Raw genomic sequence first — 57671 nt, 5'->3', positions numbered from 1 at the left:
CAGGGTCTGTACGAGGTCGTCCCGGGGATCTACCAGGTGCGCGGGCTCGACCTGTCCAACGTGACGTTCGTGGAGGGTGAGCGCGGCGTCGTCGTCATCGACCCGCTGATCAGCGCGGAGGTCGCGGCGGCGGCGCTGGCCCTGTACCGGGAGCACCGGGGCGGGCGTCCGGTGACCGGGGTGATCTACACGCACTCGCACGTCGACCACTTCGGCGGGGTGCGCGGCGTGGTCGACCCGGCGGAGGTGGCGGCGGGCCGGGTGCCGGTGCTGGCGCCCGCCGGGTTCCTGGCGCACGCGGCCGGCGAGAACGTGTTCACGGGTCCGGCGATGGCCCGCCGCGCCGGGTACATGTACGGCGCCGCGCTGCCCAAGGGGCCCGCCGGGCAGATCGGCTGCGGGCTCGGCCAGTCCACGTCACTGGGCGCCGTAGGGCTGATCGCGCCGACGCTCGACGTCACCGCGACCGGGCAGGAGGAGGTGATCGACGGGGTCCGTATGGTCTTCCAGCTCACCCCGGGCACCGAGGCGCCGGCGGAGATGAACTTCCACTTCCCCGACCTGCGGGTGCTGTGCGTCGCCGAGAACGCCTGCCACACCCTGCACAACGTCCTCACCCTGCGCGGCGCGCTGGTGCGTGACCCGAGCGCCTGGGCGCGGTATCTGACGGAGACGATCCGGCTGTACGCCGACACCACGGACGTCGTGTTCGCCTCCCACCACTGGCCGACGTGGGGTCAGGAGCGGGCGGTGCGGTTCCTGGAGGAGCAGCGCGACGCGTACGCCTACCTGCACGACCAGTCCGTGCGGCTGATCAACTCGGGGTACACGGGCGCGGAGATCGCCGAGGAGCTGCGCTTCCCGCCCGCGCTGGACGCGGCCTGGCACGCGCGCGGCTACTACGGGACGCTCAGCCACAACGCGAAGGCCGTCTACCAGCGGTACATGGGCTGGTTCGACGGCAACCCGGCGCACCTGTGGCAGCATCCGCCGGCCGAGTCCGCGCGCCGGTACGTGGAGTTCATGGGCGGCGCGGACGCGGTCGTCGCGAAGGCGGGGGTGTCGTTCGAGGAGGGTGACCTGCGGTGGGTGGCGGAGGTCCTCGCGCACGTCCTGTTCGCCGAGCCGGGCCACGCGGGGGCCCGTGAACTCCAGGCGCGGGCGTTCGAGGGGCTCGGGCACGCCGCCGAGTCCGGGCCGTGGCGCAACTTCTACCTGGTCGGCGCGGCCGAGCTGCGCGGCGGTGTCCTCGGTACGCCGACCCGCAGCGCCCCGGACATCCTGGCGGCGCTCACCGCCGAGCAGGTCTTCACGTCGATGGCGGTACGGGTCGACGGGCCCCGGGCCGCCGAGGCGGGGCGGCTGCTGCTGCGCTGGGAGTTCACCGACACCCGGGAGCGGTGGACGCTGCTGCTGTCCAACGGCGCGCTCACCCCGATGCCGGGCGACGCGCCGCGCGGCGAGGAGCCGCACGTGACACTGCGGCTGGCGCGGACCGCCTTGGACGCGGTGCTGGGCGGCGGAACGACGTTCGCCGACGAGATCGCCGGGGGCCGGGTGGCGGTGGACGGCGACATCGGGGTGCTGGTGACCTTCGGGAGCCTGCTGGTGGCACCCGACCCGGACTTCGCGATCGTCACGCCCTGACACAGGCGCGGGCCAAAGGCCGCTCAACCTGTTCAACAGGGTGACGCGAGCAGCCCCCTTGGCCCGCGCGCCGCTCCTGGCGCCTCATGGAATCCCGTGGCCCCACATATGCGAGCACCTCACGGAGTCTTCCCATGGCCCAGCGCACCGCTGTTCTCTTCCCCGGACAAGGCGCCTACCTGCCCGGCGCACTCGCCGACGTGGCCCACCACGCCGAGGTCGCCGACGTCCTCGACGCGGTCGACGCCGCCGTCACCGACTCCCCGCGCACCCTGCTGACCAGCCGTTCGGCGCCGGCCGTCGACGACCTCGTCCGCGACGACCCCGAACGCCTGCACCTGGCGATCTACACCGCCGCCGTCGCCGTGTGGCGGCTGGTGCGCGGGCCGCTCGGGGAGCGCGGGGACGTGCTGCTCGGGCACAGTGTCGGGGAGCTCGCGGCGCTCGCCGCCGCCGGGGCGATCGACGTGGGGGACGGGGCCCGGCTGCTGGCCGCCCGGGATGCGGCGCTGCGGGAGGCGCCGCCCGAACCGGGCGGCATGTACGCGGTCCGGCTCGGGGCCGGGCGGCTGGAGCACCTGGTGCGCGGCTGCGGGCTGGCCCGGGTGCACCTCGCGGCCGACAACGCGCCGCGCCAGTCGGTCGTGAGCGGCCCCGACGACGAACTGACCGTCCTGGAGAGCGTGCTGGAGGCGCTCGGGGTGCGGTGTTTCCGGCTGCGGTCGGCCTATCCCTTCCACCATCCGGCGCTGTCCGCCGCCACCGCCCGCTTCCGGCCCGCCGTGGCCGACGTCGAGGTCGGGGCGCCGATGCTGCCCGTGTACTCGCCGACCGCCGGGACCTACTACACCGACGCGGAGGAGGTGCGGGCCGCTCTCGTCCACCACCTGGTGCGGCCGGTGCGCTTCGGGCGGGCCGTCGTGGCGCTGTACGGCGAGGGCGTCGACCGGTTCGTGGAGTGCGGGCCGAAGTCGACGCTCGCCGACCTGGTCGCGGAGAACCTCCCGGCGGCCGAGACGGCGGCACCTCTGCGCCGGCGCTGCGGGCTGGAGGACATGCGGGCGGCCCTCGGCGGCGAGCCGTTCACGCCCGCGCCGAAACCCTCGTCGAAGCCCCGGCCCGTGCCGGAGCCGGCGTCGCGGCTGCCCGAGGCGCCCGCGCTCCTCAAGGAACTCCGGCAGTTGTACGCCGACGGCCTCGAATACCCGCTGGAGGTGCTGACGGCCGACGCGGACCTGGAGGCGGATCTCGCCGTCGACTCCATCAAGCAGGTCGAGCTGTTCGCCCGCGCCCTGGACCGCTACGGACTGCCGCAGCCCGAGGCTCGGCTGCGCATCACCACGTACACCACCCTGGAACGCGTCGCCGCGCTGCTCGCCGAGGTCGACGCGGGGGCAGCACGGTGACGGGGTCCTTCGCGGGCAAGGTGGTGCTGGTCACGGGTGGGGCGCGGGGTGTCGGCCGGACCGTCGTCGAGGAGTTCGCCGTACGGGGTGCCCATGTCGTCGTCAACCACTTCCACAGCGGGGCCGCCGCGCACGCCCTGGTCGAGGAGTTGACCGGGCGGGGGCTGTCCGTGCAGGCGGTGCGGGCGTCGGTGGTCAAGGCCGATCATGTCGAGCGGATGATGGCGGGCATCCGGGAGGAGCACGGCGGGCTCGACGTCCTCGTCAACAACGCCGCCCGGGGTGCCTTCCTGCCGCTCGCCGATCTCACCGAGGAGGACTGGCGGCGCACCTTCGACCTCAACCTCCATGCGGTGCGGCGGTGTTGTCTGGCCGCGCTGCCGCTGCTCACCGGCCGCCCAGGCGCCAGTGTCGTCAACCTGTCCAGTCACGGTTCGACGCACGTGGTGCCCGCGTACGGGGTGGTCGGCGCGTCCAAGGCCGCGATGGAGAGCCTCAGCCGGTATCTGGCCGTGGAGTTCGCGCCGCACGGGGTGCGGGTGAACGTCGCGGGCAGCCCCGTCATGGACAACCGGGCCGGTGCGCTGTTCCCGGACGCCGGGCGGCGGATGGCCGTCACGCGCGACGCGACGCCGTGGGGGCGGCTGCCCACCGAGCGGGATCTCGCGCGGCTGGTGGCGCTGCTGGCCTCGGACGACGCCGGGTTCGTGACCGGGCAGACGGTGTGGGCCGACGGCGGGCTGTCCTGCGGGGCGGCCCTGCACGCGCCGCCGCCCCGGCGTGAGCCCGAGCGGGGTACCTCACCGGTCGCCGTCGTCGGCACCGGGCTGCTGGTGCCCGGCGCCGGGAGCCCGGAGGAGTTCTGGGAAGTGCTGTGCGCCGGGGAGCCGGTTCTCGGCAGCCAGGACCGCCGCTATCCGATGGAGCACTTCCACGCGCCGGACCCGGCCGCCCCCGACCGGACGTACACGCGCCGTGCAGGGCTCGTCGGCCGGCCGGACGAGGAGGGGGCCGACGCCTGGATCCGGCACGCGGCGCTGGACGCGCTCGGCGGGCGCGCGCTGCCCGAGGGGGTGCGGACGTCCGTGGTCGTCGCGGCGTGGGCCGACGGCACGCGTGAGCTGGAGGAAGGGGCCCTGCGCACGCTGCTCCTGCGGGAGGCGGACGGGGACCCGGAGCCCCCGCTGTCCAAGGTGCTGCCCCGCGCCGCCGACGTGCCGGAGAGCTGGCTGCCGGTGCCGCTGGTGCGCCGGGCGCTCGCCGGGCTCGTCCCGGACGCGGCCGAGGTGCTGGCTGTCGACGCGGCGTGTTCGTCGGGGCTGTACGCGCTCGACCTCGCCGCCCGTGACCTGCGCGACGGGCGGGCGGACACGGCGCTCGCGGTCGGGCTGTCGCTGTGCACCGTGCGGTACATGATCCTGTTCGCCAAGGTCGGAGGGCTCAGCCGGGCCGGTGACGTACGTGCCTTCGACACCGGCGCCGACGGCACCCTGTTCTCGGACGCCGTCGCCGCCGTCGCCCTCAAACGGCTCGCGGACGCGGAGCGGGACGGCGACCGGGTGCTGGCCGTCCTCGACGGGTTCGGCGGCTCCTCCGACGGCCGGGGCAGGGCGATCTCCGCGCCCAACCCGGCCGGCCAGCGGTTCGCGCTGCGCCGGGCGCGGGAGGCGGCGGGCACCGACGAGGTCCACTGGATCGTCGCGCACGCCACCGGCACCGAGGCCGGTGACCGGGCCGAACTCCAGTCCCTCGCCGAGGAGCCGGCCGGCCCGGGCCCCGTGCTGTGCACCAGCAACAAGTCCCTGGTGGGGCACGGTGGTTGGGCGAGCGGCCTGGTCTCCGTGATCCACGCCGTGCTCGGCCTCGCGCACGGGGCGGTGCCCGCGCAGGCCCGCTGCACGAGCCCGTCCCCCGAGGTGCCGGACCAGGTCACCGTCCCCCTCTCCCCCGTCCCGCTGCCGCCCGGACCGCGCCGCGTCGGGGTGTCCGCGTTCGGGTTCGGCGGCATCAACGCGCATCTGCTGCTCGCCGACCGTACGGCCGTCTCCCGCGCGCCCGCCCGCGCGCGCGACACCTCGGCGCTCGTCCTCGTCGGGTGGAGCGCGCTGCTCCCCGGTGCCGGGGACTCGGCGGAGGCGCTCGCCGCGCTGTGTTCCGGTGCGCATCCGCGCGGGTTCGGGGAGCGGTACCCGGCGCCGCCGTTCGAGGAGGCGCGGATGCCGCCGCGTACGGTCCGGGCCGTGGACCGCGTCCAGTTGATGGGCCTTCAGCTCGCCGCGCGGCTGGTCGCCGAGCACGGCACCCTGTGGGCCGGCGTCGCCGACACGACCTGCGTCATCGCCGCCCACAGCGGGCCGACCCGGCTCTCCCAGGAGATCTCCGTACGGTGTTTCGCCCCCGCCCTCGACACGGTCCTCGACGCGGGCTGGTGGCACCGGCACCGTGACGCTCTGCGCGCCCGCGTCCCCCAGGTCACCGAGGACACCCTTCCCGGGCTGCTGCCCAGCATCGTCGCGGGGCGGATCGCCGCGCGGTACGACCTGCACGGCCCGTCCCTCGCGACCGACAGCGGCCGAGCCGCCCTCACCGTCGCCGAGCGCTATCTCCGCGACGGGGACTGCGCGCTGGCGCTCGTGACAGGCGTGCACGGCAACACGCTCCCCGGCTGCGGCGGCCCCTTCGGCGTCCCCGACTCCGACGTGTCCGAGGGCGGCTTCCTGCTGGCCGTGACGACGGCCGGGCGAGCGGCGCGGGAGGGGTGGCGGGTACTGGCCGAGGTGCCGGGGGGCGAGCGGGACCGTGGCGGGGCGGACGGGGCGGTGGAGGGGGCTTCCGGGGAGCCGGGGTACGAGCGGGGCCGAGGCGGGGCGGACGGGGCGGTGGAGGGGGCTTCCGAGGAGCCGGGGTACGAGCGGGGCCGAGGCGGGGCGGACGGGGCCTGCGGCCGGCCCGAGTCCGGGTGGTGCTACGGCGGGGCCGACGATGTGGCGGAGCTGCTGCGGGGGTGGGTGACGGACGGCGCGCTCACCATCCGCCCGGCGTCCGGCGCTCCCGACTCTGCGAGCGCCTCCGCCTCGGCGTCCCGTCCGTCGCTCAGCTCCCGGACCGACAGCGCATCCAAAGGCGCCCCCGGCTCGGACGCTTCCGGTTCAGCCCACCCGGCCTCGCTCCCCCGAGCCGAGGCCGAGCCTCGCCGGGCCGCGCCCGGTCCGGCCCACCCCTCCACGGCCCCGCTCCCCCGACCCAAGGTCGGCCCCCGTCGCAATGGGTCCGGCCCGGCCCGTCCAACCCCGCTCCCCCGAGCCGAGACCACCCCCGGCAGCAACACGTCCAGCCCAGCCCCCCGAACCGAGACCGACCCCGGCCTCCCCCAGCTCCTCCGCTACGGAATCGTCCCCACCCCGTCCCCCCGCACCGGCCCCACCCACTCCCCCATCGACGCCCTCCCCGCCGGCGGCTGCCTGGTCGTCGTCGACGATGCCGGCCTCGCCGAAGTCCTCCGCCCCCGGGTCCGGGCCGTCGGTGGGACGCTCGTCGTCACCGACCCCGACGCGCCCCGTGCGGAGCGGATCTCGGCAGGTGAGGGGGCAGTCGCCGCGCTCGTGCGGCGGCTGTCGCCGACGCCGAAACATCTGCGCGTGTTCGTCGGGCCGGCCCGGACGGCATGGCCCGGGCGGCCGGCGCCCGCGTTTCTCGCCGCGCAGGAGGTCGCGTTCCTCGCTCTGCGGGAGTTGCGGGCGGGGCTGTGCGACGGCGGGTCGGCGGTGGTGTGTCTGCTCGATCCGCAGGCCGGCGGGGTCGCTCATCCGCACGGCGCGCTGTTCACCGGCATGGTCAAGAGCGCCATGTGGGATCTGCCGGGCGCGTGGCTGCACGCCCTGACGACGGACGCGGAGCTGCCGGAAGCGTTGGAGCAGCTCGTGGACGCCTCGCGCAGCCGTACGGAGATCCCGGTGAGCTGGGTGCGGCACGGGCTGCGGCACACCGAGGCGTTCGGCCCGGCCGAGGAGCCGCCGGGGGCCGACGGGGAGGAGTTGTTGGGCCGGGAGAGTGTCGTCGTCGCGGTCGGGGGCGCCCGGGGCATCACCTCGGCCCTGTTGACCCGGCTCGCCGAACGGCACCGCTGCCGACTGTGGGTGGTGGGCTCCAGCGACCTCGACGCCGTGGATCCGGCGATGCGTGCCGAGAGCGACAGTGCGTTCGCGGCCCGGCGCAGGGAGTTCATCGCCCGCCGGGTCACCGGGGAGGGCCGGGTCACGCCCGCCGAGGCCGTACGCCGGTTCGAGCGGCTCGCCTCCGCGCGGGAGGCCGCGCGTACCGTCGACGCGCTCGCCGCCTCCAGCGGGCCGGAGCGGGTCCGGTATCTGCGGGCCGACATCACCGATCCGGTCCAGGTCCGGGCCGTGGCCGAGCGGGTCGCGGAGACGGACGGCGCCGTGGATCTGCTGGTCAACGCCGCCGGGCTGCATCACGCCGGTGAGCTCGCGACCAAGTCCCTCGCGGTGTTCCGGCGGGTGCGTGACGTGAAGCTGCTGGGCTATCACGCGCTGCGGGAGGCGTTCGCGGCGGTCGACGTGCGGCACTGGTGCAACTTCGGTTCGCTCAGCGGCGTCGTGGGGCTGCCCGGCGAGATCGAGTACGCCGCCGCCAACGACCTGCTGAGCGCGGCGGCCCGCGCCGGGCAGCCCGCGGAGTTCACCGTCGCCTGGACGCTGTGGGCCGAGAGCGGCATGGCGACCCGGCCGCTGGTCGGTGACGCGGTCCGGCGGCGCGGCCACCTGTCCGCGCTCACCGACGACGAGGGCGCCCGGCACTTCGCGCACCTGCTGACCCGGCCCGCCCGGCTGCGGCCGCCCGGGGTCGTGCAGATCGGCGCCCCCGAACGGCGTTTCCTGGCGCCGGTGATGCCGGACCTGGCCCGTACGGACGTCCCGTCCCCGCCGCCCGGCGCTTTCCTCGGGGCGTCCGTGCGGCGCGGTGTCGGCACCGCCGAGTGGGCGCTGACGTTCACCGAGCGGCAGCTCGCGCTGGTGTCGGAGCATCCGGTCGGCGGTCTGCCCACGCTGCCGGGGACCCTGGTGCTGGCGCTGCTCGCGGAGGCCGCCGAGGGGCTCGTACCCGGTGCCCGGGCCGGTGTCGTACGCGACGTCCGCTTCCACCGTTTCCTGCGGGTCCGGTCCGACGGCCGGGTCCGGCACACCGTGCGCGCCGGTCTGCTCGCGCCGGGCACCGTGCGGGTGACCGTTACCTCGGACACGTACGCCGCCGACGGCCGGCTGCTGCGTGCGGACGGCCTGCACTGTGAGGGTGTGGTGGAGGTGGGCGCCCATCCGCCGGGGGCCGTCGTGCCGTCACCCCGTCCCGGCGGCCCGGCGCTCGACCCGTTCTACGAGCCCGGCAGCCCCATCCCGCTGCGTGGTGCCTTCGTCAACACGGTCGACCACCGCACCGCGCCGACGGGCGGCAGCAGTGTGTGGAAGCCGGGGGCCGAGCCAGATCCCGTGTTCTACGGCCGGATGGCGCTGCCCTCTCTGCTCGTGGACGCCCTGGCCCGGACCCACACCCTGCGCCCGCCCGGCACTGCGGCCGTCCCCGTCAACGTGCCCCTCGGTCTCGACCGGCTCGAACTGCACCGCCCCGCCGACGACACCGCCCTCTTCCACGCCCACCCGGACGGCATCCGCCTCCTGGAGGACCGGAGCTCGGGACGTTTCCACGCGATGACCCGCGCGGGTGAGCCGGTTCTGTCGTTCGAGGGACTGCGTGTCCACGCGATCGGCGCCGTCGACGTGACGTGATTCAGCCGGTCCGGGGTGTGTCGTCGTGGGCCAGGGACCAGACGACGAACAGGCCCAGCGCGATGCCGATGACGGCCCACCAGGGCTGGTAGGGCAGGTAGAGGAAGTTCACGACGATGCTCAGGCCCGCGAGGACGATCGCCGTCGCGCGGGCCCAGAGCTTGCCGCCGAGGACGCCCCAGCCGACGGCGAGGAGCACGAGGCCGAGGACGAGGTGGATCCAGCCCCAGGCGGTGAGGCTGAACTTGAAGGCGTAGTCGCCGACGCGGGCGTAGACGTCGTCCTCGGCGATGGCGGCGATGCCCTCGAAGACGCCCAGGAAGCCCTGGACGAAGAGCAGGACCCCGGCGAAGAGGGTGCCGCCGACGGCCCAGCCGTTGGGCCGGGGAGAGGTGGGGGCGGTGGTCACGGGAGTCTCCTTTCGTGGGATGCCGACTCTCCGCCCGGCGGCCGGCCGCGGCCATCGGGTGGGGGCCGTTCGGGTGATGACCGAGAGCAGCGCTTTCCCCTGTTTGTGCGTTTTCGTCCGCTTCAGTTAGATGCGGGGTATGGCGCATCCCGGGACGCTCATCCTGATCATGGCCATCGCGGTCCTGGCCCCCCTGCTGGCGTACGGCACCGCCCGCTGGGTCCGGGTGCCGCTGGTCATCTTCGAGATCGTGCTCGGTGTCGTCATCGGTCCCGACGTCCTGGGCTGGGCCCACCACGACCAGGTCATCGACACCCTGTCGAACCTCGGCCTGTGCATGCTGATCTTCCTCGCCGGCTACGAGATCGACTTCGGCGCCGTCGCGGGCTCCCTGCTGCGCCGCTCGCTCACCGCGTGGCTGGTCTCCCTCGCCGCCGGCCTCGGCATCGCCTTCGCGCTGACCGGCGGGCAGGCGACCAAGAGCTTCGTCATCGGCACCGCCCTCACCAGCACCGCCCTCGGCACGGTCCTGCCGATCCTGCGCGACGCGGGCGATCTGCGGGGGCGGTTCGGTACGACGGTGCTGGCGTTCGGCGCCGTCGGCGAGTTCGGGCCCGTCATCGCCATGGCGCTGCTGCTGAGCGGGCGCAGGCCCGGTGAGTCGACGGCGCTGCTGCTGGCGTTCGCGGCCGTCACCGCGCTGGCCGTGCTGCGGGCCCTCGGGCCGCGGCCCGCCTGGTTCTCCCGGCTCATCGCCAGGACCCTGCACAGCAGCGGGCAGTTCGCCGTGCGGTACGTGATGCTGCTGCTCGCCGGGATGCTCGGGCTCGCGCATGTCTTCGGCCTCGACACGCTGCTCGGCGCGTTCGCCGCCGGCGTCGTGACCCGCCTGGTCCTCAGCGGCTCCGCGCCCGAGCACAGCGCCGAAGTCCTCTCCAGGATCGAGGCGTTGGGCTTCGGCTTCCTCGTCCCCCTGTTCTTCGTCGTCACCGGCATCGACTTCGACCTCGACGCCCTCCTGCACGGCGGCTCCGCCCTCGCCCTGCTCCCGGCGTTCCTGGCCCTCTTCCTCCTGGTCCGGGGCCTGCCGGTGCTCCTCCTCTCCCCCACCGGCCTGCCACGCCGGGACCGCACCGCACTCCTCCTGCACTGCTCGACGTGCCTGCCCCTCGTCGTCGCCATCACCACCCTCGGCCTCGACGACAAGGTCATCACCACGGACGAGTCGGCGGCGCTCGTCGGGGCGGCCATGCTGTCGGTACTGCTCTTCCCGCTCCTCGCGCTGAGACTGCGCGCCGGCGGTGCCCGTCCGACCGCACGTCCGGTCCGGGAGACCGAGGACGAGGAGTGCTGGTAGACGGGGCGGCGGGTCCGAGGGCCTGCACGAAGGTGCGGGCGGCTCGCTGGGCCCTGCCCCTCACCGCCCCGCCGGGGCCGTCCGGCGGGTGGTGACCCGGGTGAGGGCGCGGGTCAGGGAGTCCGCTGTGCGGGTGAGGGTCGCTGAGCGCAGGGTGGGGAAGTCCTCGCGGACGATGCGTAGTTGGGCGTGGGACTCCTCGGCGCGGCCCAGGGAGAGGAGGACGCCGGCGAGGCGCAGGCGGGTGAGGGCGGTGCCTCTGCGGTCGTCGGGTGGTCGGGCGGTGAGGGCGTGTTCGAGGGCTCGGACGGCTTCCTGGGGGCGGCCCAGGGCGAGGAGGGTTTCGGCGCGCTGGTACTCGAAGTCGCCGCGCGCGTAGGTCTCGAAGGGCCGCATCGGTCCGTCCCCGGGGTCGCTCACCCCTCCCTCCGCCAGGAGCAGGGACCGCAGGGCCGCCCGGCCGTCGCCCCGGCTCGCCGCGGTGACCGCCAACTGGGCCCGGGCGAAGGCCCGCAGGGCACACGGCACACCGTCGGCCGCGCGGACGGCGGCACGTGCGGCGGCGTCGGCGACCTCGCGGTGGCCGAGCTGGTGCGCCTGGGCGCTGAGGGTCCGTACGGCGATCACGGCGGACTCCCGGTGCCCGGCCGTCGCGGCGAGGTTCCACGCCGCGAGGTAGCAGCGCTGGGCGGCGCCGTGCTGGAGGTCGTCGGCGTACATCCGGCCCAGCAGGAGGGCGAGTTGGGCGGCCTCGGTGGACAGGACGGCACGGCCGGGCCCCCGGGCCTCGCGCAGCTGCCGCGCCACCGCCTCGGACAGGTACGTCCGCAGCGTCGTACGCGCGAACCCGCCGCCCTGGGCCAGGAACGCCTGGGCGAAGAAGGTCACCGAACCGTGCGCCGCCCCGGTGACGGGCCCGGCACCCGGCGCGGCCTCCTCGACGGCCAGCGCGGATGTCGCGGCGGGCCGGTACGGCGTGAACGCGGCGACGTCCCTGACCAGTTCGGCGAGTTGCCGGTCGCCCGTACCCGACCGCTGTCGCGGCACGCGGCCGGCGCCCGACCCCTGCTCCGGCATCCGCCCGGCGACCGGCGCGAACCCGGCCTCCTCCGGGACGACCACCCGCCCCGTGCGCCGGCTCAACGCCTCGCACACCAGCAGGACGACACGATCGGCGGGCCGGCTCCCGGTCAGCCAGTGCGCGACGGACGTACGGTCGTAGGCGAGCCGCAGCCCGCTCTCACGCCCGACGGCGTTGACCGCGCGGGCCAGCCCGGCCTGCGTCCACCCGGTCTCCTCGACGAGGGCTCGGAGCCGGGCGTTCGGGACGCGGGACCGCGCCATCCGTTCCTCCAGATGCGGGACGGTATACGCACCTTGGTGGCGCTTTCCTCTACATGCCCCCTTTCCTCCCGTGAAACAGCGGATTCAACAGGTTCAACGCGGGTGGGACGCGAACACCGCTGTCCCGGGCGGCAGTTCCCCGCCCCCCATGGAAGAAAACGATCACCGTGTCCGCGCCCCGGGCTCTCCGGAAAGGTGTCCCCACCGTGATCGATCCCTTGTCCGAGGTCTTCGAGGCCGCTCGTTCCCGTGGACGGGCCGCACTCGTCGGCTATCTGCCCGTCGGCTTCCCCACCGTGTCCGCGTCGGTAGCGGCTCTCAAGGCAATCGCGGACCAGGGGGCCGACATCGTGGAGGTGGGGCTCCCGGAACACGAGGCGGTGTTGGACGGTCCGGTCATCCGCGCGGCCCACCGCACCGCCTTGCGGGCGGGGACCGGCCCGTCGGATCTGCTCGACGCGCTGGCGTCGCTGTCGCGCGCGGGAGTGCCGGCCGTCTGTGTGGCCTACTGGTCCGCGATCACCCGCTACGGCGCCGACCGCTTCGCCGACGGCCTGGCCGACGCCGGCTGTGCCGGCCTTCTCTGCCCGGATCTGCCGCAAGGGGCACAGGAGAGGTGGGTGGCCCGCGCCGCCGCGCGCGGTCTCGGCACGGTCCCGCTCGCGCCGCACGGGATCACGGGCGGCCGCCTGGCCGAACTCGCCGCGCTGGGCAGCGGCTTCGTGTACGCGACGGCGGGCCGGGGGCCGACCGGTGCGGCCACTCTCGTGCACGGCCTGGCGCGGAGCCATGTCGAGCGGGTACGGACCGCCGTACGGCTCCCGGTCTGTGCCGGCATCGGGATCTCCGACAGCGTGCACGCCGCCCGCGCGGCGCGTTACGCGGACGCGGTCGCCGTCGGCACCGCCTTCGTGCGACGCCTCGCCGAGGCGCCCGGTGAGCGGGAGGGCATCGAGGCGGTGGGCGGGCTGGCCCGGGACCTGGCGCGGGCCATGGCCGTACGGCACGCCATCGGCACGGGCTGACGGGGGTTCAGAGGGACGCGCCGCCGCACTGGACGAGTTGCTGGCCGGTGATCGACCCGCCATCGGGGCCGAGGAGGAACGCGGTGAGGGCGGCGACCTCGTCGGCGGTGACGAGGCGGCCCAGGGGCGGGAGCCGAGGCGGGGTGTGGGCGCGGCCGGGGTCCGTGAGCATCGGGGTGTCGGTGGGGCCGGGGGCGACGACGTTCACGGTGATGCGGCGTGGGGCGAGTTCGGCGGCCCAGGAGCGGGCGAGGGCGGGAAGGGCGGCCTTGGTGGCGGCGTACTGGCTCTTGCCCGGGACGCCGGTCGAGGTGCGGCTGCCGACGAGGACGATGCGGGCGCCGTCGGGGAGGCGGCCGGCGAGGGCGTTCACGAGGACGGTGGGCGCGTGGACGTGGACGCGCCACATCAGGTCGCCGTCGTCGGGGTCCAACTCTCCTACGGGGGCCGAGCGTTGGAAGCCGGCGGCGTGGACGACCGCGTCGGGGGCGGGGACTTCGGCGAGGAGCGGGGCGAGTGCGGCGGGGTCGGTGAGGTCGGCGTGGTGCCAGGTCAGGCCGGGTGCGGGGACGGGCGGGCGGCGGCTGAGGCCGGTGACCTGCCAGCCGTCGCGCAGGAGCCGTCGGCAGATGGCCGCGCCGATGCCCGAACTGACGCCGGTGACCAGGGCGTTGCGGGTCACGCCGGCACTGCCTCCGACAGGCGCGAGGGCGTCGGGCGTCACGCCGGCACCGCCTCCGCGAGGATCACCTCGACGCCGCGCCCCCGCAGTTCCGCCACGATCGCCGGGTCCGCGTCCGTGTCGGTGATCAGCGTCCACTCGCCGGGGAGGGTCGCCCAGGCGTGGAAGGGGCGGCGGCCGAGTTTCGCGGCGTGGGCGAGGACGTAGACCGCGTCGGCGCGGCGGGACATGAGTTCCTTCAGGCGGGTCTGGCGCAAGTCGGCCTCGCAGATGCCGCGTTCGGGCGAGATGCCGTCGGTGCCGAGGAAGACGCGGTCGAAGGTCATGCGTTCGAGGGCGGCCTCGGTGAGGGGGCCGACGAAGCCCTGGCTGAGGGGGCGCAGGGTGCCGCCGAGGCATTCGACGTGGACGGTCTCGACGTCGGCGAGTTCCTGAAGGGCCGTCAGCCCCGTGGTGGCGACGGTCAGTTCCTTCGCGGAACGCAGCTCGTGGGCGAGGGCGCCGACGGTGGAGCCCGCGTCGAGGAGGACGGTCTCCCCGGTGCGGACCTCGGCGGCGGCCCGGCGCGCGATGGCCCGCTTCGCCTCGAACGCCTCCCCGGTGCGCTGCCGCAGGGACGCCTCGGGGTGGGCGGTGAGCGGCATGGCGCCGCCGTAGGTGCGGGCGAGGCGGCCGTCGGCGGTGAGGCGGGCGAGGTCGCGGCGGATCGTGGAGGCGGTCACGCCGAAGCGTTCGGAGAGTTCCTCGACGCTGGTGAGGCCGGTCGTGGTGGCGAGGTGCAGGATCCGGTCGCGCCGGGCCTGGGAGCCGGTGGGAGACATCTGTTCGTGGGTCCTTCGTCTGCCGGTCGGTCTAGGGCCTGTGTCACACAGTCCCTCAGGGGGCCGGCACGGCCGACATCTCGGCGGCCTGGCGCAGGGCTTCGACCATGCTACCGGCCTCGGCGACGCCCTTCCCCGCGATGTCGAAGGCCGTTCCATGGTCCACGGACGTACGGATGACGGGCAGTCCGACGGTCAGGTTCACCCCCGACTCGATGCCGAGGACCTTCACCGGGCCGTGTCCCTGGTCGTGGTACATGGCGACGATCAGGTCGTAGTCGCCGCGTCCGGCGAGGAAGAACGCGGTGTCGGCGGGGAGCGGCCCGCGCGCGTCGATGCCGTCGGCGCGCAGGACCTCCAGCGCGGGGACGATCTTCTGCTCCTCCTCGCCGTAGCCGAAGAGGCCGTTCTCCCCGGCGTGCGGGTTGATGCCGCAGACGCCGATCACCGGGTTGGGGACGCCGGCGCGGACCATCGCCTCGTGGCCGCGCCGTACGGTGCGCTCCACGAGGCCGGGTTCGATGCGGTTCACGGCGTCGATGAGGCCGATGTGGGTGGTGACGTGGATGACCTTCACCTTCGGCGTGGACAGCATCATCGACACCTCGTCGACGCCGGTGAGGTGGGCGAGGAGTTCGGTGTGGCCGGGGTAGAGGTGTCCGGCGGCGTGCAGGGCCTCTTTGTTGAGGGGGGCGGTGCAGATGCCGTGGACGTCGCCCGCGAGCGCGAGGTGGGCGGCGGCCTTGACGTACTGGTAGGCGCCTTCGCCCGCGAGCGGGGACAGCCTGCCCCAGGGGAGGTCGGCGGGGAGGAGGGCGAGGTCGACGACGTTGATGCGGCCGGGCGTGAACTCGGCGTCGGCGGGCGTCTCGACGGGCACGACGGCGCAGTCGACGCCGAGGATCCCGGCGGCCTGCCGCAGCCGTCCGGCGTCGCCGATGACAACGGGGCGGCAGCGGGCGAGGGTGTCCGGGTCGAGCAGCGCGGGGACGATCACCTCGGGGCCGATGCCCGCGCCGTCTCCCATGGTCACCGCGATCAGCGGCAGCGAGCGGTCGTCGGTGGGGGTGGCGTTCACCTGGGGGTCTCCTTGGAGCGAGGTGGGGTGCAGGGCCTCGGCGATCAGCAGCAGCGAGTCGGCGGCGCCGAAGCTGCCGGGCCGGGTGACGACGTGACGGCCGTCGGGGGTGAGGGCGCGTACGGCGCCGTGGTGGATCTGGCCGAGGGGGGTGAGGTGCGGGACGCGCAGCGCGTCGAGGACCCGGCGTGCGGTCTCGCCGCCGGTGAGGACGAGGTCGGCGTCGCCGGCGTGGCCGGCGGCGAGACGGGTGAGGGCGTCCAACGCCCTGTGTGCGGCGCCGGGGCGGACGCCGTGGGTGGCATCGATGCTGAGGACGGTGACGTCGGCGGTGCTGTCCCAGCGGGGCGGCCCGTCGAGGGGGACGGCGATGTGGTGCGCGCCGCGTGCGGTGAGTTGCGCGATCTGCGCAGCGGCGGTGGGTTCGGCGGTGCCGACGACGACGAGGAGGGGGCGCCGACGGGGCCGTACCACGGGCGAAGTCCCTTGCGGGCGCAGCCGTCCGAGGGCGGCGGCCAGCCCGCCCGTCCCCACGAGCCGCGCACCGCGGGCGAGGGCCGCTACGGCGACGAGGTCGAGGTCCGTGTCCGTCTCGGCGTCGCACAGGGGGAGGCGTCCGGCGGCGATCGTCGCGTGCAGGACGTCGGCCAACTCGCCGCCCCGGACGGTCTCCAGCGGTACGACGATGCTGTCCGGCAGCAGCGAGGCCACCGATCTCGGCGCCGCCGCGCCCTCCGCGCGCCAGGCGTCGGTGGCGTGCAGGGGAACGCCGTCCAGGTGGACCACTCCCCCGCGGACCGTGCGCCCCAGCGCGGGCAGGGCCAGGGCGACGACGCTTCCGGCGCCCCGCGTGAAGGCGGCCGTCTCGGCGGCGAAGTTGCCCCGCAGCAGCGAGTCGGCCTTCTTGAACAGCAGCGTGTCCGCGGGGGCGTCGCGCAGCGCCTCGCGCACCCGCCGGGCGGCGTCGGCGGCGGTCAGGGCCCGGGTGTCGAGGTCGAGGACGACGGCCTCGCCGTCGTCCGGGTCGGTCCCTGACCCGGTCCGCGCGGGCCCGAGCACGATACGGCCCGGCAGCCCCAGCGCCATGGCGGTCTCCGCCGCCCCGGACAGGTCGTCGGCGAGGGCGAGGATCCGGCGCGGCCCCGGCACCGCGGGCATGCCGCGCACCAGTGATGACATGTCCGCCTCCTGCCCCTCGGGTCGAGGCTCACGGTGCGGCCTCGGCGGCTCGATGATGACACAGGCTGCGCGATCTGCGCGAGACCTCTTGCGCGATCCGCGCAAGCATGGAACGGTTCAGGCCGCGACAGATAGCGACGGCGCCCCCGAAGGACCACCGGACGCCGCCCCGAGCCGGTCGCCGCACCGAATTCCCCGAGAGGTCGACGATGACCCGAACCCCACCGAGTGAGACGCTCAGCCGTCGCACCCTCCTGCGCGGCTGCGCGGCGGGCGGCGCCGGTCTCGCTCTCTCCCCGCTGGCCGCCTGCGCCGGCCCGACCGGCGCTCCCGGCCCCGGCACCCTCACGCTCGGGCTGAACCGCTCGCTGGTCAGCCTCGACAACAAGCTCAACCAGTTCGACGCGGCCGTGACCGTGCAGCGGGCCGTGCGCCAGGCGCTCACCGCGATCGGCCCCGGCATGCGGCCGGAGCTGGTCCTCGCCGACCGGTTCGAGATGACCGCGCCGACCACCTGGAGCGTGCGCCTGCGCGAGGGGGTCCGCTACTCCGACGGCCGCCCGGTGACCGCGCGGGACGTGGCGACGGCCGTGCGCATGTACGGCGAGGTCGCGGGCTCGTTCGTGCTCGGGCTCTTCCCCGAGCTCCCGGAGGTCGAGGCGACCGGCGACCGTACCCTCCTCCTGCACACGAAGGCGCCGGTGCCCGTCCTGGACCGGCTGATGGCGAACATCCTCATCACCCCGGCCGCCGACAACCGCCCCGAGGAACTGCGCTCCGGCGTCGGCACCGGCCCCTACCGGGTGGCCGGCGCGAACAGCGGGGCCGGGGAGTACACGTTGGAGCGCGTCCCCGGCTACTGGGGTGCGCGGCCTCCCGTCGAGCGCGTCCGCGTGCGTTTCGTGCCGGAGGAGTCGAGCCGCGTCGTGGCGCTGCGCAGCGGCGAGTTGGACGTCATCGACACCATCACCCCTGATTCCGCCGAGCAGTTGACGGACCTGCCGGGGGTGCGCCTTGAGGAGGCGTCCGGGGTCAGGATCTGCCAGCTCTTCTACAACTTCCGCAAGCCGAAGGCCCATCCGCTGTCCGACGCGCGGGTCCGGCAGGCCCTGTCGTACGCGATCGACGGCGCCTCCCTCGTCCGGGACGTGCTGACCGGCTCGGCGGAGCAGGCCGAGGGGGTCGTGCCGCTGTCGCTCCAGGGGGCCGTGCGGACCGGGCGTTACGTCCACGACCCCGCCCGCGCGCGGCAGTTGCTCACGTCGCTCGGTGCGCAGGGGCTGCGGATCCGGATCATGTGGGAGTCCGGGGAGTTCGCGGCGGACACCTCCGTGATGGAGGCGGTCGCCGAGATGCTGAAGGACGTCGGGGTGCGGGCCTCGCTGCTCCAGTTCGAGCCGGGCGGCGACATCCTGAAGTGGCGGCAGGGCAAGGGCGGTGACTGGGACGTCATCGGCAACGGGTTCCCCGGCCCCACCGGCCAGGCCGTGACCATGCTCCAGGCCATGTACGCGGGGACGGCCGCCGACGAGCGCACGGGGGACGCCTTCATGGGGTACGTCCAGCCGTCCGTGGCCCGCCGGATCTCCGCCGCCGCCGGGGAGACCGACGCCGCCGTACGGGACCGGGGGCTCGCCGCCGCGCAGCACGCCGTGTGGGACACCTGGCCCAGCCTGTGGGCGTTCGTGCCGAAGACCCTGCTGGCCCGGCGCTCCCGCGTCGAGGGCATCGGCCTGCTCCCCGTCAACTCCTACGACCTGACCGCCGTACGGCTGGAGGGCTGAGCCGTGACGACGTACCTCCTGCGCCGCCTGGGCCAGAGTCTGCTGACCGTCTTCCTCACCGTGTCCACGGTGTTCGTGCTGGTGCGGCTCGCGCCCGGCGATCCGGCCGCCGCGTACGCCGGGCCGACCGCCACCAGCGCCGATCTCGCCCGGATCCGGGAGCAGTTCGGCCTGGACCGGCCGCTGTTCGTGCAGTACGGGATCTTCCTGCGCGACCTGCTGACCGGGGACCTCGGCACCAGCTACTCCTTCCACTCCTCCGCGCTGGACGTGGTCCTGGACCGGATGCCGTACACGATCACCCTGTCCGTCGCGGCGATCGCGGTGACCGTCGCCGTCGCCGTGCCGCTCGGGGTGTGGATGGCGCGGCGGGCCGACACCACGCGGGAGTTGGGCGCGAACGTGCTGACGATCGCCGGGCAGTCGATGCCGGACTTCTGGACCGGGGTGATGCTGCTGACGGTGTTCGCGGTCGTCCTGCCGGTGCTGCCCGCGTCCGGGTTCACCTCGTGGAGCGGGCTGATCCTGCCGACGGTCACCGTCGCGATCCTCCAGCTCGCCCTGGTCTCCCGGCTGGTGCGGCGCGAGATGACGACGGCGCTGGCGTCGCCGTACATCACCGTCGCCCGCTCGCGCGGGGTCTCGGAGCGGGCGCTGACCTGGCGGTACGCGCTCGCGAACTCGGCGGTGCCGCTCGTGACCGCGGTCGGTACGCGCTTCGCGGCGCTGCTGAACGGGGTCGTGGTCGTCGAGGTCGTCTTCGGCTGGCCGGGGGTCGGCTCCCTGGTCGTGCGCGCGCTGGAGACCCGCGACTATCCGCTGATCCAGGCGACCGTGCTGGTCACGGCGACCCTCGCGATCCTCGTCCAACTCCTCGTCGACCTCGCCTACCCGCTGCTCGACCCGCGGGTGCGACTCGGAAAGGCGGCCTGAGCCATGACCACCACCGTGGCCGGTCCGAAGCGGCCGAGCGCCGTCACCGGCCGGCATCTCGCGCGCGCCACCGCCACCCGGCAGCGGCGCAGCGCCCGCATCAAGCTGTGGGCGGGCGGCGTGTGCACCGCGCTGGTCGCCGTGCCGGTGGCGCTGGCCGGGGTGCTGCCGCTGCCCGATCCCGACGCGCAGGACCTGTCCCGGCGCCGGCTCGCCCCGTTCGGCGACGGGCATCTGTTCGGCACCGACCAGCTCGGCCGGGACCTGCTGTCGCGGCTCCTGCACGGCGGCCAGGTGTCGCTGTCCGTGGGGATCCTCGCGGTCCTCGTCTCCGGGCTGATCGGGATCGTGGCGGGGTCGGCGGCCGGGTACTTCGGCGGCTGGATCGACACGGTCGTCAGCCGGTTCCTGGAGGCCCAGCTCGCCCTGCCCCTGCTGATGATGCTGCTCCTGGTGGTCGCCCTGTTCGGGCCCTCGGTCACCGTCATCACGTGCGTGATCGCGGTCGCGCAGTGGCCGGAGGTGGCCCGGCTGACGCGGTCGCTGGTCCTCGTCGAACGGGAGAAGCCGTACGTCGCCGCCGCGCGGCTCCTCGGGCTGCGCGGCTGGTCCGTGCTGGCGCGGCACGTCGTACCGAACATCGTGCGGCCCGCGAGCCTCGTCGTCCTGCTGCTGCTCGCGCAGGCCGTGCTGCTGGAGAGCGCGCTGAGTTTCCTCGGGGCGGGGCCGCAGCGGCCGTTCGCGACCTGGGGGCGGATCATCGCCGACGGGCAGGACTACATCACCACGTCGTGGTGGCTGGTCACGCTGCCGGGGATCGTGATCGCCGTGCTCGTCGTCGGGGTGAACCTGCTCGGGGACGGGCTGCGGGACCGGGTGCGCACGAAGAAGGGGGTCTGAGCCGTGGACGCTCTGCTGGACGTCGAGGATCTCCAGATCGAGCTGGTCACCCAGCGCGGGATCGTGCGGGCCGTGGACGGCGTGAGTTTCCGCGTCGGGCACGGGGAGACGGTCACCCTCATCGGGGAGTCCGGCTCCGGGAAGTCGACCACCGCGATGGGGGTGCTGCGGCTGCTGCCCGAAGGGCTCGCGGTGCTGTCCGGTACCGCCCGGGTCGTCGGGGAGGACGTCGTCGCCGATCCTGGGGCCGCGCGGCGGGTGCGCGGGCATGCCGTGTCGCTGATCCCGCAGGATCCGATGACGGCGCTCAGTCCCGTGCACACCGTCGGACGGCAGCTCGGGGACGCCCTGCGGCTGCGGCATCCGGGGCTGTCGCGGGCCGAAGTGCGGGAGCGGGGTACGGAGTTGCTGGCGCGGGTGCGGATCACCGCGCCGGAGACCCGCTGGAAGGCGTACCCGCACCAGTTCTCCGGAGGCATGCTGCAACGCATCCTCATCGCGATCGCCCTCGCCGCCGAGCCTCGGCTGCTGGTCGCCGACGAGCCGACGTCCGCGCTGGACGCGACCGTGCAGGCGGGCGTCCTCGATCTGCTGATGGACCTTCAGGAACGGACCGGGGTGGGCATGTTGATGATCACGCACGATCTGGGGGTGGCGCGGCTCGTGTCCGACCGGATCCATGTCATGAAGGAGGGGCGGTTCGTGGAGTCGGGGGCCGCCGAGCGGGTCGTGGAGCGGCCGGAGCATCCGTACACGCGGAAGCTGCTGGCGGCGGTGCCGAGCCTGGGGCCGTGGGACGAGGACGGGCCGGACGGGGGCCCGCAGGGCGAGGGCCCGCAGGGCGAGAACCGGCCGGGTGAGGGTCGGCGGGGCGAGGGCAGTGCGGCGGCGGGGGTGGCTCGATGAGCACACCGTTTCTGGCTGTCGAGGATCTCGTCGTCGACTACCCCACCCCCGCCGGGCCCGTGCGCGCCGTCGACCATGTCGGGTTCAGCGTCCCTCGCGGGGGCTCCCTCGCGGTCGTCGGTGAGTCCGGGTGCGGGAAGTCGACCCTCGCGCGCGCCATCGTGCGGCTCCTGAAGCCCGCCGCCGGGCGGATCGTGCTGGACGGCACCGACCTCGCCGCCCTGTCCGAACGTCGGCTGCGGCCGCTGCGGCGGCGCGTGCAGATGGTCTTCCAGGATCCGTACGGCTCCCTCGACCCGCATCTGACCGCCGAGGAGACCGTCGCGGAGCCGCTGCGGCTCGCGGGCGTCAAGGACAAGGGCGAACGACGGCGGCGGGCGGCCGAGTTGCTGGACCGGGTGGGCCTGCCGGCCTCCGCTCTCCAGCGCCGGCCCGCCGAGTTCTCCGGCGGACAGCGGCAGCGCGTCGGGATCGCCCGTGCGCTCGCCTCGGGGCCCGACCTGCTGGTCTGCGACGAGGCGACGTCCGCGCTGGACGTGTCCGTGCAGGCGCAAGTGCTGGACCTGCTGCGGGAGTTGCAGGCGGAGACCGGGATCACGTACATCGTCATCGCGCACCATCTCGGGGTCGTGCGGGAGATCAGCACCGACGTCGTCGTCCTCAAGGCGGGGCGGGTCGTGGAGAGCGGGCGTACGGCCGATGTGCTGGCCTCGCCGGCCGATCCGTACACGCGGGCACTGCGGCGGGCGGCACTGGAGCCTACGGCGGTACGGGGTCGCAAGCCTCGAGTGCTGGCGGCTGCGGGGGGTGGTGCGGGCTCGGCGACGGACGGGGGGTCTGCCTCGGCAGGGGGCGCGTCCTCCGCGGCTGGCGAGGCTGGCGAGGCTGGCGAGGCCTCAACGGCGGTCGTGACCGAAACCGCCGGGTCCGACAGCGCTGTGCGGAAAGACGCCGCGTCCGAAGCTGTCGTGCCGAGAACCGCCGCGCCGGATGCCTCCGCGCCGGAGGACGCCGTCGTCGAGAGCACCGCGACCAGAGCCGCCGCAATGGAGAGCCTCGCGACCAGAGCCGCCGCACATCAAGCTGCCCCACGCGTAGCTGCCGCACCGGAGGCCGCCATGCCCGACGTCGGGGCTCCAGAAACCGCCCCGTCCCAAACCGCCCTCCCGGAAGCCCCCGTGCCCGAAGCCGCCGCCCTGGAGGGCGCCGCCACCGGAGCCGCCGCGCGGGAAGCTGCCACGCCAGCGGCCCCCGTGTCCGACGCCACCGCCCCAGAGCCCGCCCCGCACGAATCCACCGTGTCAGACCCCGCCCCACAGGAAGGAACCGGCGCGTGACCACCCTCCTCACCCTGCCGAACGTCCCCGTCCCCCTCTCCCGGCTCGTGCTCGGCACGATGACGTTCGGGGACACCGTCGACCGTGCCGGTGCCGCCGACATGCTCGCGGTGGCGCTGGACGCGGGGATCACCGGCGTGGACACCGCGAACGGGTACGCGGGCGGCGAGAGCGAGCGCATCCTCGCCGAGCTGCTGCCCGCGTACCGGGACCGGATCGTGCTCGCCACGAAGGCCGGGATCCCGCACCCCGACCAGGGCGGGCATGCGCCGCTGTCGGCCGCCGGGATGCGGGGCGCGCTGGAGGGAAGCCTCAAGCGGCTCGGCACGGATCATGTGGACCTGTTCTATCTGCACCAGCCCGACCGTTCGACACCGCTCGCCGAAACCCTCGCCACGGTCGCCGAGTTCGTGGCGGAGGGGAAGGTGCGGGCGCTGGGCGTGTCCAACTACGCGGCGTGGCAGATCGCGGAACTCGTACGCGTCGCCGACGAGGTGTACGCCCCGCGCCCCGTCGTCGCCCAGCAGCTCCACAACCTGCTCGCGCGCCGCATCGAGGAGGAGTACGTCGAGTACGCCGCCGTCACCGGGCTGCGCACGATGGTCTACAACCCGCTCGGCGGGGGCCTCCTCACCGGCCGCCACCACTTCGGACAGGCCCCGGACTCGGGCCGGTTCGCGGACTCCCGGCTCGCGGAGATGTACCGCGCCCGCTACTGGGACCAGCGCCTGTTCGACGCGGTCGCCGAACTCACCCGGATCGCCGGTGAGTCGGGCATCCCGCTCACCGAACTGGCCCTGCGCTGGCTGCTGGACCGCGACTCGACGGACGCGCTGCTCCTCGGCGGCTCGCGTACGGAACACCTGCGGGCCAACATCGCGGCGGCCGAGGCAGGTTCGCTGCCGGCCGACGTGACTGCCGCCTGTGACGCGGTCGGTGCGGCGCTGCGCGGCCCGATGCCGGCGTACAACCGCTGACCCGGCCCACGACCACAACCCCTAAGAAGGAAACCCCGATGACCCCCGCAGAGTTCACCGCCGCCCTGCGCGCCCGCGAGCAACTCCTCGGCTACTGGTGCCTGTTGGACGCCCCGGTCGCGACCGAGCGCATCGCCCGGCTCGGCTACGACTACGTCGCTCTGGACGCCCAGCACGGCCTGTTCGGCTACTCCGGCATGCTGAACAACCTCCTCGCGATCGACTGCAAGGGCTCGACGGCCGTCGGTCTGGTCCGGGTCGAGGCGAACGACCCGGCGCCGATCGGCCGCGCCCTGGACGCCGGGGCGACCGGCGTGATCGTGCCGTTGGTCGACACGGCGGAGGAGGCCGCCGAGGCGGTGGCCGCCGTACGGTATCCGCCGCTGGGGCGGCGTTCGTACGGGCCGATGCGTTCGGCGCTGCGGATCGGGCCGGATCCGGCGGACGCGCACGACGCGACGGTGGTCCTCGCGATGATCGAGACGGCGGAGGGGCTGGCGAACGTCGAGGAGATCTGTGCGACGCCGGGCCTGGACGGCGTGTATGTCGGCCCGTCGGATCTGCGGATCGCGCTGGGCGGGGCCTCGTCGACGGATCCGGCGCTGGCCGACGCCTTCGAGGCGGCGCTCGTGGCCGTGCGGGAGGCGGCGGCGCGGGCGGGGGTCGCCGCCGGTATCCACAACCCGGACGGGGCGCGGGCGGCGAAGCGGCTCGCGGAGGGCTTCACCTTCGCGACCGTCGCCTGCGACCTGGTCCACCTGGAGCAGTCCGCCCGTGACCACCTCGACTCGGCCCGCACCCCTGGAGCGACCCTGTGATCAGCTACGACCGCGGCGACACGGTCCTGCCCACCCCGTCCGTGCAGAGCCACGCCGCGAACCTGACCGTGCTGCCCGGCGGCGACCTCGGCTGCGTCTGGTTCGGCGGCACGCAGGAGGGCATGGCGGACATCTCCGTCTGGTTCTCCCGCCTGGCGCCCGGCGCCACCCGGTGGACGGAGCCGGTGCGCCTCTCCGAGGACCCGGCCCGCTCCGAGCAGAACCCGGTCCTGTTCCCGGCCCCCTCGGGCGCCCTGTGGCTGCTGCACACCGCCCAGCGCGGCGGCGACCAGGACACGGCCGAGGTCAGGATCCGGGTCAGCGAGGACGGCGGCACGACCTGGAGCCCCACCCGGACCCTGTTCACGGGCGGCGTGTTCGTCCGCCAGCCCCCGGTCGTGCTGCCCTCGGGCCGCCTGCTGCTGCCGGTGTTCCGCTGTGTGGTCGCCCCCGGTGAGCGGTGGTCCGGCGACCTGGACACCAGCGCCGTGATGATCAGCGACGACGACGGCGGGACCTGGCGCGAGGAGGGCGTGCCGGGTTCCACGGGCCTCGTGCACATGAACGTCCACCGTCTCCCCAACGGGTTCCTGTGCGCGCTGTTCCGCAGCCGCCGCGCCGACCACGTCCACCGGTCCCTGTCCGTGGACGACGGCGAGACCTGGACCGAGCCCGAGCCGCTGGACCTGCCCAACAACAACTCGTCGATCCAGTACGTCCCGCTCGCCGACGGACGCCTGGCCCTGGTCTACAACCACAGCAGCGCGCTGGACGCCACGGACCGGCGGGTGTCCCTGTACGACGAGATCGACGAGGCGGGCGGGCTCTCCGAAGCCGAGACGGCCACCAGGACCACCACGGTGTCCTCGGCGTTCTGGGGCGCTCCCCGGGCCCCGCTCTCCCTGGCCCTGTCCGACGACGCCGGCCTGACCTGGCCGGCGCGCGCCGACCTGGTGACCGGGGACGGGTACTGCCTCACCAACAACTCCCGCGACGGCCTGAACCGCGAGCTGTCGTACCCGTCGGTCGTCCAGACCCCGGACGGTGACCTGCACATCGCGTACACGCACCACCGCAGGGAGATCCGGCACATCCGGCTCGACCTGCGCTAGGACAACTGCCGGTTCTCGTCGAGGAGTTCACCTGCGTCGTGGTCCGCGTCGAGGCGGGCGAGGAGCCGTAGGCCGTCCTCGGCGGCGCTGCCGGGTGCCGCCGAGAGGACGATCATCTCCATGCCCGAGGCGTCCGGCAGGGCGAAGTTCTCCTGGTGGAGTTCGAGGAGGCCGACGAGGGGGTGGCGGTACGCCTTGCGGCCGTGGGTGCGGGCGCGGACGTCGGCGCGGGCCCACAGGCGCCGGAAGCGTTCGCTGCCCATCGCCAGTTCGCCGACGAGGGAGGCGAGCCGGGGGTCGTCGGGGTACTTCCCGGCGGTCAGACGGAGGTGGCCGACGACGTCGAGGGTGCAGGTCTCCCACTCGGCGTACAGACCGCGCTCGGTCTCCTCCAGGAAGATGTGCCGGGCGGTGTTGAGGCCGGGCAGGACGCGGCCGTACAGAAGAGCGGCGAGGCGGTTGCCGGCGAGGACGTCCATGCGGTGGTCCATCAGCAGGGCGGGCGCTTCGGTGACCAGGCCGAGGACGCGCAGGAGTTCCGGCCTGACGCGTCCGCCCGGGGTCTTCACGCGGCGGCGGGGCCGGCAGGCGAGGCGGCGGAGGTGGTCGCGTTCGGTGTCGTCGAGGCCGAGGACGCGGGCGAGGGCGTCGAGGATCTGCTCGGAGGGCTGGGTGGCGCGGCCCTGTTCGAGGCGTATGTAGTAGTCGACGCTGACGCCGGAGAGGTGCGCGACCTCCTCGCGGCGCAGGCCCTCGACGCGGCGGCGGCTGTCGACGGGGATGCCGGCGGTGGCCGGGTCGACCCGGGAGCGCCGGGTGCGCAGGAAGCCCGCGAGATCGTCCATGCCGTCCAGTATGGGCCCGGCGCGGCCGGTGAGGGTGGTCCTGCCGGTACCAGGAAGTCCTGTCCTAGGAAGGGGTGGCCCTGAACAACGGCCGTACGGGCGGCCAGGATTCGGGGCATCCGATCCGAAGGAGTTCCCGTGAAGACGCTGATCGTCCACGCCCACCCGGAGCCGCTGTCCCTGAACGGCACGCTCAAGGACCTCGCCGTGTCCACCCTGGAGGGCGCGGGGCACGAGGTGCGGGTGAGCGACCTGTACGCGATGAACTGGAAGGCGGCCGTGGACGCCGCCGACTACGGCCCCGCCGCCTCGCCCCGGCTGAACGTGGCCCTCGACTCGGGCCGCGCCTTCGACACCGGGACCCTCACCGCCGACGTCCGCGCCGAGCAGGAGAAGCTCCTGTGGGCGGACACGGTCATCCTCCAGTTCCCGCTGTGGTGGTTCACGATGCCGGCGATCCTGAAGGGCTGGGTGGAACGGGTGTTCACCTACCACTTCGGGTACGGCGTCGGCGAGCACAGCGACACGCACTACGGCGACCGCTTCGGCGAGGGCACGCTCGCGGGCCGGCGGGCCATGGTGTCGGTGACCACGGGCGGCGGCGAGTCGCACTTCTCGGCGCGCGGCATCAACGGGCCCATCGACGACCTGCTGTTCCCGATCCAGCACGGCATCCTCTACTACCCGGGCATGGAGGTGCTCCCGCCGTTCGTGGTGCACCGGGCGGACCGGCTGACCGAGGAGGACTTCCCGGACGTCGCCAAGGCGTGGCAGGAGCGGCTGCTGACCCTGGAGTCGACCGAGCCGATCCCTTTCCGGCGGCAGAACTTCGGGGACTACGAGATCCCGTCGATGCGGCTCAAGGAGGGGCTGGGCGCTCCGGGGCGGTCCGGGTTCGGGCTGCACGTGCGCGGCTGAGTGCCGGGTTCGGGCAGCGTCCGCAGGAACAGCCAGCTCAGCAGCGGCATCAGGGCGAGGGGCGCGAGCGCGGTCCGCAGGGACGTCGCGTCGGCGAGGCGGCCGATCAGGGGGCTCGCGAGGCCGCCGACGCTGACGGTCAGGCCGAGGGTGATACCGCTCGCGGTGCCGATCCGGGAGGGCAGGTAGTCCTGGGCGAGGGTGACCTGGAGGGAGAAGGGCACGTACAGGCCGATCGAGGTCAGGGCCACGAACAGGTAGAGCGCGGGGCCCGGTGTCCACACGACGCCGGCGACGGACGCGGCGGTGAGGGCGTACGCCCAGCGGGCGACGGTCACCCGGTCCCAGCGGTCCGCGAGGGCGCCGCCCAGCAGGGAGCCGACGGCGCCGCCGAGGTAGAGGACGGTCAGGGCGATCGTGCCGGCCGCCGTGCCGCCGCCGGTGCGCTGGCGGGCGTACAGGGCGATGAAGGTGCTCAGGCCGACGAACGTGACCGACCGGAACACCACGGCGAGGGACAGCTTCACGAAGGACGCGGTGTCGTCGCGGCCGGGCGGCGCCGCCGTACCGGGTCCGGCGGTCCGGCGCTGGAGGGCGTGGACGACGGGCAGGCACAGGGCGGTGCCGGCCAGGGCCGGGAGGAGGAGCAGGGGGGTCCAGCGCAGTCCGCCGGCGGCGAGGGCGGCGGTGACCAGGAGGGGGGCCAGGGCGAAGCCGATGTTGCCGCCGGTCGCGAACCAGCCCATGGCGCGGTGGCTGCCGCCCGCGGCGAGGCGGGCGGCGCGGGCGGACTCGGGGTGGTAGGCGGCGACGCCGATGCCGGAGAGCGCGACGAAGGCGAGGGTCAGCGGGTAGGAGCCGGTGAGGCCGCTGAGCGCGATGCCGAGGCCGCCGAGGAGGGTGGAGGCGGGCAGCAGCCAGGGCATCGCGCGGCGGTCGGTGAGCGCGCCGAACACGGGCTGGGCCACGGAGGACAGCAGGGAGGCGGCGAGCACGATGCCGGAGGCGAGGGCGTAGGTGTAGGAGCGTTCGGCGACGAAGAACGGCACCAGGGCGGCCACCGCGCCTTGGTAGACGTCGACGCAGGCGTGGCCCACGGACAGCAGGACGATCGGGGTGTTCCTTCGCATGCCGTCATGCTCCGGGCCCGGCCCGCTGTCCCGCTTTCGATAAACTGCCAGGTGATGACGGAAATCCGCCACGACCCGGTGGCCCCCACCCGCACCCAGTGGCTGGCGCCCGGCGCCGCGATCGACGCGCACCGCCACGACGACCACCAGATCGTCTACGCGGGCCGGGGCGTCCTGTCGGTCACGACCGGCGCGGGCTCCTGGGTCGCCCCGGGCACCCGCGCGATCTGGGTCCCCGCCGGCACACCCCACGCCCACCGGGCGTACGGCGGGCTCGACCTGCACCTCGTGGGGCTGCCCGCCACCGAGAACCCGCTCGGCCTGGACGAGCCGACCGTCCTGGCCGTCGGCCCGCTGCTGCGGGAGCTGATCGTCGCCTACACGCGCGGCGGGTCCGAGAACAGCCCCGACAGCCCTGAGCGGTCGCGGCTGCGCGCCGTCCTCCTCGACCAGCTCCGCGCCTCCCCGCAGCAGCCCCTCCACCTGCCCGCGCCGACGGCTCCCCTGCTGCGGGCGGTGTGCGACCTCCTCGCGGCCGACCCCGGTGACAGCCGGACGCTGGCCGAGCTGGGCCGCGAGGTGGGCGCGAGCGACCGGACGCTGTCGCGGCTCTTCCGCGCCGACCTCGGCATGACGTTCCCGCAGTGGCGCACCCAACTGCGCCTGCACCACGCGCTGGTGCTGCTCACCGAGGGCGTCGCCGTGACCACGGTCGCCCACCGCTGCGGGTGGTCCTCGGCCAGCGCCTTCATCGACGTGTTCCGCCGCGCGTTCGGGCACACGCCGGGCGCCCACCCCGGGTAGCCGTCACACGAGCGGGCGGGCCACCTTCAGGCGGTCGTCGTCGACGAGCTTGCGGACGGCTTCGAGGACGGCGGCCTCCGGCTCGTAGCGCGGGGCGTAGCCGATGAGGGTCCTGGCCTTCTCGATGGTGAGGCAGTGGCCGCGGTAGAGGTGTTCCCAGCTGTTCCGGGCGTGCTCCGGGCTGGTGGTCGCGCGGAACTCCTCCCAGGTCACCGTCTCCAGCGTCGCGGTCTGCCCGAACCAGCCGGCCGCGATCCCGGCGAAGCCTCGGACGGTGAGCGCGGTGGGGGCGACGACGTTGAAGTCCTCGCCGGCCGCCGCGTCCCGGTGGGTGATCGCCCGCTCGAAGGACTGGGCGACGTCGTCGGCGTGGACGTGGTGCATCGACTCGGCGCCGATGCCGGGGATCTTCAGGGGCTGCCCGGCGGAGAGGGTGTACCAGACGGCGGGGTCGAGGTTGCCGAGCGGGTTGATGGGCTCCCAGCCGGGGCCGACGATGTGGCCGGGGTGCAGGGAGGTGGTGACGAGGCCGCCGCTCGCGGTCTCCTCCTTCAGCATCCGGGCGATCAGGTCCTTCTGGATGCCGTACTCGCCGACGGGAGGGGTGCCCGAGGTCTCGGAGATCGGCAGCTTGTCGCTGGGGCCGTAGCGCCACAGGGTGCCGCAGTGCAGGAGGTGGCCGCTCGCGCCGCGCAGCCGTTCGACGAGGGCGGTGGCCGAGTCCAGGGTGAAGCAGACGAGGTCGACGACGGCGTCCGCGTCCAGCGCGGCGATCCGGTCGCCGAAGGTCCCCTCGCGGTCCTCCCGCTCCCGGTCGGCGACGACGTGCCGCACCTCCCGCCACTCGGGAGCGTCGGCGTAGGCGGTACGGGTGCCCCGGCTGATGTTGATCACTTCGTGGCCCGCCCGGACCAGCCGGGGGACGAGGAAGGTGCCGATGTGGCCGCTTCCGCCGATGACGACGACTCGCATACAGGTCCCATCTCGCGTTGATCCGACGTGATCCCCCACCGTAGAGCCACGAGGGCGTGCGCGGCGGCCCCGGTGCACCGGCGCACGACCCGGGCCGGCCGAGAGCGCCGGAGCCAGGACGTCGGCCCTTCGGCGTGTACGGCTCGTCCGGTGAATCGCGCGCCGGTGAAGGCGCCCTACACGCACCCCACGGCCGACACGGAGCATGACAACCGGTTCCCGGCGGGCCTCGTGCCCCGCTCTCTTCCTCTCCCGTTTCTTCTCCCGTGCTCCCGAGGGGTGTCCATGTCTGGTTCCGCGTCTGTCTCCGCAGGCCGGTGTGTCGTGCTGTTCCCAGGTCAAGGGGCTTATGTGCCAGGGGCGTTGAGTGCCCTCGCCGAGTCCGGGCCCGTGGTGCGTGAGGTGCTGTCGGAGGTCGACCGGGCGGCTGCCCGGCTGGGGCGGGGGCCGGTGTCGGGGCTGCTCCTCGACACGGGGGCGCCCTCGCTGGGGGAACTCGTGGCGGGGGCACCGCAGGATCTGCATCTGGCGATCTTCGCGTCGGAGATCGCGCTGTTCCGGCTGCTCACCGAGCGGCTGGGGTTACGTCCCGGCGTCCTGCTGGGGCACAGCTTCGGTGAGCTGGTGGCGCTCGTGGCGGCCGGCGCGCACGACCTGGAGCGCGGGGTGGCGCTGGTGGCGGCGCGGGACGCGGCGTTCGCGGCCCGTCCGCCGCAGGCCGGGGGGATGGTCGCGCTGGAGGTCTCGGCGGGGCGGGCGGGGCATCTGCTGGCGGCGCTCGCGGAGGGCGAGGTGTGCGTGGCGGCGGACAACGGGCCCCGGCAGTGCGTGGTGTCGGGCCCGAAGGAGGCGCTCGGGCGGGTCCGCAAGGCGGCGGAGGCGGTGGGGATCGCGGCGACCGAGCTGCGGGTGCCGTACCCGTTCCACAGTCACGGGCTCGCCGGGGTCGCGCACGACTTCGCCGTCCGGGCCGGGGAGTTGACGCCGCGTCCGCTGCGACGCCGGCTGTACTCGGCGATCCTGGGCCGGTACGTCGCCGACGACGCCCACGCCGCGCTGGCCGCCGCCCACCTCGTACGCCCCACCCGCTTCGCCGACGCGGTGCGCGTGCTGCACGCCGAGGGGGCGGAGGTGTTCGTGGAGTGCGGGCCCAAGGGGGTGCTGAGCGATCTGGTGACGGGGATCGTGCCGGGGGTGCGGGTGGTCGCGCCGCTGCGGCGGCGGGTGGGGATGGCGGAGTTCGCGGCGGCGGTGAGCGGGGTGGGCGGGGAGGCGACCGCGCTGGGGGACACAGCGCGGCGGGACGCGGGGGCGAGGGGAACGGGGCTGGAAGAAGCGGGGTCGGGAGAGGCGGGGTCGTTGAGAGAGGCAGGGCCGGGAGAGGAGGGGCCGTCGGGAGAGTCGAGGTCATCGGGAAAGGTCGCTTCGAGCCGGCTGCGAGCCGTGCTGCCCGCGCCGGACCTTCGCCCCGACCCCGCGCCCCATCCCGGCCCCGCACCCCAGCCCGCACCAGACCTTCACTCCGACCCCACACCTCAACCCGCCCCCGCCTCCCCACCCGCGCACACCGAACTCGTCGCCGTCCTCCGGGACTTGTACGCCCAGGCCCTCGGCTACCCCCCGGACGTCCTCACCTCCGACGCCGACCTGGAGGCCGACCTCGGCATCGACTCCATCAAACAGGTCGAGCTCTTCTCCCAGGCCCTGGAGCGCTACGGCCGCCGCCTCCCTCCGGACGGCAGCCGCCTGACCAGCTACACCACCCTCGACGACCTGGCGGCCCTGCTGCTGGACCTGCCGACGGCGGCGGGCCGATGACGGCCGCGGAGCTTCCGGCCGCCCCCGACCTCGCGGGGCGCGTCGCGCTGGTGACGGGCGGCGGCAAGGGGGTCGGCGCGGCGATCAGCCGTGAACTGGCCCGGCACGGCGCCCATGTGATCGTGAACTACTTCCACTCCCCCGACCGGGCCGAGGAGACGGTCGCGGCGATCCGCGCGGCGGGCGGCTCCGCCGAGGCCCTCCGCACGACCGTCGCCAAGCCGGAGGCGGTCGCGGAGATGTTCGCGGCGGTCGCCGACGCCCACGGCGGTCTGGACGTACTGGTGAACAACGCGGCGCGGGGTGTCTTCGCCCGGTACGACGAGCTGACGGACCGCGAGTGGCGGCGGGCGCTGGACACGAACGTGCACGGCGCCCGCTGGTGCGCCCTGGGCGCGGTCCCGCTCCTGGAACGGCGCGGCGGCGGAAGCATCGTGAACGTGTCGTCGATCGGCGCGGGCCTGGCGATGGACAACTACCTGCTGGTCGGGGTGTGCAAGGCGGCGCTGGAGGCGATGACCCGGTATCTCGCGGCGGATCTCGGGCCGCTCGGCATCCGCGTGAACACGGCGTCGGCGGGGCTGCTGGACAATGCGACGGCCGGGCTGTTCCCGCAGGCGGAGGCGTTACGGCGGGTGTACGCGGGGGCGGCGCCGCTGGGGCGGGTGGGCACCGAGGAGGAGTTGGCACGGCTCGTGGCGTTTCTCGCCTCGCCGCAGTCCGGGTGGGTGTCCGGGCAGTCGTTCCTGGCCGACGGGGGTCTGTCGGTGGGACGGGCGATGCTCACCCCGCGCGCCCCCGTCACGGCGGAGGCGGAGACGGAGACGGTCGCCGTCGTGGGGATGGGCGTCGTGGCCCCCGGCGTCGACGGTCCCGACGCCCTGTGGGAACGGCTCGTGGAGGGCCGTCCGGTGTTCACGGAACCGGGGAAACGCTTCGCGCTGGAGGACTTCTGGTCCGACGATCGCGGCGCGGCCGACCGCACGTACAGCCGGGTCGCGGGCTACGCGCACGGCACCGGCGACTTCCTCACCGCCTGGCTGCGCGCCGCGCTCCTCCAGTGCGGCCCGCCGCCGCGAGGCGTCCGCGCGGCGTGCTTCGTGGGGGCGTGGAACGAGGGCAGCCAGCACGTCGAGGAGAGCGTCCTCGTCGAGGCCGTCACCGAGGGGACCGGCTCCGAGGAGGTCCGCTCGCTGCTGCGCGGGCGCTTCCCGCACGCCGGTGCCCTCGCCGACCACCTCCCCCACGCGGCGGCCCGAGCAGCCCTGGAGGGCATCCTCCCCGCGTCGACGCCCGTGCAGATCGTCGACACCGCCTGCTCCTCGTCCCTGTACGCCATCGACCTCGGCGCGAAGAGCGTCCTGGACGGCGACTGCGACATCGCGTACTGCGGGGGCGCCTTCTCCCAGGGCCCGCGCTACAACGTCCTGTTCGCGCAGCTGAACGGGTTGAGCCGGACGGGCCGGGTGCGGGCGTTCGCCGAGGACGCGGACGGCGTGCTGTTCTCCGACGGCGCGGGGCTCGTCGCCCTCAAGCGGCTGGACCGGGCGCGGGCCGACGGTGACCGGGTGCTGGCGGTGCTCGCCGGGTTCGGGGCGGCGTCCGACGGGCGCGGCAAGGCCGTCCACGCGCCCAACCGCACCGGCCAGGAACGGGCGTTGACGCGGGCGCGCGCGGTGAACGCGGTTCCGGCCGGGCAGCTCGACTGGGTGGTGGCGCACGCCACGGGCACCCCGGTGGGGGACGCGGTGGAGCGCGCGGTGCTGGAGGAGGCCCACCCGGGCGTCCTGTGCACGTCGAACAAGTCGGTGGTGGGGCACACTGGTTGGGCCGCCGGGGTCCTGTCGGTCGTCCACGCGCTCCAGGGCCTCGCCCACTCGACGGTGCCCGCCCAGGTCCCGTACGACGGGATCGCCCCGTCCGCGCTGCGCATCCCCGCGCACACGGCGCCGCTCCCCCGCCGGCCGGACCGGCCCCGGACGGTGGGCGTCTCGTCGTTCGGGTTCGGCGGCACCAACGCGCACCTCCTCCTCCAGGACGAGTCCGCGCCCCGCTCGCAGCCGCCGGTCCTCGACGGGGACCCGGTGGTCGTCATCGGCTGGTCCGCGCACCTGCCCGGCACACCGGACGAGGCGGAGGTCGCACGGCGCCTGGCGGCCGGACTCCCGCCCGCCGAGCGGCGGTTCGGTACGCCGTACCCGGTGCCGCCGCTCGGTGAGGTGCGGATGCCGCCGCGTACGGCCGCCTCGATCGACCCGGCGCAGTTGATGGCGTTGCAGGCCGTCGCGCGGCTGTCCCCGTTCTGGGAGGGGCTGACGGAGACCACCGGGGTGATCACCGCGCACACCGGGGTGCCGGTCACCTCGGCCGACATGAGCGTGCGGTGCTATGCGCGGTCACTCGAACTCGGCGAGCCCGTGCGGGCGTTCGTCGACACCGTGCTGGACCGCACCCCGGCCGCGGGCGAGGACACCCTCGCCGGGCTGATGCCGAACGTGATCCCCGCCCGGGTGGCCGCCGCCCACGACCTGCACGGGCTGACGATGACCGTCGACACCGGCCCCACCTCGGGCCGCAGCGCACTGCGGACCGCCCAGAAGTACCTGAGCCGGGGGGAGTTGGACCTCGCGCTCGTCCTCGGCGTGAACGGCGGCGGCACCCCGCTGTTCGCCCGCCTCCACGGTCTGCCCGAAACCGCACCGGCCGAAGGGGCGTTCACGCTCGCCCTGACGCGCGCGTCGGTCGCCCGTGAACGCGGCTGGCCGGTCCTGTCCCCGCTGGACGACCTGCTGTCGGCCCTGCCGGACCGGGACGGGTTCGCGACGGACCGCACCTGTCTGGCGGCGGACGACCTGATCGAGGTGGTACGCCAACTCCCGTGCTCTGAGCCTTGCTTGACGCATCGTCACACGGTGTCCTGGGAGCGGTCCGGTGCCGTACCGAAGCCGAAGACGCACCTCTCGCCGGACACGCTCGTCCTCACCGACTCCGCGTACCCCCCTCGACTCGCCCCTTCTTCCCGCCTGTTGACGCTCCGGCCGGGCGACGATCCGCAGGCGTCCGTCGAGAAGGTCCTCGCCGGGAATCCGCAGGGCTTCCGTCACCTCCGTGTCATCACCGACCTGCGGGCGGCTCCGGCGTGGCCCGCGCCGCCCGGTGAGACCCTCCTCGCCGTCCAGGAGGCGGCGTTCCTCGCCACGCGGGAGCTGCGGGACGCGCTGGTGGACTCCGGCACGCTCGGGGTCGTGGTCCTCACGGAGTCACCGGCGCCGCACGCCCATCTGTTCACGGGGTTCGTGAAGAGTCTCGCGTGGGAGCTGACCGGGTGCACTCCGCTCGCGCTGCTGACCGACACCGCGTCTCCCCAGGCGGCGCTCGCCGACCTGGAGACTGAACTCAGGCGCGGGCGGGAGGGGTTGCCGGTGGTCGTGCACCGGGGCGGGGTGCGGCTGGTCGAGCGGTTGCGGCGGGACGACGTACCGGGTGGGGCGCTTCCGCTGGAGCCGGGGGCGGTCGTGGTCGCGACCGGGGGTGCGCGGGGGATCACCGCCGCGTGTCTGATCGGGCTGGCCGAACGGGTGCCGGTGCGGCTGCACTTGGTCGGCTCCAGTCGGCTGGAGGACGTGCCGGACGGGTTGTTGGCCGCCGGGGACGGTGAACTGGCGGGGCTGCGGGCCCGGTTCATCGCCGACCAGCGGCGCGCGGGGCCCGGAGTGTCGGTGCGGGAGATCAACCAGCGGTTCGAAAGGCTGCTGAACGCGCGGGAGTCGCTGCTGAACCTGGCCAGGCTGCGGGAGCTGTGCGGTGACGGCAACGTCCGCTTCCACACCGCCGACGTGACCGACGCGCGGGCGGTGCGGCGGGTGGCCGAGGCGGTCGGGCGGGTGGATCTGCTGGTCAACGGGGCCGGGGTGCATCATCCCGGGGACATCACGCGCAAGGACCTGCCGGGGATGCGGCGGGTGCGGGACGTGAAGCTGATGGGCTACCACCGGCTGCGGGAGGCGTTCAGCGGGGTGTCGGCGCCCCGGCTGTGGTGCAACTTCGGGTCGGTGACGGGGCTCGCCGGGCTGCCCGGGGAGAGCGACTACTCCCCGGCCAACGACTTCCTCGCGGGGGCCGCCCAAGCCGTCGGCGGCGACGGCGAGTTCACGATCGCGTGGACGATCTGGGACGAGACCGGGCTCGGCTCCGGGAGCGTCGTCCAGGCGTACACGGCACGGACCGCGCGGCTCAGCCGGATGACGACGGCGGAGGGGGTGGCGCACTTCCTCGACGAACTGTCCCGGCCCCGGCGCGACCGGCTCGTCACGTTCCTCGGCGAGGCCGAACACGCCTCCTTCGACCGGCAGTTCCCCGGACTGCTGGACACGCCCGGCCTGGTGGCCTCCCCCGGGCTGGGGGCTTCCCCCGGACTCGTGGCCTCCCCCGGACTCGGGGCCTCCCCCAGGCTGCCGGGCTCCCCCGGACTGCTGGGCGAGCCGCACGAGCCGGGGCGCTGGCGGTTCTCCCTCGATGTGCGCACCCACGGCTTCCTCCTCGACCACATGGTCGACGGCCGTCCCACGCTGCCCGGCGTGATGCTGGCGGACCTCGCCGTGCAGGCGGCGCGTTCCCTCGTTCCGGGGCTGCCGGTGCGCGCGGTGGAGAACCTGGCGTTCTCGGCGTGGGTGCGGGCCCGGGGCGACGGCGTGCCCGTCGGCTTCCGGGTGACGGCCAGGGCCACCGGCAGCGCCGGTGCGCGGTCCGTCGCCGTCGTCGTCCACTCCGACACGGTCGCGCCCGACGGGCGGGTCCTCGCCCGTGACCGCGAGCACTTCCGGGCGGTCGTACGGCTCGGCGGCCCGGCGCTCCTGCCGGTGCCGACGGGTGAGCCGGACGCGTCCTGGCCGTCCGTCGCCGACCCGTACTACGAGGATGTCTCGCCCGCCCTCCTCACCGGCGTGTTCCGGGCCACCGAGGGGTGGCGGGCGGGTCCGGGCGGAAGTACCTGCCTCTGGCGGCCCGGCGACGGACTCCCCCGGCTGGGCATCCCGTGCGTCCTGCTGGACGGCCTCGCGCGCACCCGGTGGCTGGGCGGCGCCGCCGTGGCCGTGCCCCGGCACATCGCGCGCATCTCCCTGTACACGGACGCGGACGACACCGCCCTTGCCCTTGCCCACCCCGAGGGCGTCGCCCTGTCCCACTGCGCCGCGACCGGCGTGTGCACCGCGCGGTCCGCCGACGGGCAGGTCCTCGCCCAGATCACCGGCCTGACCGGCACCGAACTCGCCTCCCAGTGAAGGACGTCATGGAACTCACCGGACAGACCGCGCTCGTCACCGGCGGCACGCGCGGCATCGGACTCGCCATCGCCCACCGGCTCCTCGCGGCGGGCGCACAGGTCGTGATCAGCGGCCGGGACGAGGAGACCGGCCGTACGGCGCTGGCGGGGCTCGACGCGGGGGACGACGCCGTGCTGTGCGTCGGGGACGCCACGTGCCGCGCGGACGCCGAGCGGGCCGTGGACACGGTCCTGGAGCGGTTCGGGCGCCTCGACATCGTCGTCAACAACGTCGGCGGGGCTACGGAGTTCGCGACGGTCGCCGAGATCAGCGACGAGGTGTGGCACGCGACGCTGTCCCTGAACCTCGACCCGGCGCTGTACACGACGCGCAGGGCGCTGGGTCCGCTGGTGCGGCAGCGGTCCGGGCGGATCATCAACATCGCGTCGATGGAGGGCCGGGACCCGGATCCCGGGCTGTGCGCGTACGCGACCGCGAAACACGCGCTGATCGGGTTCACCCGGGTCCTGGCCAAGGAGGTCGCCGCGCACGGCATCACCGCGAACTGTGTCTGTCCGGGGGCGGTGGTCACGGACTGGGTGCGGGAGAGGGGCCCGGCGGCCGCCGCGGTGCTGGGCACCGACTACGACGGCCTGATCGGTCACCTCACCGGGCGCACCCTCACGGGACGGCTGACCCTGCCGGACGAGGTCGCGGCGGCGGTGCTGTGGCTGGCGTCGCCGGCCGGCGCGGGGGTGACGGCCGCGTCGATCCCGGTGGACGGCGGCGCGACCCTCTGACGGACGGGGGGGGGGGGGGGGGGGGGGGGGCGCGGCGGCCGGGGGGGGGGGGGGGGGGCGGGGGGGGGGGGGGGGGGGGGGGGGGGGGGGGGGGGGGGGGGGGGGGGCCCCGGGGGGGGGCGGGCGGGGGGGGGGGGCGCCCGGGGGCCCCGGGCCCCCACCACTGACGGCTACAGCTGTACGGGCAGCGCCTCCAGCCCGCGGACCAGCCGGGAGTGCCGCCAGGGCAACTGGTCGGCAGGTTCTGTCAGTCGCAGGCCGGGGAAGCGCTCCAGCAGTAGCTGCAGGACGGTTTCGACCTCGGCCTGGGCCAGCGGCGCGCCGAGGCATCGGTGGATGCCGTGACCGAAGGCCAGGTGCGACCGGGCGTCGGGCCGGTCGAGGTCGAGCCGGTCCGGGTCCGTGAAACGGGCCGGGTCGCGGTTGGCGGCCCCGGGGCTGACGAAGACCGGGCTGCCCGCCTGCACTTCCGCCTCACCGAGCCGGATGGCCTTCGGCGCCCACCGCCAGGTCGCGATGCTTACCGGGGAGTCGTAGCGCAGCAGCTCGTCGACTGCCGCAGGGATACGGCCGGGGTCGGCGCGCAGCAGAGCGAGCTGCTCGGGGTGCTGGAGCAGGGCCAGGACGCTGTTGCCGATCGCCGCGGTGGTCGTCTCGTGCCCGGCGACCAGGAGCAGCACTGCGAGAGATACCAGCTCCAGCTCGCTGAGCCGGTCCCCGTCCTCGTCGCGGACGGCGACCAGGGCGGACAGCAGGGCCTCGTCCGGAGCTGCCCGCTTGGCAGCAGCCAGGGCGGACATGTAGTCGGCCAGGGCGTGGGAGGCGGCGTCGATCCGCTCGTGGTCGCCGGTGGCGAGCAGATCCGACGACCAGCCGCGGACCCTGTCGCGGTCGGCGTCGGGGACGCCGAGGAGCTGGCAGATCACGGTGACCGGCAGCGGGACGGCCAGACCCTCCATCAGGTCCACCCGGTCGCCCGGTGACCAGCCGCCGATCAGCTCCTCCGCGAGGGCGCGCACCGCTGGACGCAACTGCTGGACGCGCGCCGGGGTAAAGGCTCTGGTGACCAGGCGGCGCAGCCGGGTGTGGTCGGGCGGGTCGCTGTTGAGCATGGTGCCGGCCAGCGCCGGATGCAGGGCGCGGCCGGAGGGACGGTCGGCGAAGAACGCACCGGCGTCCTTCGACAGCTGGGGATCGGCGAGCGCGGCCCTGGCCTGCTCGTAGCCGGTGACCACGGTCGCGGTGCCGGAGCTGCCGCCCATAGGCACCTGGGCGACGGGGCACCGTTGCCGCAGGGCGGCGTAGACGGGGTAGCGGTCGCGGTAGAAGGCGGGGTCGGAGAAGGGACTGGCCATGACTGCTCGCTCCTATGCCGCGTGCTGCACGGGGGGCTGGTGCGCTGCGGCGATGCGATGGACGATCTCGCTTCTGGTGTACTGCTCGGCCACCAACCGTAGCCAGACGGCCTCCTTCTCCAGATCCGCCTCGCGGGCGGAGCCATGGTCGGTCAGCGGCGCGGGGTCCGGCTGGGCACGGGCGCGCCAGCGGGCGGCCTGGATGGCGCCCGCGACGACGGCCGCCTCGATCATGGCGTCCGCCTCCGTGCCGGTGAGGCCGGTGGAGGCCACGGCTTCCTCGGCCGCCCGCTGGACTGCTCGGGAGCGGTGCTCCTCAAGGCTGAGGATGCCGTCGGCGATCTCGACGGTTCGGCGGTGCAGCACGAGGTCGGGCTCCGCGTCGCCGCCGACGGTGTTCAGCACGACGTCGGGGTTCACGGAGGTGATGTCCTGCCACAGCGGAGCCATGATCTCAGCGGTCTGCCGGTGCCAGGCGGTGAGCCTGCGCTTGGCCAGCGGCCACAGCATGGCGGGCACGGTGAGCCCGGCGGTGATCAGCACAACGCCGGTCAGTGGTGCCGTGAAGGAGAAAGCGCAGCGGTACGGCGTCACCATCGAGGTGCACCGCGGACCGCCGGGGAACAGGTCGACGTTCACGAGGCCGGCGGCGGAGTTGACGACCTTGTAGAGCGCGTAGACCAGGACGCAGAAGCAGCCGCCGGCGACGGCCTTGAGCCCGATCTTGTGGACACGCCAGTCGGTCTCGGTGCTGCGCCGCCAGGTCTGGGTGAGGGCGCCGTAAGTGGCGTACCCCAGGAAGGCGACGTAGGCGATGGTGTAGACGGTGAGCGTGGCAGGTGCCTGGCCCCAATGAGTGTTGGTGAAGGGGCTGCTCCATCGCCGGTCGGCGGGGGTGGCGAAGAACGCGATGCTCATCACCGCGGCGGTCAGGGCGAGCAGCCGCAGGCGGGGCCGCAGTCTGGCACGGGCCGACTCGGGGTCGAGGTTGAGAGCGAAGAGGAAGCCGACGACGGAGAGGCTCGCGCACAGCAACAGCACGTTGCTGATGAGCTTGGCGAGGTCACGCGTTACGAGGTCGGCAGCGTCCTGGACCGCGGGGTTGAACCCGGTGATCGCGATGGCCCAGGCGACGAGCAACACAGCGGTCGAGGCGGCATTGGAGGGCCTGGATGCCCCGTTGGGGCGGGGACGCATCCAGAAGGCCGCAGCCGCGAACAGCAGGGCGGGCAGGCCGCAGGTGATAGTGGGGATCACGGTGGCACTGTTCTCTAGTCTTAGGTGTACATGGCAGCCCACCGCTCGGAGGCGGCGGTGGGCCGGGGTGAGGGCGTCTTCCGCTCGCGGACCATCCGCGAGACGAGGAGTGAGCCGAGGTGCTCGGCTTCCTGCTCCTCGGGGGTGTTGTAGGAGGTGCGCGCCGAGACGCCGAGTGCGCCCTTCCAGTCGATCTCGGATGCGAGTTGGGCGTCCGTCTTGAAGTCGGCCCGGTTCACGGTGCCGGCGTGGTCGAACAGGATGTGACCCAGCTCGTGGGCGATGATCTGCAGGCGCAGCAGAGGTGGAGCGCTCTGCTCGTAGAAGATGACCTCTCGGCCGTTGTAGCGCTGGCGCAGGCCGCAGCCGTCACTGGCCTGCATAGCCCTGGGCTCGCACTCGATGCGCCGACCGACGCGCACGGAAACCGCCTCGATCAGTTCGGCTTCGGTGAAGCGGTGAGGCAGTTCCAGCTGGTGTAGAAGGTCCTCGCAAGCGGCGCGCAGCGATTCGGCATGCATGATCCCCTCCAGGAAATGATCATGAATTCATCGCCTCTGCGTGCACTTCGGATTGCGCGGCCCGGCGTCAACAGCAACGTATAGATATTAAGCATGCCGCATAAAGATCATTTCAGTGCACACCTAACTCAATGCTCACTCGCTGGGCGGTACGAGTCTGCGATGTCACGCAGTGTCGCGCTCCGGTCGTGCTCGACCTGCAGTGATTCCCGGTATCCATGGGGCCCCGGCTCGCGCAGTCCGAATGCTCGACTACTGAAAGCGACGGATCGAGGGTGCGTAAAAAGCCAAGAGTGTCATTCATCACCCCCTCGCCTCTGCTGGATTCCTTCGGGATTTCCCGAGAAATGGGAGGCGTTTCGCCAAGGCGGAGGGGTGCTTCCCCTGATCGATGAGCCCGGAATTCTCTGATGGGGAATCAGGAGTGCGTGCTGCTTAAATCTTCGCGCGTAGGGTTTTCTGGTGTGCTGAGGCTTGCTGGGAGCGGGTGAACTCAGGGCCCCGGCTCGCCAGGCTCCTCCACCGGGGGTAGTCCCTGCGAACTGCGCGCCATGTCGATTACCTCCCTGACGAAACGCAGACCCCGGGCGTCGAGCCCCTTGCTGCGCAGGGCGATCGACTGGACGCCGGCATCCTCCATGGCTCTCTGGAGGTCCCGGCCGGCGATCTCCCTGTCGGGGTCATCTGAGACCCAGTAGGTCGGGGGGACGTCGAAGAAGGCCGCGATCTTCACGAGTGTGTCGATCGTGGGGTTGGTCTTGCCTCCCCTGCGCATGCCCCGGAGCAGGGTGTCGCTGATGCCGGTACCGGCGGCGACCTCGCCAACGGTGTACGGCCCGCGGTTCTCGGGGTGACGCTCCTCGAAGAGGCGGTCGAGGCGTGCGGCGATCTGCGCAAGGCCCTTGTCCTTGTCCATCTGTCCGCCCATCGCCATACCCTCCGTGCCAGATCGTCCCACGGACGCACTTTAGTGCCCACCAGTGCCTGGATGCACGCCAGGGTCAGAACTTTAGTGCCGCGCTTGGGTGAACTCTGGTGTACTTTGATCTCGCCGAAGGGAACTAAAGTGCAGAATCCCTGGTGAGGGGCCTTGTTGCGCCCGCTCGTCCGGGGGCTGCGTTCGCTGGCGCGCCGGGTCGACCGGCGGGGCAGCGGCTTCGGCCGCCCTCGGCGGAGGGCCCGGAAGTTGGCGCTCCCGGACTCCTCCGCATGCGAGGACGTCGATCACGTCCGACGCCCGGCCTCCGCATCTCACAACGCGGCCGAGCATCAATCCAGGAGTCTCGCATGTCCTCCTCGATCCGTACAGCCGGGGCCGGTGACGGCCGCCTGGTCGCCGTCACCTCCGTGGCCTTCGCCGAGATCCTCGCCCGCCTTGCCCCGGGCACCGCGTCGGTGGTCCTGAACAGTGCCCCCGAGGGCGGCCTGCCGCGTACCGCCGAGGCGTACGACGCCCAAGGCCGCCCGGTCCCGCAGCCGCTGGCGATCCGCCAGGCCATCGCCCGGTGGATCGCCACCGCCTTCCCGCTGGACCGCGGATGCGCCCACCGCCTCGACCTGGCCACCGGGGAGCTGACCGCCCTGGCCGCTGCCGGTGGCCAGGACCTCCCGCTGGCGGCCTGAACCTCCACCTTCACCACGTCCGCCGGGCGGCAGAGCCCGCCGCACCGCGGACCGCGCAGAGCGCAGGCACCCGTGCCGGGACCGACCGTCCCGCCGCCGGACGCAGCCGCGCCCCTGATGCGCCTTCTCCTGCCCTGACACGTTCCGCGCTGACGGCACCGCCCGCCTTGGCGACCGGTGCCGCGCGCGCCAGGCGAAACCTTTCACCTCCATGCCTAGCTCTCTCCTGCCCTCGCGCGCCTCCGCCGAGAGGGCGCCGGGCGGCCCCGGCCTGCCCGTTCCCGACGCCGAGCAGTGGATCTCCACCACCGGCTCGCGCATCGCCCCCGACCCCTACACCTGGATGCAGGCTGTCCACTGGGCGCACGACCTCGGCGCCCGCACGCCGGTCCGCAGCCACGGCCCGCGCTTCGGCACGACCACCGTGCTGCTGGCTCAGCAGCTCGCCCAGCTCAACCCCTGCCGGCCCGGCGTCGACTTCCTCGCCCGGATGCTCAAGGTCTCCACGCGCACCGTGAAGTACCACATGGCGCTTCTGCGGAAGGGGGGTCTGCTGGCCTACCGCGTCAAGGGCACACGGGTGCGCCACGAGCGAGCCCGCGCAAGCGAGTTCGCCCGCACCATACCTTCCTGCTTCGACCAGGCCCTGGGCCTGCGCACGGCTCCCTCCGACACCTTCATCCGCGCCGTCGTCGGCGTCTCCGAGCACGGCCGCACCCAGCTGGCCCGGCTCGGAAAGAAGGCCGCACGCACCGTGCGCCGCAAGGCCCGCAGGACCAAGAAGCCCTCATTTTCTGCGAGTTCGGATTGCACCCCAATGGAGGGTGATTCCTGCACGGTCTCTCCTGCAGCACTTACCTCTTCTCCCTCTGAGGACGAGCCTCGAAACGGGGAATCCAGCAGCTCTCCGACGAGAAGAGGCAGAACCCGCAAGGCGCTGAATGCCGTTGGACGGCGCTACCAGCTCGGCCTGGAACTGGTGCGGCAGGTCCCGTGGCTGGCCGGCACACCGGTTGCGCGGGTCGCCTGGGCCGTGCGGCATCTCGCCGACGAGGGCTGGACGGCCCACGAGGTGATCGCCGTGCTCGCCCTGCGCGCCCCCTCCGACCGGATCCACCGGCCCAGCGGCTTCCTGACGGCCCGCCTGGTCGGCGCGGAGAAGCTGTTCGACACCCCGGCCAAGCGCGCCAACCTGGTCGCCTGGTGGCGTGACAGCCGCCAGGCCAGCCGGGAGCGTCACGCCGAGTGGAGCGGCTCGTGGTCCGCACCGCGCAGCAACGCGGTCGCCCGCCTGGTCCGCGAAGCCTTCGCCGTCTCCAAGCCCAAGCCGCAGCTCGTCGAGCTGCCGCAGGAGCCCACCGACGCTGAGCTGGCCGAGGTCCGCACCCTTGCCTGGCGCGAGTACCTCGCAGGCCAGCCCGTACTGGTCACCTCCGCCATCGCCATCGCAGGCCAGGACAGCGCCGAGCAGTTTTACGGCACCGACCTCGTCCAGCGTGTTGTGCGCCTCGCCAGAGCTTCCAGTCACCTCACCACCGGAGCCACTCGATGACCCCGCCCCACGAGCCGCGCGGCGTCCGCGCCCTGACCGACCGCAGAGGCAGGGCCGCACCCGCGCCGAGCACCAGCACCACCGGACCGGACCGCCGCCCGCCGAGACCGGTCAGAGCCCGGGAGAACGGCTCACCTGGTTACCAGCGAGCCCTCGCGCAGTTGCAAGCAGCCCGCGCCCTCGTCCCGGCCAGCCCGCTTGCCGCCCCGGCCATCGAAAGCAAGGTCCGCGCCCTGGCCAGAACAGCCCACGCGCCCGCCACCACCGCACGCCGCCCACGATCAGCCGCCTGCCGCAGCAGGCCCGCCTCGGAGACCACCGCACCGTGCCCGCCACTCAGCCCACCCCGATCCAGCTCGCCGCCCGCCGCCGCGACCACAGCTGGACCACCGATGCCGCCTGCGCCGGCACCCCGCACCCGGACCGGTTCCACCCCCTGCCCGACGAGAGCGAGGAGACTGCAGCCGCCAAGGCGACGTGTGCGGCCTGTCCTGTCAGCCAGCAATGCCTGGAAGAGGCTCTGGACCTGAACGACCGCTGGGGCATCCGCGGCGGTCTCTCCGAGGGCGAACGCCTCGTCCTCCACCGCCGCGCCTCCGTGTTCCGCTGGGAGGAGCAGCGCATCCGCGACGCGCTCGCCGGCCGATCTGTCCACCTCTCCCGGCCGGAGCGCACCTCCGTGGTCACCGTCGCTGCGATCCTTGAGCTGGACGTGAGCACCTGGGCGCCCGTCCTCGGCATCAGCCGCAAGTACGGCCTGGAACTGCTGCGCGAGGCCCGCTCCAACATCGCCACCCAGCCGCTGACGGTACGGCGCGAGCAGCGCATTGCCGCCTCCATGGCAGGAGTCCGGACGGTGGCAGCATGAGCGGCGACCAGCGGTCCCGCCCCGGGATGTCGTGGTGGGACAAAGCCACGATCGGCGCTATGGGCGGCGTTGGCGGCGTCCTGTCCTACGACGCCTTGCAGCAGATGGCCGTCGCCATGCACGTCCGGCCCGAACTGACCTACCTGTTCCCCGTCGCCATCGACGGGTTCATCGCCTACGGCACCAGGGCGCTGGTCGTGCTGAAGGAGGCGCCACTGAGGGCCCGCGTCTACACGTGGAGCGTCTTCGGTAGCGCCACGGCTACGAGCGTCTGGGCCAACTGGACCCACGCCGTGCGCCTCAACGACCTCACCTCGCCCGGCGAGGGCCTGCACCTGCCGGACTGGTCCGTCGGCGTGCTGAGCACCATCGCTCCGTTGGTGCTGGGCGGTGCCACCCACCTCTACATCGTCATGTCCCGTCACACCTCCGGCTCCGACACGGACCCCGCGGACAACCCGGAGACGCAGGGGCCGAGCACGACCAGCTGGTGGAGCAGGGGGGACGCGTCCGGCCTGGAGGACCCGACCAAGCCCGCCGTCCGCACACGGTGGTGGAACCGCAAGCGGACCGAAACCGCAGCCCTGGAGAGCGCGGCGTCCGCGACCGCGGACGAGCAGTCCGACCTGACCGCCGTCCCCTCGCCGTCCCCGGTGTCGCTGACCAAGGCTCCCAAGGAACCGGCCGCACTTCCGCCGGGACCGGCCGCCGCCTCGGGGGCACAACCGCAAACCGTCCCCGTCCCCGAGTCCGCCTCCGCCTCCGCCAACGGGACCGTCCCCGAGTCCGCCTCCGCCTCCGCCAACGGGACCGTCCCCGCTCCCGCGACCTCCGCCGCCGTCCCCGACCCGGTCCCCGGCACCGGGACGGTCCCCGGCACCGGGACGGTCCCCGGCACCGGGACGGTCCCCGAGAACGGAACGGCCGCCGCCCCCGGGACCGCACCGGTGGGACCGGAGCTGAAGCCGGGGACCGTCCCGGGCACCCCGGCATCGCCGGGACCGACGAGCAGCCCCTCCGGTTCCGTCCCCGCCGAATCCGTCCCACTGGTGGTACACGCCGCGCCCCCAACGGTCCCCGCTCCGGCGGCCCCGCCAGCCGAACACGGTCCCCGGCACGACGGCGGACCGGTCCCCAACAGCAGCGCAGCGTCCCAGCCGGGCGGCGAGGCCGCCACCGTGACCGCGCCCCACCGCACCACGGCCCTCGCGGTGATCTCCCCGTCCCCGGTCCCGGCCGTCCCCGCTGCGGCGGACGCCACAGTCGCTCGTCCCCACGGCCCCGGGACCGTTCCGGCACCGTCGACCGTGCTGAAGGCCGTCCCGACACCGGGGACCGCGATCACCGGGACCGGTCCCGAGCCCCGACCGCTCCCGGTCCCCGCGCAGGAGTCCGGTCCCCGCACCGGGACCGTGGAGACCACCCGCACACCGACCGTCCCCACCGGGGACCAGCCGAGGCCGGGACCGGGGACCGTCCCGAGGACCAGCACCACACCCAATACCGTCCCCGCAGCTCCGTCCCCGGTCCCGGGTACTGAGCGGGGAGTGACCCGCGAAGCCCGGAAGCGGGAGCTGAGCGAGGACGAGCTGGAGGCACTGCTGCCCATCGGGCGCACCGTCGCCGCCACCGCCGAGGGACGGCTGACCCGCGAGGCGCTGCGCGCCGGCCTGCGGGCCCAGAACGTGCCGATCAACAACACCGCGCTCGGCCAGCTCCTGCGGGAGCTGAAGGACATCGAGGGCAAACCTCCGCCCGCCCGACGCTGACCCTCCCGAAACCCGCCGAATACGCCACCACGCCACCCGAGGAACCGACTTGACCGCCAAGAGCAACACCGACGAACACCTCGCCATCGGGCTGATGACCCTGCTGAGCGACAAGAAGCTCCTGCACAGCGCCGAAGGGGCGAACGACGGCAGCTGGATCGTTCGCCGGACCCGCAGCGGCCCGCAGTTCGTCCTGGAGACGCCGACGGACGCGATCGAGTACGCCGTCGAGGTGCTCATCGACTACCAGCTGGAAGCCGCCTCGCGCTGAAGTCGGTTGCCGTGTAAGTGAATTGACACCCGCACTGTCCGGGACGGGGACTGGCACCACGGCGCAGCAAGCTATCGCCTGGGGCAGCCCTACGGGCCGCCCCAGGCGCTTGCCCTCGCCCCGAGGGGGCGAGGGACCTGGGTGGAGTCGAGCGAGGGCGCTCGACTCCACCCAGGATCCGGAGCGAGGGCGCTCCGGGAACCGAGGGAAGGAGAAACCACGACTACGCCACAACTCGCAGCAGCAGAAGACGAGTTGACGCCCAAGCGCCGCCCGCGCCGCCGCCACCGCGACGCCCAGCAGCGCCCCCACCGCATCGTCACCCGCTTCAACGCCGCCGAGCGCGACGAGATCGTCGCCGCCGCCGAGCAGCGCGAACAGACCGTGTCCCGCTTCGTCGCCACCAGCACGCTCGCCGCCGCCCGCGGCCACAACAGCGCCCGCGACCCGCAAGACCGCCTCGACCGAACCGTCGACGCCCTCGCCGCAGCCCGAGCCCACCTCGCCCGCGTCGGCAACAACTTGAACCAGATCGCGTTCGCCTTCAACGCCGGCGGCCAGGTCCGGCCTGCCGAGCTCGACGCCACCCTCGGCGCGGTCCGCGCCGCCGTCGCCACGGTCGACCGCACCGCCACCCAGCTCGTCACCGGGGCCGCCGGTGGTCCCTGACATCAGCCGCGGATCCAAGACGTACGGACTGCTCGCCTACCTCTTCGGTCCCGGCAAGCACGACGAACACGTTGACCCGCACATCGTCGCGAGCTGGGACGGGTTCGCGCCGGACCCGGGCCGCGACCCGAACGCCTCGCTCTCCCAGCTTGAGGCCGCGCTCGACCTGCGGGTCAACCAGCTCGGCGAGCGTCGGCCGAAGCGGCACGTGTGGCACTGTCCCGTGAGCGCGGACCCCGGCGACCGGCTCCTGACCGATGAGGAGTGGGCCGAGGTCGCCCGCCGTGTGGTCGCCGCAGCTGGCATCGCGACCGAAGGCGATCCGGACGGCTGCCGCTGGATCGCGGTCCGCCACGACCCCCGGCACATCCACATCATGGCCACCATCGTGCGCGGCGACTTGCGCCAAGCCCGCCTGAACGGCGACGCGGCGCGGGCCCAGGCCGAATGCCGCCAGATCGAGAAGGACTTCGGCCTCAAGGAGCTGAACCAGGGCGACGGGACCGCCGCCAAGCGGCCCACCAGCGCGGAGGGCCACAAGGCGGAGCGGCTCGGCCGAGGCGAACCCGTTCGTCTCCAGCTGCGTGACGCCGTCCGCCGGGCGGTCGCGGGCGCCGCCGACGAGCATGAGTTCCTCGACCGGCTCAAGACTGCCGGCCTCCTGGTCAGCCTCAAGACCGGGCCGTCCGGTGACGTGCTCGGATACTCCGTCGCGCACCCGGACGACCGCAACGCCGAGGGGCAGCCGGTGTTCTTTGGCGGCTCCCGACTTGCCCCCGACCTGTCCCTTCCCCGCATCCGCAAGCGCCTGGGCGCCGGGCCGGTCGATGCTGTCGATGCCGTGCAGCCCGCTAGCACGGCGACGGGGCAGGCCCGCGTGCCCGGCTCCCGGGCCGCCCAGGCCCGACGCGGCGCCGCCGACGCGGTCGAAGCCGCTGCCCGCACCATCGACGAAGGCGACGACGGCCAAGTCGCCGCTCAGCTCCTTGGAGCGATCGAGGTGATGGACGCGATCGCGATCCGCGCACCAGCCGACACCAGGGCCCAGCTTCTCGCCGCTGCACGGGCCTTCGAGCGCGCCTCGCGCAGCCACATCCGTGCCGAGCGCGCCGACAACCGTGCCTTGCGGTACGCCGCCCGGCAGATGCTCTCCGGCGGCTACGCCACCAACCGCGGCGAGGATGGCGGTGCGACCGCGCTACTGCTGTCCACCCTGGTGCTGCTGGCCGTCGCAGCCGCCCGCTGGCACTCAGGGCGCGGCCACGCCCAGCAGGCCGCCGCCGCCACAGCGGCGGCCCGCGAGCTGCGCGCGGCGTACCGGACGGTCGCCGCCAGGCCGATGGCCGCAATGGCTCAGAACGGGCGGACGCTGCCCCCGCCGGTCCGCGAGCGCCAAGCCGAGATCATCCGCACTCGCCTGACTGAGACCGAGGGAGTCTCCCAGGAGAAGGAGGGGTGGGACGCGCTAGCCGCGACCCTCGCCGAGGCCGAAGCCGCCGGACACGACCCGGCTGCCCTCCTGGAGGAGGCCAAGTCCTGGCGAGAGCTGGACAGTGCCGACTCGGTCACCGCCGTGATGGTGTGGCGGGTTCGGCGGATCGCAGAGTTGTCGGCCGCCCCCGAGCCCGCCGCCGCAAAGCGCGGCAGCAGCCCTCGGGCCGGGCAGGCTGCCGCAGCCGCCCCCGAACCGCAGCGACGCCCGAGGCGCTGACTACCCCGATACGCCGCCGAACTTGGCCCCACTCGGGGCAGCTTGCGGCGAATCCGTTCAAAACGGATACTCTCTGTATCGGCTTCGGGTGACCCCGCCGCTGATCCTGCGCGCCTGCCGAGCCGCATTCCCCGGGGTCCAGCGGCTGGTCTTCGAGGGACGCTGTGTTGGCGCGGGCTTCAAGGGAGCACCGCTGGGGTCGGCTACCACCGGAGATCATGCGTTCCGCCGGACGTAGTACGCAACCCGTAGGTTGACGGCATGGCTGACATGCGAGATCTGTGGTGGTCGGCGGGCCGGATGGCCTTCCAGGTGTCGGGGAGCAACACCGACTGGCGGAACACCCGTTGGTCCGAATCGCTGCGCCGCTCGGCGACGCTGCTGGAGCCGGTGTGGCCCAAGGACTATTCCGGCGGGCCTTTCACCTTTGCGCTCCCCACGATCGCGCTGCTCCTGTACGCGGGCCCGCTCGACAATGAGCCCGAGCTCGTGCCGGTGAAGGACATCGTGGGCGCGCTTACCCCGCGCCGAGCCGATGAGGACGCGCCGTCGCTCGAGGACACCATTCGAGTGGGTCTGGTCGACCGCCAACACGACCTGGGCGACGAATCGAAGTTGTCGGGCCTGGTTCGCTCGCTGACCGTCTACTACGAACCGGTGACGCATACCGCGAGCGGTATGGATCTTCCGGCCTTCGAGCAAACGCCCGGCGGCTCTCTGCTGGACGCGGGAGCGCGGTGGGCGCACCACCGTTTCACGCACTACTACCTTCAGAGCAGCGTGGCCTGGCCCTCCGGCGGACTCAGGTGAGGCGGCTCACCTTGAAGGTGGTGCTGACGGCGCCGTGATCGGATAGCTCCTTGTCGATCGGCTTCAGGTACACCTGGTAGTCGACGAGCGCTGGCGCGAGGGCGGGGCTCATCAGGATGACGGGGCACGTCCCCCTCCCTGAACGCGGCGGTCGGGGTCGTTCCCTGCCCGGATGGGTGGCTCGCGTCCAGGAACCTCCGGCGCGTCCCGATCAGAGACCTCTCCCTCACGGGGCAGCAGGAGTTGGCCGTTCTGGGCGTGTGCCGGAAGCCGCGTCCAGTCAGGCTCCGGGTAGCCGAGGCCGAGGCGATGTCGCCGAGCACGAGCGACCGGCGGCCGGGGCTGTGCCGTTACCGCCGTCCGCGAGATGCTGAGGTCCGAGGAGGACATCGCCCGGCTGGCTCCAGCGCCACCGATGGCGGCTGGAGTACTGGCGGTCTTCGCTGCTCCGGCGAGCGCGTAGCGGGACATGCCAGGGCCGGTGGCAGCACCGCCAGCCGCCTCGTCGGCGCTGGCCTCAATTTGCCCATGTTGGGCTGAAGCAGGGGCACTCGCCGGTGTGCTGCGAGATACTCCAACTCCCCTGGTCGCAGGCGAGTTCTGCGCGTTCAGGCCCACTTGCCTAATCGGAAGGATGCGGAGACTTCGTGGCATTTCAGCGTCGGAGCGGCAGCGGCCCAGTCAGCCAAGCTGATGACCCCGAGCAGCTGTATCGGCTGCTGGCCAGGTCAAACAACGGACCGGACTCAGTCTGGGGCCACCAGTCGAAGGTCCTGGAGAGGTGGCACGCCGAGCACTACTCCGAAGCTGATGTGGCAATCGAGCTTCCAACAGGCGCGGGGAAGACGCTGGTCGGAGGGTTGATCGGTGAGTTCCTCCGGCGTACGGAGGGAAGCCGGGTTGCCTACCTTTGCCCCACCAACCAGCTTGCCCGACAGACAGCCAGCAGGCTCGCTGACTACGGGATCCCGCAGGTTCTGCTCACCGGCAGGGTTCCGACTTGGAATCAGGCCGACCGGGCCCAGTTTGACTCCGGGAGTGCTGTCGCGGTCAGCGTCTACAGCCACATCTTCAACTCCAACCCAGCGCTGGAGGGTGCAGACCTCCTGGTCCTGGACGACGCCCACGCCGCGGAGGGCTACGTTGCCGGGCCGTGGAGCCTGGAGATCTCCCGGGCGCATCACGAGAGCGCTTACAAAGACGTGCTGTCGACACTCTCGTCGGCGCTGGACCCCTTGGTCTACAAGCGGCTGGTTACCCCTACTCCGGACAGCCAGTACCTGTCCAGTGTCTACCTTGCTTCACCGCTCGGCGTTGCCGCCCAGTCCGCCGAACTCGAAACGGCGTTGAGCAACGCTGTCGCCATGGGAAAGGCGAGCAAGGAAGCAGCCCATGCGTGGCGGTTCATCGAGGGCAGGGCGGCTAGGTGCATGGTCTATATCTCGTACAACCACGTCCTGATCCGACCGTTGATTTCGCCCACCTTCCAGCACCCCGCGTTTAGCGAACCCAGGCGAAGGCTTTACATGAGCGCGACTCTGGGCGCCGGCGGTGAACTGGAGCGCAGCTTCGGCAGGCGGAAGATCAAGCGGATCCCCGTCCCGGCAGGGTGGGACAAAGAAGGTACTGGCCGTCGGTTCTTCGCCTTTCCCGAATTGGCCGAAGACCTCGCCTCAGACAACCAGAAGCTTGCCCCCTTTGTCGCTGGCATCATCGGCAAGGCAGGCCGCGCCGTCGTCTTGACGCCGGACAGTCGTACCGCCGAAACCTTCCGGGAACGCTTCCTCCCGGATGGCTACCCCACCCTCAATGCCAAAGAGGTCGAGGACGATCTCACTCGGTTCACCTCCCAACCGGCTGCCGCCCTCGTGCTGAACAATCGCTACGACGGAATTGACCTCCCCGATGATCAATGCCGCCTGGTGGTCCTGGTCGGGTTGCCCGCGAAGGGAGATCTCCAAGAGCGTTTTCTCCATGGCTCGTTGGGTGCTGTGGAAGTCCTTCAAGAACGAATGCGAGCCCGGATTCAGCAGGGCAGCGGTCGAGCGACGCGGAACCTTCGTGACCACGCTGCGGTGCTGGTATTGGGGAGGGATCTGACCTCGTACCTGACACGCCGTGAGACTCAGGCGGCCATGCACCCCGAGATCCATGCAGAAATCGAATTCGGTGTCGACACCAGTCTGGGCTTCTCCTCGGCCGCGATGCTGGAGAATCTCGGCGTTTTCACCGAGCACGCGGAAGCGTGGGCAGCCGTGGACGACGACATCGTCGCCGCTCGCGAAACATACAGTCGCGCCGAAGCTCCCGGCGTAGCTGACCTGCAGCGGGCAGTGCGACACGAGATCGTTGCGGCCGAAGCCATTTGGTCCGGCGATCAGGACTTCGCACTCGATGCCATCAGGAGCGTCCTGGACAAGCTCCGCGGCGACCGCACGCCGAAGCGATACGGGGCACTATGGAGCTACCTGGGGTTCAGCATCGCCCGCCAGCTCGCGGACAAGACCGGCAATTCGAGCTTCCGGGAAACTGCGGACATCTATTATCGGGAGACCTGGAAGAATAGCCAGGGCACTACCTGGCTTTCACACCTTGCGGCCCCCGCCGAGCGCGACGCCGCGCCTCAGCCACCCGAACTCGCCCTCACCGACGAAGTCGCCATGCGCAATATCCTTGCAGCCACGGATCTAGCTCGTGTCGAAGCCTTCGAGGACGTCCTCAGCGCGCGCGCTGGGTTGGAAGGCACCGAATACACGGCGTACGAAGCAGGACTTGTTCACCTCGGCAGACTCGCCGGCGCGCAGCCCAGCTACGGTAACGAAGGCGACGAAGGCGACGCTCTCCCGGATGCTGTGTGGATCTTCAACGAGGCCCAGTGGGTTGTATGGGAGGCGAAGAGCCAGGCGAAGGACACCGGGCAGATTGGTGCCGACCAGGTCCGGCAAACCGGTGCGCACTTGCGAACAGCGGAGAAAGATCAAGAGAGGGCCGCGCCAGGTGACTCGGTGTGTCTACTCGCATCGCCCAAGAACAAGGTGCATTCCAGTGCCCTCGCGGTCGCCGAGGATAACGTGTACTGGGTTCGCCCGCCCGAAGTCCTTGACCTGTTTGACCGCCTAATCCGTGCTTGGCAGACGGCCCGCGCACGAGGACTGGCGACGCTCTCAGTTCCCGAGCTGGCATCCATTTTCAAGGCCGAGGAGGCCCTACCTTCCCAGTGGCTGCCTGCGCTGAGAATTCGCCCGCTTTGGAAGGACCCCGCGTCGTGAAGCCATTCGTGTTCCAGCATGCACAGGATCTGTGGCCCGAGGGCGAGAGCTTGCTCCACGTCTACATCTGCCCTCGGGAGCAAGACCGTGAACTGACCGCGCTCGTCACACGCGCGCACGACACGCTGAAGGACTTCCCGATCACACCGGTTGCGCTGCCCTGGCTTCACATCACGGTCCTTATCAATAGGTCCCGCGAAGAATCCCAGGTGAGACGCCTCACATGGTCTCCGGCATGTTAGGGACGACGTAGATGCTGCATCATGAAGCGCTGGGAACTGACGGACCGGAAGTCATCGGTTCGGCGCGGACGACCGCGGACGTGTCCGTGAAGGAGAAGCTGGTGACGCCGCCCGTTCCCGAGTACCTCTCACCCCTGCGGTGGCGGTGGATTCTGCTGACCACCCGCCGTCAGGAGGTGCGGTTCCTCTACTGGCCGCCGCGGCGTCCGGCCGGGCACCGCCGGATCCGTATGTTCGACCGCGAGGGGTACGACATCGGGATACTGGTGTGGATGGTGTGCGACGCCTGCCGCGTCGGGAGCATCGACAAGATCTCCATCACGATCGAGCACCAGCGCCAGGGGATCGGCCGCCGGCTGATCCGCCGGGCACTCGCCGACGGCCCCGGCTACACCTGGCAGACCACTGGCCAGTCCCCGGAGGCGAAGCACTTCTTCCCCGCATTGGAGAAGGAGATGGGTACCGGTTTCCCCCAGTACGGCGGGGTGTGCGAGCATCTCGCCTCGCCGCCCGGCTACCGGCCGCCCCCGCCGGGCCGCCGTCCCCGGCCGGTGCTGGAGCGCGGTATCTGACACCACCCCTTGATGGCGGATCCCCGGTGTGCGTGTTGTGGGGGTGGCGCCGTTGCCCGCTGGCGCGCGCGGTCTGGCGGATTTAGCCCGCCTTGGGGGCGAATTCCCACGGCCACGCGGTGTTCGTCAGGCGGCGACGACACAGATACGTACCGCGAACTCCCGCAGGCCGGGCAGGCTTCCAGGGGTGCAGTCGCGTGACTTGGCCACGTGAAGTTGAGACCGTGGACCGCGCTCAGCTGGCCCTCCGGGAAAATATCCCGGATCGCGTAAGAAGCAGTCACTCCAGTCCCTATAAGGGGGTGAAGGCCACTCATACATCCGTCCTACCAACCGCTGAGGTACCACCGAGATGACGCGCTTGTCCGAGTACGTGATTGACGCGGTCAACCTGATCCCCGTCGCGTACACCCTCTGGAACCTCCCCGGCGTCACGCTGCTTCGGACCCGTCTGCACCGCCAGCTCCCGCCCGCAGAACTCTCCGAGCCGCCGCTCTCGTTCTCGTCTACGCCCTCCGTCACTAGCGTGGCGGCGGAGCTTCTCCGGGATCTGCCGCCGGGGGCCGTCGCACACTACGAGGGACCGGACGGCAGCAAGGTGACGGTCTGGTGGATAACGGCTCCGCCCGCGGACGACTGCGGGCCGGAGGGTTACGCCCTGTGGTGAGCGAAGCTGCGCACGGGGCCCAAGAGGCCACACCGCCGAGCACTGTGACAGCGGTCGCGGACGCTCTTGGCTTCCTGGGTCCGGACGGGCGCGTCGCATACGAGGCGTGCTTGCAGAAGGTCGCCGGGGCCCTCGGGTCGCTCCCTTTCCACATCAGCGATGATGAGCGTCGCGAGATCGCCGGTTTCGCGATTTCCGAGGGCCTTCGTAGCGGTCTGGTTGATCCCTCACGGCAGCCTATCGCCTACTTCAAGAAGACAGCGCAAAGATTGGCCATAGAGCACCACAAGAAGAAGTCGAAAGAAATTCTCGTCGGGGATTATCCGGACGAGTGTCTTTCCGTGGCGAGTTCCGAGAAAGAGCCGCAGGACAGCCCCGGCCGGCACCAGGAGGACGCCGAGCTATGGGAGGCCCTCGATGAGGCCATCAATCGCCTTACCCGACCGCGGGAACGCGACATCTTGCGGCGGCAGAGCATCGGTCAGGACGACGACACGATCGCGGAGGAGACCGGCAGAACGAAAAATGCGATCTACCAGGGCCGCAACCACGGAGTGGAGTCCGTGCAGGCCCAGTTGAGGCATTACATCCGTCCTGAACGCATGGAGCCTCGGCGGACCTCGGGTGGTGAGCAGTGACAGACGACGCAATGCGGGGCTGGAGGACAGACGGGCCGAGCGGAGGAAACAGTGTGAACGAGTCTGAAATCTACGGCGAGTTGCTCGCGCTGCTGGCAGGGCCGGCAGACTACTGGGACCGGCCTGCTGGCGACTGGCCGGCGCAAAGCAGTGGCATCGAGGACTTCACGTATGACGAAAGAGTGGCTCGGCAAGATGCTAATGCCGCCTATCTGCTGGGGACCAAGGCACTGCGCGGTAACGACCTGCAGAGTGCGGGGGCATGGTTCGAGGTTGCCTGCGATCAGCAGCACCCCGGTGCTGCCTTCAGGGCCGTATTGACTCACCTGCTGCCCTTGGTCTGCGCCGAGAGTATCGTCCACGGTCAGGCCGGGGTCAGCCAAAGCGGCCCCGACCTGGCCCTGCTGACGGTTCCGACGGGGAGCAGCAAAACCCGTACGCTTATGCATCCGGTGGTCGGCGGAAAGGGGCGTGTGCTCTTTCTCTTGACCGCAGCAGCCAAGTGGGGACACGGCGACGCCCAGCACTTGGTCGGCCGTCTGCAAAATAGTGCTGGAGAGTCCGTCGCCGACCTCGCGTGGCCGGCAGGAGAGCTGCCGCCTGTCGTTGACGACAACCTTGCCGGTACGGTGCTGGTGGCGGACCGCTTGCCGTATGAGCCGGAGGACCTTGAGTTCTATCCCGCAACGAGGGCATTGCTTGAGCAGTGCTTCGGTGACCACCGCCACGCATCGCAGCCGCTCACGCTCCATGGAGGGCAGCGAGACGTGGTCGAGCATCATGCGATCGCTTCGCCCCACACGTTGCGCGACGCCGACAGTGGGCAAGGGCCGCATTTTTCTGGGGGGTTGCCCTGGGCAGAGCGTTGGCATTCCCGCTGGCGTTCGCTGGCTGGGAAAGACCAAGGCCGTGGCAGTTTCCGTCAGCCAGGTTCGTATACGGGATGGCTGGCACCACGTCTCTTCGACAACGCTTGGGCGGAGCTGTTCTTGCCTGATGTCCCTTTCCGGCTCTGGGCCCGCTCGTGCTGCCAAGAAGCGGACACACCATGGGCTGAGGCAATTGGCCACGGTCAATGCCCGCGCTGTGCCGATGAGTTGACGCCCTTCACCGGTGTTTTGTTCGGGGTACTTGGGACAGACCGGCAACCGCCGTTGTCTGACCTCCCACGAACCGTTCAGAAGCTGCGTCATTTGCGCAGAGCGCGAGAGATGCTGCAGCGCTCTGAGTGGTTCCAGGTGGGTTCTCACTGTTCGTTCTTCTGGGATGCTCCACAGTTCTTCTCCGTAGAGGCACCCATGACAGTGGGCACACAAGGTATGCGTTCACGTCCTGGGAGTATCAGAAGCAGCACACGGCCACCGCGCACTGCCCATGAGTACCTGTACGGCAGCATCGAGTCATCTCCGTCTACCGGAGCCGGAGGCTTTGCGGCTCGGGGCGGTCAGTGGCAAGAACTGTGTCAGGATCCGCAGCAACACGAGGCAGCAGAAAGGGCGCTCGTCCTGGCTACAGCAATATTGGACGGCGTCGATATCTGGCATGTGGAGCAGGCCGCTACATCCCTGGTCGTGAGTGTCAAGGAATTGGCCACAGGATTCGATCCGCCTCGCCCTAGCCGTCTTCACGTGGTCCGCGACACGGCTCATCGGCTCTACCTCTTCGCCGACCCACTCGGTAGCCCAGGCGATCAGGAGGAGCCGCAGCTCATTGTTCCCTCAGTCGTCACCAGCCCACGAGACAGCGCCGGGGAGACAGCTCAACCCATAACCATGGCATCCGCGCCTGGCACTGACCGGTCAGATCCGAAAGT

Annotated in this window: 43 protein-coding genes (2 of these 43 running past the window's edge); 31 read left to right on the top strand and 12 right to left on the bottom strand. The window is 72.6% G+C overall.

Translation table 11 applies throughout. The features are described from left to right. From ACLZOT_RS27180 to ACLZOT_RS27170, 3 genes are all read left to right on the top strand, one after another. A protein-coding gene (locus tag ACLZOT_RS27180; RefSeq protein ID WP_416971706.1) for an alkyl/aryl-sulfatase crosses the window boundary here: on the top strand, positions 1-1647 show its 3' portion. The gene continues 210 nt to the left of window position 1, outside the view; only the last 1647 of its 1857 coding nucleotides appear in the window; its start codon lies off the left edge, out of view; its stop codon occupies positions 1645-1647. Between the two features lie 134 nt (positions 1648-1781). Then, positions 1782-3053: an acyltransferase domain-containing protein gene (locus ACLZOT_RS27175; protein WP_416971705.1), complete on the top strand. Its 1272-nt coding sequence runs from the start codon at positions 1782-1784 to the stop codon at positions 3051-3053. After that, entirely contained in the window at positions 3050-8851 is a 5802-nt protein-coding gene (locus ACLZOT_RS27170) for an SDR family oxidoreductase (protein WP_416971704.1), read from the top strand. Before ACLZOT_RS27175 ends, ACLZOT_RS27170 begins: the two co-directional genes overlap by 4 nt. A 1-nt stretch (position 8852) precedes the next feature. Here ACLZOT_RS27170 and ACLZOT_RS27165 read toward each other — a convergent pair whose 3' ends face one another. After that, a complete protein-coding gene (locus tag ACLZOT_RS27165) occupies positions 8853-9260 on the bottom strand; it encodes a hypothetical protein (RefSeq protein ID WP_416971703.1) in 408 nt (135 codons plus the stop codon). A 139-nt stretch (positions 9261-9399) separates the two neighbouring features. On the opposite strand from ACLZOT_RS27165, the gene ACLZOT_RS27160 reads away from it, so the two are divergent. After that, positions 9400-10617 carry a cation:proton antiporter gene (locus ACLZOT_RS27160; protein WP_416971702.1) on the top strand — a complete coding sequence of 406 codons (1218 nt, stop codon included), beginning with the start codon at positions 9400-9402 and terminating at the stop codon, positions 10615-10617. A gap of 60 nt (positions 10618-10677) precedes the next feature. Here the strand turns inward: ACLZOT_RS27160 and ACLZOT_RS27155 are convergent, their stop codons facing one another. Then, positions 10678-11961: a hypothetical protein gene (locus tag ACLZOT_RS27155; RefSeq protein WP_416971701.1), complete on the bottom strand. Its 1284-nt coding sequence runs from the start codon at positions 11959-11961 to the stop codon at positions 10678-10680. Between the two features lie 206 nt (positions 11962-12167). Between ACLZOT_RS27155 and trpA the strand changes: the two genes are divergently transcribed. Then, complete coding sequence (trpA, locus tag ACLZOT_RS27150) at positions 12168-12986, top strand: tryptophan synthase subunit alpha (protein ID WP_416971700.1); 819 nt, start codon at positions 12168-12170, stop codon at positions 12984-12986. A gap of 7 nt (positions 12987-12993) precedes the next feature. Here the strand turns inward: trpA and ACLZOT_RS27145 are convergent, their stop codons facing one another. The 3 genes from ACLZOT_RS27145 to pdxA are packed head-to-tail and all read right to left on the bottom strand — an operon-like array spanning position 12994 to position 16746. Then, positions 12994-13668, bottom strand: a complete 675-nt coding sequence (locus tag ACLZOT_RS27145) for an SDR family NAD(P)-dependent oxidoreductase (protein ID WP_416971699.1) — start codon at positions 13666-13668, stop codon at positions 12994-12996. 38 nt (positions 13669-13706) lie between these two features. Next, positions 13707-14489 (bottom strand): DeoR/GlpR family DNA-binding transcription regulator, encoded by a 783-nt coding sequence (locus ACLZOT_RS27140; protein ID WP_416971698.1) that lies wholly within the window; start codon positions 14487-14489, stop codon positions 13707-13709. Between the two features lie 55 nt (positions 14490-14544). Next, positions 14545-16746 carry a 4-hydroxythreonine-4-phosphate dehydrogenase PdxA gene (gene pdxA, locus ACLZOT_RS27135; RefSeq protein ID WP_416971697.1) on the bottom strand — a complete coding sequence of 734 codons (2202 nt, stop codon included), beginning with the start codon at positions 16744-16746 and terminating at the stop codon, positions 14545-14547. Positions 16747-16955: 209 nt separating this feature from the next. Between pdxA and ACLZOT_RS27130 the strand changes: the two genes are divergently transcribed. From ACLZOT_RS27130 to ACLZOT_RS27095, 8 genes are read left to right on the top strand one after another with little or no spacing between them, the layout of a single operon-like run. Next, the gene (locus ACLZOT_RS27130; RefSeq protein ID WP_416971696.1) at positions 16956-18530 is read left to right on the top strand and encodes an ABC transporter substrate-binding protein; all 1575 of its coding nucleotides are present in this window, start codon (positions 16956-16958) and stop codon (positions 18528-18530) included. 3 nt (positions 18531-18533) lie between these two features. Next, on the top strand, positions 18534-19463 hold the full coding sequence (locus ACLZOT_RS27125) for an ABC transporter permease (RefSeq protein WP_416971695.1): 930 nt from the start codon (positions 18534-18536) through the stop codon (positions 19461-19463). Between the two features lie 3 nt (positions 19464-19466). Further along, the gene (locus ACLZOT_RS27120; protein WP_416971694.1) at positions 19467-20363 is read left to right on the top strand and encodes an ABC transporter permease; all 897 of its coding nucleotides are present in this window, start codon (positions 19467-19469) and stop codon (positions 20361-20363) included. Positions 20364-20366: 3 nt separating this feature from the next. Further along, on the top strand, positions 20367-21269 hold the full coding sequence (locus tag ACLZOT_RS27115; protein WP_416971693.1) for an ABC transporter ATP-binding protein: 903 nt from the start codon (positions 20367-20369) through the stop codon (positions 21267-21269). Then, on the top strand, positions 21266-22606 hold the full coding sequence (locus ACLZOT_RS27110) for an ATP-binding cassette domain-containing protein (RefSeq protein ID WP_416971692.1): 1341 nt from the start codon (positions 21266-21268) through the stop codon (positions 22604-22606). Before ACLZOT_RS27115 ends, ACLZOT_RS27110 begins: the two co-directional genes overlap by 4 nt. After that, positions 22603-23583, top strand: a complete 981-nt coding sequence (locus ACLZOT_RS27105; protein ID WP_416971691.1) for an aldo/keto reductase — start codon at positions 22603-22605, stop codon at positions 23581-23583. Before ACLZOT_RS27110 ends, ACLZOT_RS27105 begins: the two co-directional genes overlap by 4 nt. Positions 23584-23621: 38 nt before the next feature. Further along, a complete protein-coding gene (locus ACLZOT_RS27100; protein ID WP_416971690.1) occupies positions 23622-24401 on the top strand; it encodes an HpcH/HpaI aldolase family protein in 780 nt (259 codons plus the stop codon). After that, positions 24398-25513 (top strand): sialidase family protein, encoded by a 1116-nt coding sequence (locus ACLZOT_RS27095; protein WP_416971689.1) that lies wholly within the window; start codon positions 24398-24400, stop codon positions 25511-25513. The genes ACLZOT_RS27100 and ACLZOT_RS27095 overlap by 4 nt, the downstream gene beginning before the upstream one ends. On the opposite strand, the gene ACLZOT_RS27090 is transcribed toward ACLZOT_RS27095, so the two are convergent. Beyond that, complete coding sequence (locus ACLZOT_RS27090; RefSeq protein WP_416971688.1) at positions 25510-26358, bottom strand: helix-turn-helix transcriptional regulator; 849 nt, start codon at positions 26356-26358, stop codon at positions 25510-25512. The genes ACLZOT_RS27095 and ACLZOT_RS27090 overlap by 4 nt on opposite strands. 138 nt (positions 26359-26496) lie before the next feature. Between ACLZOT_RS27090 and ACLZOT_RS27085 the strand changes: the two genes are divergently transcribed. After that, on the top strand, positions 26497-27276 hold the full coding sequence (locus ACLZOT_RS27085) for an NAD(P)H-dependent oxidoreductase (protein WP_416971687.1): 780 nt from the start codon (positions 26497-26499) through the stop codon (positions 27274-27276). Here ACLZOT_RS27085 and ACLZOT_RS27080 read toward each other — a convergent pair. After that, complete coding sequence (locus tag ACLZOT_RS27080) at positions 27195-28406, bottom strand: MFS transporter (RefSeq protein ID WP_416971686.1); 1212 nt, start codon at positions 28404-28406, stop codon at positions 27195-27197. The genes ACLZOT_RS27085 and ACLZOT_RS27080 overlap by 82 nt on opposite strands. A gap of 54 nt (positions 28407-28460) precedes the next feature. Here ACLZOT_RS27080 and ACLZOT_RS27075 point away from each other — a divergent pair, with 54 nt between their 5' ends. Further along, positions 28461-29210: an AraC family transcriptional regulator gene (locus tag ACLZOT_RS27075; RefSeq protein ID WP_416971685.1), complete on the top strand. Its 750-nt coding sequence runs from the start codon at positions 28461-28463 to the stop codon at positions 29208-29210. Between the two features lie 3 nt (positions 29211-29213). Here the strand turns inward: ACLZOT_RS27075 and ACLZOT_RS27070 are convergent, their stop codons facing one another. After that, positions 29214-30182, bottom strand: a complete 969-nt coding sequence (locus ACLZOT_RS27070; RefSeq protein ID WP_416971684.1) for an NAD-dependent epimerase/dehydratase family protein — start codon at positions 30180-30182, stop codon at positions 29214-29216. 285 nt (positions 30183-30467) lie between these two features. On the opposite strand from ACLZOT_RS27070, the gene ACLZOT_RS27065 reads away from it, so the two are divergent. The 3 genes from ACLZOT_RS27065 to ACLZOT_RS27055 are packed head-to-tail and all read left to right on the top strand — an operon-like array spanning position 30468 to position 38064. Continuing rightward, positions 30468-32000: an acyltransferase domain-containing protein gene (locus tag ACLZOT_RS27065; RefSeq protein ID WP_416971683.1), complete on the top strand. Its 1533-nt coding sequence runs from the start codon at positions 30468-30470 to the stop codon at positions 31998-32000. Further along, positions 31997-37282, top strand: a complete 5286-nt coding sequence (locus ACLZOT_RS27060) for an SDR family oxidoreductase (protein WP_416971682.1) — start codon at positions 31997-31999, stop codon at positions 37280-37282. The genes ACLZOT_RS27065 and ACLZOT_RS27060 overlap by 4 nt, the downstream gene beginning before the upstream one ends. Positions 37283-37290: 8 nt before the next feature. After that, positions 37291-38064, top strand: a complete 774-nt coding sequence (locus ACLZOT_RS27055; RefSeq protein ID WP_416971681.1) for an SDR family NAD(P)-dependent oxidoreductase — start codon at positions 37291-37293, stop codon at positions 38062-38064. A 170-nt stretch (positions 38065-38234) separates the two neighbouring features. On the opposite strand, the gene ACLZOT_RS27050 is transcribed toward ACLZOT_RS27055, so the two are convergent. The 4 genes from ACLZOT_RS27050 to ACLZOT_RS27035 all read right to left on the bottom strand — a co-directional run bounded on the left by ACLZOT_RS27050 (position 38235) and on the right by ACLZOT_RS27035 (position 42155). Beyond that, positions 38235-39419: a cytochrome P450 family protein gene (locus tag ACLZOT_RS27050; RefSeq protein ID WP_416971680.1), complete on the bottom strand. Its 1185-nt coding sequence runs from the start codon at positions 39417-39419 to the stop codon at positions 38235-38237. Positions 39420-39431: 12 nt separating this feature from the next. Then, positions 39432-40676, bottom strand: coding sequence for an MAB_1171c family putative transporter (locus ACLZOT_RS27045; RefSeq protein WP_416971679.1), 1245 nt, complete (start codon positions 40674-40676; stop codon positions 39432-39434). A gap of 20 nt (positions 40677-40696) precedes the next feature. Beyond that, positions 40697-41197 carry an ImmA/IrrE family metallo-endopeptidase gene (locus ACLZOT_RS27040; protein ID WP_416971678.1) on the bottom strand — a complete coding sequence of 167 codons (501 nt, stop codon included), beginning with the start codon at positions 41195-41197 and terminating at the stop codon, positions 40697-40699. A gap of 493 nt (positions 41198-41690) precedes the next feature. Next, the gene (locus ACLZOT_RS27035; protein WP_416971677.1) at positions 41691-42155 is read right to left on the bottom strand and encodes a helix-turn-helix domain-containing protein; all 465 of its coding nucleotides are present in this window, start codon (positions 42153-42155) and stop codon (positions 41691-41693) included. Positions 42156-42484: 329 nt separating this feature from the next. On the opposite strand from ACLZOT_RS27035, the gene ACLZOT_RS27030 reads away from it, so the two are divergent. From ACLZOT_RS27030 to ACLZOT_RS26970, 13 genes are all read left to right on the top strand, one after another. Further along, the gene (locus ACLZOT_RS27030) at positions 42485-42820 is read left to right on the top strand and encodes a hypothetical protein (RefSeq protein ID WP_416971676.1); all 336 of its coding nucleotides are present in this window, start codon (positions 42485-42487) and stop codon (positions 42818-42820) included. Between the two features lie 211 nt (positions 42821-43031). Then, positions 43032-44372, top strand: coding sequence for a helix-turn-helix domain-containing protein (locus ACLZOT_RS27025; RefSeq protein ID WP_416971675.1), 1341 nt, complete (start codon positions 43032-43034; stop codon positions 44370-44372). A gap of 325 nt (positions 44373-44697) precedes the next feature. Continuing rightward, positions 44698-45240, top strand: a complete 543-nt coding sequence (locus tag ACLZOT_RS27020; protein ID WP_416971674.1) for a WhiB family transcriptional regulator — start codon at positions 44698-44700, stop codon at positions 45238-45240. Next, a complete protein-coding gene (locus ACLZOT_RS27015) occupies positions 45237-47009 on the top strand; it encodes a DUF2637 domain-containing protein (protein ID WP_416971673.1) in 1773 nt (590 codons plus the stop codon). Before ACLZOT_RS27020 ends, ACLZOT_RS27015 begins: the two co-directional genes overlap by 4 nt. 49 nt (positions 47010-47058) lie before the next feature. Beyond that, positions 47059-47280 carry a hypothetical protein gene (locus tag ACLZOT_RS27010; protein WP_416971672.1) on the top strand — a complete coding sequence of 74 codons (222 nt, stop codon included), beginning with the start codon at positions 47059-47061 and terminating at the stop codon, positions 47278-47280. 255 nt (positions 47281-47535) lie between these two features. Next, on the top strand, positions 47536-47949 hold the full coding sequence (locus tag ACLZOT_RS27005) for a plasmid mobilization protein (RefSeq protein WP_416971671.1): 414 nt from the start codon (positions 47536-47538) through the stop codon (positions 47947-47949). Then, entirely contained in the window at positions 47939-49660 is a 1722-nt protein-coding gene (locus tag ACLZOT_RS27000; RefSeq protein ID WP_416971670.1) for a relaxase/mobilization nuclease domain-containing protein, read from the top strand. The genes ACLZOT_RS27005 and ACLZOT_RS27000 overlap by 11 nt, the downstream gene beginning before the upstream one ends. Positions 49661-49921: 261 nt before the next feature. Next, entirely contained in the window at positions 49922-50470 is a 549-nt protein-coding gene (locus ACLZOT_RS26995) for a hypothetical protein (RefSeq protein ID WP_416971669.1), read from the top strand. Positions 50471-51117: 647 nt separating this feature from the next. After that, positions 51118-53739, top strand: a complete 2622-nt coding sequence (locus tag ACLZOT_RS26990; protein WP_416971668.1) for a DEAD/DEAH box helicase — start codon at positions 51118-51120, stop codon at positions 53737-53739. Between the two features lie 253 nt (positions 53740-53992). Next, a complete protein-coding gene (locus ACLZOT_RS26985) occupies positions 53993-54553 on the top strand; it encodes a hypothetical protein (protein ID WP_416971667.1) in 561 nt (186 codons plus the stop codon). A 352-nt stretch (positions 54554-54905) separates the two neighbouring features. After that, the gene (locus ACLZOT_RS26980) at positions 54906-55220 is read left to right on the top strand and encodes a hypothetical protein (RefSeq protein WP_416971666.1); all 315 of its coding nucleotides are present in this window, start codon (positions 54906-54908) and stop codon (positions 55218-55220) included. A gap of 110 nt (positions 55221-55330) precedes the next feature. Further along, positions 55331-55858, top strand: a complete 528-nt coding sequence (locus ACLZOT_RS26975; RefSeq protein ID WP_416971665.1) for a hypothetical protein — start codon at positions 55331-55333, stop codon at positions 55856-55858. A gap of 53 nt (positions 55859-55911) precedes the next feature. After that, a protein-coding gene (locus ACLZOT_RS26970) for a hypothetical protein (protein ID WP_416971664.1) crosses the window boundary here: on the top strand, positions 55912-57671 show its 5' portion. It continues 46 nt past the right edge of the window; the window shows 1760 of its 1806 coding nt (coding positions 1-1760); it begins with the start codon at positions 55912-55914; its stop codon lies beyond the right edge, outside the window.

Origin of the sequence: Streptomyces sp. 4F14 (assembly GCF_048159485.1) — a bacterium.
Taxonomy (GTDB): Bacteria; Actinomycetota; Actinomycetes; order Streptomycetales; family Streptomycetaceae; genus Streptomyces.
This window is presented reverse-complemented; position numbering and strand designations above follow the sequence as displayed.

Bases quoted from the DNA above. Each gene is read 5' to 3' on its own strand.
- ACLZOT_RS27175 (WP_416971705.1), top strand. From the start codon at position 1,782: ATGGCCCAGCGCACCGCTGTTCTCTTCCCCGGACAAGGCGCCTACCTG.
- ACLZOT_RS27160 (WP_416971702.1), top strand. From the start codon at position 9,400: ATGGCGCATCCCGGGACGCTCATCCTGATCATGGCCATCGCGGTCCTG.
- ACLZOT_RS27155 (WP_416971701.1), bottom strand. From the start codon at position 11,961: ATGGCGCGGTCCCGCGTCCCGAACGCCCGGCTCCGAGCCCTCGTCGAG.
- ACLZOT_RS27140 (WP_416971698.1), bottom strand. From the start codon at position 14,489: ATGTCTCCCACCGGCTCCCAGGCCCGGCGCGACCGGATCCTGCACCTC.
- pdxA (WP_416971697.1), bottom strand. From the start codon at position 16,746: ATGTCATCACTGGTGCGCGGCATGCCCGCGGTGCCGGGGCCGCGCCGG.
- ACLZOT_RS27130 (WP_416971696.1), top strand. From the start codon at position 16,956: ATGACCCGAACCCCACCGAGTGAGACGCTCAGCCGTCGCACCCTCCTG.
- ACLZOT_RS27120 (WP_416971694.1), top strand. From the start codon at position 19,467: ATGACCACCACCGTGGCCGGTCCGAAGCGGCCGAGCGCCGTCACCGGC.
- ACLZOT_RS27110 (WP_416971692.1), top strand. From the start codon at position 21,266: ATGAGCACACCGTTTCTGGCTGTCGAGGATCTCGTCGTCGACTACCCC.
- ACLZOT_RS27100 (WP_416971690.1), top strand. From the start codon at position 23,622: ATGACCCCCGCAGAGTTCACCGCCGCCCTGCGCGCCCGCGAGCAACTC.
- ACLZOT_RS27090 (WP_416971688.1), bottom strand. From the start codon at position 26,358: ATGGACGATCTCGCGGGCTTCCTGCGCACCCGGCGCTCCCGGGTCGAC.
- ACLZOT_RS27080 (WP_416971686.1), bottom strand. From the start codon at position 28,406: ATGCGAAGGAACACCCCGATCGTCCTGCTGTCCGTGGGCCACGCCTGC.
- ACLZOT_RS27075 (WP_416971685.1), top strand. From the start codon at position 28,461: ATGACGGAAATCCGCCACGACCCGGTGGCCCCCACCCGCACCCAGTGG.
- ACLZOT_RS27070 (WP_416971684.1), bottom strand. From the start codon at position 30,182: ATGCGAGTCGTCGTCATCGGCGGAAGCGGCCACATCGGCACCTTCCTC.
- ACLZOT_RS27065 (WP_416971683.1), top strand. From the start codon at position 30,468: ATGTCTGGTTCCGCGTCTGTCTCCGCAGGCCGGTGTGTCGTGCTGTTC.
- ACLZOT_RS27060 (WP_416971682.1), top strand. From the start codon at position 31,997: ATGACGGCCGCGGAGCTTCCGGCCGCCCCCGACCTCGCGGGGCGCGTC.
- ACLZOT_RS27055 (WP_416971681.1), top strand. From the start codon at position 37,291: ATGGAACTCACCGGACAGACCGCGCTCGTCACCGGCGGCACGCGCGGC.
- ACLZOT_RS27050 (WP_416971680.1), bottom strand. From the start codon at position 39,419: ATGGCCAGTCCCTTCTCCGACCCCGCCTTCTACCGCGACCGCTACCCC.
- ACLZOT_RS27040 (WP_416971678.1), bottom strand. From the start codon at position 41,197: ATGCATGCCGAATCGCTGCGCGCCGCTTGCGAGGACCTTCTACACCAG.
- ACLZOT_RS27030 (WP_416971676.1), top strand. From the start codon at position 42,485: ATGTCCTCCTCGATCCGTACAGCCGGGGCCGGTGACGGCCGCCTGGTC.
- ACLZOT_RS27025 (WP_416971675.1), top strand. From the start codon at position 43,032: ATGCCTAGCTCTCTCCTGCCCTCGCGCGCCTCCGCCGAGAGGGCGCCG.
- ACLZOT_RS27015 (WP_416971673.1), top strand. From the start codon at position 45,237: ATGAGCGGCGACCAGCGGTCCCGCCCCGGGATGTCGTGGTGGGACAAA.
- ACLZOT_RS26995 (WP_416971669.1), top strand. From the start codon at position 49,922: ATGGCTGACATGCGAGATCTGTGGTGGTCGGCGGGCCGGATGGCCTTC.
- ACLZOT_RS26985 (WP_416971667.1), top strand. From the start codon at position 53,993: ATGCTGCATCATGAAGCGCTGGGAACTGACGGACCGGAAGTCATCGGT.
- ACLZOT_RS26980 (WP_416971666.1), top strand. From the start codon at position 54,906: ATGACGCGCTTGTCCGAGTACGTGATTGACGCGGTCAACCTGATCCCC.